This is a genomic window from Lachnotalea glycerini (assembly GCF_003201285.1).
Classification (GTDB): Bacteria; Bacillota; Clostridia; order Lachnospirales; family Lachnospiraceae; genus Lachnotalea; species Lachnotalea glycerini.
The window spans coordinates 1-57671 of record NZ_QICS01000012.1; the positions used below are offsets into that span (position 1 = coordinate 1).

Sequence of the window (57671 nt, forward strand, 5' to 3'; positions counted from 1 at the left end):
TGCATTTTTAGATTTGGATACCATAAGTCTCATGTGTAACACCTCCTATATCCATATTATAACACAATACCCATAAAATACCCACTATTATTTTTAAAATTTGACAAAAAAATAAAGCAATAACAGGGCTTTTAGCGATTTTTTCTTTATGTAACTGTCAAACTCCCGTATTTTTAGCTTCGGACGCATCAAACTTTGTAAATGGACATGTGCTTTATGTAGACGGTGGTATTCTAGCTTATATTGGAAAACAGCCAAAATAATTTTATTATAATATGGACACTATATTATCCTTGACATGTGCATTATACTTTGCTATGATAGGAACACAAAAGGGAGTAGCTAGTATCCTAAAGTGATATGTACGATGTCGTCAATACGATTGCGAAATGAAGTAATCCGTATCGTAACTAAGTAGCAAGACTTTTGTTGTAACGTAAACGCGTGCAACATAAGTATTGCTACTTTTTGTTGCAGACACAACGAATTAAGGAGGTCATTCATGAGTGATATATACTTAAAGGAAAAACAAGAAGTATTAAGAGCACTAGGCAAGGGTGAGATAGGTTTAACAACACAAGAGGCTAAACATATACAGAAGGAAAAAGGTTACAATGAACTAATTGAGAAAAAGAAAAAGTCCGTCTTATGTATATTTCTCGAACAATTTAAAGATTTTTTAGTACTGATATTAATTGCAGCTTCTGTTATTTCAGCAATATTAGGAGACATAGAAAGTGCAATTGTAATTGGCGTTGTAATTACTATAAATGCGATACTCGGAACAATACAACACCAAAAGGCTGAAAAGTCTTTGAATAGCTTAAAGCAGTTATCAGCACCAAACGCCAAAATACTACGAGATGGAGAAACTAAAATTATTCCGTCAAGAGAAGTAACGGTGGGGGATATCGTTTATTTGGAGGCTGGAGATTTTATCTGTGCAGATGGTAGAATTATAGATAATGCAAGTCTAAAGGTTAATGAAAGCGCTTTGACGGGTGAAAGTCTTGCAGTGGATAAGCAAGACATTGAAATTACTAAGGAATCACCACTGGGAGATAGAATTAACATGGTCTATTCCGGAAGCTTTGTGACTTATGGAAGAGCAAAATTTATTGTAACTGAAATTGGGATGGATACCGAAGTGGGAAAGATAGCAACACTTTTAAAGAACACAGCAGAGCGTAAGACACCACTACAAGTGAATCTTGATCAATTTGGTAAAAAACTGTCTATCGTAATTCTTTTAATTTGTGTTTTTTTATTTGCCATAAGTGTTTGGAAAGGTGAAGCAGTTATCAAGGCATTCATGTTTGCGGTAGCCTTGGCGGTGGCAGCAATTCCAGAAGCATTAAGCTCTATTGTTACCATTGTGCTTGCCTTTGGTACGCAAAAGATGGCCAAGGAGCATGCGATTATCCGACAGTTACAGGCAGTAGAAGGTCTTGGGAGTGTTTCAGTGGTTTGTTCTGACAAAACAGGTACGTTAACCCAAAATAAAATGACGGTTATTAATTTATTTGTAAGTGAAATAAATGAGAATGTAAAAAATTTGACCTTTGATTTACCATTAGAAAGAAAGCTTCTGGCTTATAGCCTGCTATGTAATGATGCCAGTCACATTGATGGAGTTAAGATCGGAGACCCTACTGAGGTTGCTTTGGTAGATTTAGCTGAAAGAGGAAATAATCAAGGTAAAATGGAATTGGGAACTGTAACTCAAATTAGAGAAAAGTATCCAAGAATTTATGAGATTCCTTTTGATTCGGACCGAAAATTGATGTCAACGGTACATCAGATAGAGAATAAAATAATCGTAATTACAAAAGGTGCAGTGGATGTAATACTTGAAAAAGCAAGTCAAATCGAATTTGATGATGGCGTTAGAGAGATCACCAAAAAGGATAAAGAAAATATATTGAAAACAAACCTGTCCTATTCTACAGATGGGTTGCGCGTTCTTGGTTTTGCTTATCAGGAGATAGTAAAAGAAGAGATATATAATATCACAGAGGATAACATGACTTTCTTAGGAATGATTTCTATGATGGATCCACCAAGAGAGGAATCAAAGGCAGCAGTGGAAGAATGTAAGATGGCAGGTATTCGTCCCATTATGATTACTGGCGACCACAAAATAACAGCAGCGGCCATTGCAAAGCAAATCGGTATTTTGGGTGACAAAGACAAAGCAGTAGAAGGTGCAGAAATTGATGGTCTTTCAGATCAGGATTTAATTGATTATGTAGAAAATGTATCAGTGTATGCAAGAGTTTCGCCGGAACATAAGATAAGAATTGTAAAAGCATGGCAGGATAAAGGTAATATTGTGGCTATGACTGGAGATGGTGTAAATGATGCTCCTGCACTCAAGCAGGCAGATATTGGTGTTGCAATGGGAATTACAGGAACAGAGGTAGCCAAGGATGCTGCCAGTATGGTGCTGACAGATGATAATTTTGCTACTATAGTTAAAGCTGTTGAAAATGGGAGAAACGTGTACCAAAATATTAAGAAGTCGATTCAATTTTTATTGTCAGGTAATACAGCTGGTATTATAGCAGTTATTTATGCCTCTATAGCTGGGCTTGCCGTGCCATTTGCACCCGTTCACTTATTATTTATTAATTTATTAACCGATAGTTTGCCTGCAATTGCGCTTGGACTTGATCCGCATTCTTTAGGGGTTATGAAAGAAAAGCCAAGAGATAAGGATGAATCAATATTAACCAAGGATTTTTTGATGGGAATATTGGTAGAAGGATTCGTAATTGCAATCATGACAATGAGTGCTTATTATGTAGGATTAGAAAACTCAGGAGAAGCAGCAGCTAGTACAATGGCCTTTGCTACTTTGTGCTTATCCAGATTGGTACACGGTTTCAACAGTAAGTCACAAAAAGCTATTATATTTACAAAAGAGATTGTAAATAATAAGTATTTATTTGGTGCTTTTTTTGTAGGATTTATATTGTTAAATACGGTACTTCTTGTACCTGAGCTAAGTGGTATTTTTGAAGTGACAGCTTTAAGTTCAGAGCTATTGTTTACCATATACGTACTTGCATTGGCAAATTTGTTTGTAATTCAGGTTTTAAAGTGGGTACAAAATAAAATAAAAGCTATGTAGTAAAAGTAAGGATAATAGTTATAATATAAGATCATTCAATTAGTTTTTTAAATTGAGTGGTCTTTTTAATTATATTGAAAAATATTTATTATTTTGTTTAAAAGTCTGTTTTGATTTATGTGAGTTTTATTTGTTGAGTAAAATATAAAAAAATTATAGTTGGAATGTTTAATGGAAATAATTACCTTGTTAAGCGAAATAGAAACAAGTATAATGAAAGTGAAACGAAAATTTTCGAAAGTTTTTGAGATAGAAAATAAAAATGGCGGTAAAAAAAGAAAATGAAAGGAGAGACACAGTTTAACTTGATGTAATATTGTAACAAATGCATAAAAATAAAAAAAAATTTTTCTGTATTATACAAAAATGTAAAGTAGCGAAAGTTTTCGATTGACATATGAAAGAAAACGATATACAATGAAAGCACAAACGAAAGGCGTAAAAATATGTTAACAGTGGAAAGAAAAAATATAATTTTACAAATGGTAGATGATAAATCTACGGTATCAGTTCCTGAACTTGCCAAAGTGTTGGAAGTTTCGGAGGTTACTGTACGTAAAATGCTAAATGATCTGGATCATCAGGGACTTTTAAGAAGAACCAGAGGAGGAGCAGTTAGCTTGCAAATGGCAGTAAGAGAACTAGACGAAAAGGAAAAGGAAAAAACCAACATTAAAGAAAAGAGAGCCATTGTCAAAAAAGCTTATGCCATGATTGATGATTCTGACACGATATTTCTTGATGCAGGCTCCACTACGCTTGAACTTGTAAAATTGATCCGTAATGGTAATAAAAGAGATATTACCGTAGTTACGAATGCATTGAATATAGCTTATGAATTAGTATCAAGCTATGATATAGAGGTTGTTGTGATTGGTGGCCTATTGAGACATAAAATAATGTCTTGCGTTGGAGGAATAACAGAAAGCGCATTGTCCAGTATGTATTTTGATAAGGTGTTTCTGGGAGCCAATAGCTTAAGTCTGGAATTAGGGGTAACAACTCCTAATTTATACGAAGCCCAAGTAAAACAAAGTATGTTAAAGTCTGCAAAAAAGGCGATATTAATATGTGATTCGTCTAAGTTTGGAATCACAACAATGGCAAAGATTTGTTCTTTGGATTCTTTTGATGCGGTGATAACAGATTCACATTTAAGTAAAGAAGAACAACGAAAAATTAAAGATGCGGGTATTAACTTAGTAATAGCAGATGAGTAAAGAAAGAGGTAAAGCAGATTGAATAAGTTAATTAATCATCCAGATGACATGGTAAAAGAAATGCTTGAAGGATATCTATCTATTTATCCAAATCAATTTGAGAGAGTTCCAAATACGATAGGACTTATGAAGAAAAATAAATCAGAGCAAGTGTCCATTGTAGTAGGTGGAGGAGCTGGTAATGAGCCATGGATTATGGGATATGTAGGGGAAGGATTAGCTACAGGTGCAGCACTTGGTAATGTTTATACAGCACCTCCGTCAAGGGCGATTTTAAATGTAACACATGCAGTCACCAATAGTAAAGGTGTGTTATACATATGTACAAATCATATGGGTGATGTATTGAACTTTGAATTGGTTAGAGAATTAGCAGAGCTTGATGGAATAGAATCAAGGTGTGTATTTGTCACAGATGATATAAGCACAGCTAGTTTAGAACAAAAGGCTGAAAGACGTGGTGTAGCAGGAATTGCTTTGGTGGTTAAGGTAGCAGGAGCAGCATGTGATTTTGGATTATCGCTTGAGGAAGTAGTTAGGATTGCCAATAAAGCAAAAGAAAATACCAATACGTTTAGTGTTACAACATCAGCAGGTTATATGCCAGGATCAGGAAGAGCTATGTTTGAAATGCCGGAAGGAGAAATTGAATATGGTATGGGTTTTAATGGTGAACCTGGAATACTTCACACAAAATTAGGTTCAGCAGATGAAATTGCAGAAACTCTAATGAAATATTTATTAAATGATATGAAGCTAACTAAGACGGATGAGATTGCTGTCATGATTAATGGATTTGGATTTACGAGCCTGCTAGAGTTATGTATTATAGGCAGAAAAGTAAAACAGATTATTAATACGAATAAAATTCAGACGCATGATATTTTTATTGATCAGCTATTTTGCCCTCAAGGAACAGGCGGTTTATCAATTACGATTATGAAGCTTGATTCTGAGCTTAAAAAATATTATGATGCACCGGCTTATTCACCTTTTTTTAATAAGATAGCGATAGGAGAATGAAATGAAAAATTCAATGAATGCTGAACAATTGAAAAATATGTTTTTATCTGTTGCGCAAAAAATTGTTGATAGTGAGGATTTTCTTACAGAAATTGATATTAAGATAGGTGATGGAGACCATGGTATAGGAATGTCTGTAGGCTTTAGGAATGTTTTGAAAGAGCTTCCCAAATGTCAGTTTACTGGAGCAGAGGATGTATTTAAAATGGTTGGTACGATACTACTGGATACGATGGGTGGAGCATCTGGTGTTTTGTTTGGAACTATGTTCATTAGCGGAATTATCAAACGGCCTGTTAGTGAAGAAATGAAGCTTTCGGATTTTGCGGAGGTATTTCGTAAATCTTTGAATGCACTACAACAAAGAGGAAAAGCACACATTGGAGATAAGACTATGATTGATGCCTTTGAGCCGGCCGTAATTGGCTTAGAAGAAAGTGTATGTAATGGTTTATCGTTAGTAGATGGGCTAAATGTGGCGGCTATAAAGGCAAAAGAAGGAATGGAATATACGAAACAGGTTGTTGCAAAATTTGGAAGAGCTAAATCTTACGGTGAAAAAGCCATAGGGCTGCAGGATGCAGGAGCAACTTCAGTATGGATTATTTTCCAGGAAATAGCAGATTGGTCGACTGGCAACCTTTCATAAGGATAGAGACGAAAGAGGAAGAGACATAAAGAATAGGAGGTGCAAAGTATGGTAACAACCTTAACACTTAATCCGTGTATTGATAAAACCATTACTTTTGATAATTTTAGTTATGGTGGTACAAATAAAGTATTATCAGTGAGATCTGATGTTTCAGGCAAAGGGGTGAATGTTAGTATTGCACTGCACCAATTAGGTGAAGAAACCATTTGTATTGGATTTAATTATTCAGATGGAGGCGAGACGGTTGCAAAATCCTTAAATCGCCAAGGAATTTTGTACGATTTTGTTGAGGTAGAGGGAGAGCTTAGGACAAATATTAAAGCATTCGATCAGATTAGCAGGGTGATGACAGAATTTAATGAAAGTGGACGTCTTGTGAATGAAGAAGCAATTGTAAAACTTTATGAAAAAGTAGAAAGTTATTTGGATAAAACGTCAATACTTGTATTAAATGGTAGTGTACCCGCTGGCGTACCAAATGATATATACAAAAATATAATTGAAATGGCCAACAAAAGAGGAATTAAAACAATTTTAGATGCAGCGGATGAACTCTTAGTGGAAGGAATTAAGGCAAAACCCTATGTGATTAAGCCAAATAAGGATGAATTTGAGTCCGCATTTCATAAGAAGATTAATACAAAAGAAGATGTAATACATATAGCAAGAGATATTATTAATCAGGGTGTTTCTTATGTGTGTGTTTCAATGGGAAAGGCTGGCGCGATTTTGGTTACTAAGGATCAAGCGTATTTAGCACCACCGCTTAAGCTTGATATAAAAGGGGTACAAGGCGCGGGAGATTCATTGGTAGCTGGAATATGTTTGGCTATAGACAAGGGTCTAAGTGATGCAGAAATGCTTAAATATGGGGTTACAGTAGCAAGTGGTTCATTACTTCATGAAGGTACACGCCTTTGTGAAAAGAAAGATTTTGATGATATCTATCAGCAGATTGTAATTGAAAAACTATAAGAAAGATAGGGTGTAAAAAAATGCCATTAGTTAGTACGAAAGAAATGTTATTAAAGGCTTCGAAAGGCAATTACGCGGTTGCAGCATTTAATGTGGAAAATATGGAAATGGTACAAGCAGTTATTGAAGCGGCAGAGGAGCTGAATGCTCCGGTTATTTTACAGACAACACCATCAACGGTCAAATATGGTGGGATTACTATGTACAGGTCGATGGTAAATGCGATAGCACAAGTAGCCAGAGTGCCGGTAGCAATGCATCTGGATCATGGAGACAGTCCCCAATTATGCAAAGAGGCGATCGAAGGGAAATATACTTCTGTAATGATAGATGGCTCAAAGCTTTCCTTTGAAGAGAATATACAGGTAAGTAAATTGGTTGTGGAAATGGCAAAAGACTTATCAATTTCTATCGAGGCAGAATTGGGAACAGTAGGTGGAAAAGAAGATGGTCATATAGTTACTGAGAAAGAAGCATTATATACAAATCCTGCTCAAGCAAGAGAATTTGTTGAAAAGACTAATGTGAATTCTCTTGCGATTGCAATTGGTACAGCTCATGGTTTTTATAAGGGAGAGCCAAAGATTGATTTTGAAAGATTAAGCGAAATTAAAGAGATAGTAGAAATTCCACTCGTTTTGCATGGAGCATCCGGTTTACCTGATACAACAGTAATAAAGGCAATCGAACTTGGGATTTGTAAGGTTAATTTTGCAACTGAATTAAGAGCTGCCTACACCAAAGGAGTAAGGAAAATTTTAGATAGTGATGTAGATGTATTTGACCCTAAAAAATATGGTACAGCCGGACGAACTGAAGTAAAAGAATTAGTGAAACATAAAATTACTATTTGTAAATCAGTTGGGAAGGCTTAATCATAAAATAAAAAATAATGTATTCCGGGAGGAAAAGAAATGAAGAAAAAATTATTAAGTACAATTTTATGTGCGGCAATGGCAGTAACAATGTTAGCTGGTTGTAGCAGCAAGGCAAATGATGCAGCAAAGGAAGAAACAACACAAGAAGAAACAACACAGGAAACTACGAAAGATGTTTCTGTAAACGATGATGCAGCAACTAAAGAAACAGTATCAACAGATGAAAAAATTACAGTGGGTGTCAGCTTATTAAACAATGCACATGTATTCTATAATAACATTGAAGCAGCATTAGTTGAAAAAGCAAAGGAATTAAATGTTGAATTAATCATTCAAGATGCAGCTGGAGATGCAAATAAACAGCTTGGACAGGTTCAAGATTTTATTACGCAGGATGTGGATGCAATTATTCTTTGCCCAACTAACTCAGCCGGAAGTAAATCAATGGTTGAATTAGCAGATGCAGCAGGTATTCCAGTATTTACAATGGATGTTGCCTCAGATGGTGAAGTAGTTACACACGTTTCTACAGATAATTATAAAGGCGGTCAGCTAGCAGCAGAGTATATGGCAAATAAGGTTTTAAAGGATAAAGCAGGTGACGTAGCGGTTATTACCTATTCAGAAATTGAGGGTTGTGTGGATCGTGAAAAGGGCTTTACCGACTGGATGTCAGAAAATGCACCAGATGTCAATGTTGTTGATATACAAAATTATTCAGGTGATCAGGGTAAGGCTGCAGAGGTTATGCAAAATATGCTATTAAAAAATGAAAACTTAGCAGCAGTATTTTGTGTTGGTGATCCAGCAGCAGTAGGTGCTATGTCTTCCATAGATGCAGTTGGTAAAGATGTTAAGGTAATTGGATTTGATGGTAATCCAGAAGGTATTGAAGCTATTTTAAGCGGCGGAAACTGGGTGGCTGATATTGCACAGGATCCAGCATCAATTGGTTCACAAACATTAGAAGCAGTAAGAACTTACCTGTCAGGCGGAGATGTTGAAAAGCTGATTCCTATTTCTCCAACTGTTATTGATGCAACAAATGCAAAATAATTTATAGGATATGAGCGAGAATGAAGTGTGAAAGCTTCATTCTCATAAAAAGGAAGGAGTTAAAGTGATGAGTGAGAAGCCATTTGTTGAATTAAATAATATCAATAAATCTTTTCCCGGTGTAAAAGCTTTGACGGATGTTACGATAAATTTTTATCGTGGTAAGGTACATGTTCTTCTAGGAGAAAATGGTGCAGGGAAATCTACCATTATTAAGGTAATATCGGGAGTATATCAGGCGGATGAAGGCATCTTGAAAGTAGATGGTCAAGAAGAAGTGTTTATGAATACCAGACAGTCTTTGGCTAAGGGGATCAGTGTAATTCATCAAGAGCTTAGTGTGATTCCAGATCTTACAGTAGCAGAGAATATTTTTTTGGGAAGAGAACCTAAAATAGGCAAGAGTGGACTAATCGACAAGCCTAAAATGAATCTTGATGCAAAAAAACTGCTTGAATCTATTGGTGTGAAAATTAATCCAAAGGAATATATTCGTAAATTAAATAATGGTGATAAACAAATGGTAGAGATAGCTCGTGCCATATCACAAAATAGTTCCATGGTAATTATGGATGAACCTACCTCTTCCTTGTCTGAACATGAAGTGCAAGCTTTATTTCGGGTAATAAATAAGTTGAAAAGTGAAAACGTAGCTATTATATATATTTCTCATAAATTAAAAGAAATTGCAGAAATTGGAGATCATATTACTATTTTAAGAGATGGCAATGTAGTAAAGACTGTATCATTAAGTGAAATAACTGAAAGTGAAATGATTGCACTAATGGTTGGCCGTAAAATGACACAATTTTATTATAAAGCCGAAAATGCGATACAAAATGAAGTTGTATTAGAGGTTAAAAATTATACAAAAGCTGGACAATTTGAGGATGTATCCTTTCAATTAAAAAAAGGAGAGATACTAGGCATTGCAGGGCTTGTAGGAGCAGGAAGAACAGAAGTAATGAGAGCTGTTTTTGGAGCGGATAAGGTTGATAGCGGAGAATGTATTGTATTTGGACAACCAGTTAAATTTAAGTCACCTAAAGAAGCGATTAAAATGGGGATTGGTTTAATACCAGAGGATCGGCGGAATCAGGGATTGTTGCTTGAAAAGAGCGTAAAAGAAAATACATCTTTATCAAGCATTTATGCAAATTCTAAAAAAGGTTTTATAGACTTCAGGTGGGAAATAGACTCAACCCTCGATTACATAGAGAAAATGAGAACAAAAACACCTTCAGAACGTGCTATCGTGAAGAACCTTTCTGGTGGAAATCAGCAAAAGGTTGTTATAGCTAAGTGGTTACTGGCAAAAGCAAAGATTCTAATTATGGATGAACCAACACGAGGAATTGATGTAAATGCAAAAGCAGAAATCTATGCTTTAATGAAAAAGTTTGTGGAGGATGGAGGCAGCATTATAGTAGTATCTTCAGAGCTTCCGGAAGTAATTGGTGTATCAAACCGTATCATGATTATGCGCGAAGGTAAGGTATCAGGAATTTTAGATGCAGCAGAAGCAACTGAGAAGGATATTATGAAATATGCAAGTATTCATGCAGGTAATTAATAGGAGTGTGACAAAATGAAAGAAAAAACAGCAACAAACAAATTTAGTGCATTTGCAAGAGAAAATACAATGCTTTTATTCCTGATTGTTCTATTCTTACTTGCGTTAGTTTTTGTGCCCCGATTTGCAAATGCGGGCAATTTAAAGAATGTTTTGATACAAATTTCGATTAATGCATTAATTGCAACAGGTATGACATTTGTTATCTTATCTGATGGAATAGACCTTTCGGTAGGCTCTGTTGCTGCACTTTCGGGTATTGCAGCAGCAGCTTTAATTAAATTATTTCCGGATGCCAATATATTACTGAGTATGATTGTGATTTTAGCAAGTGCGGTTTTGGTTGGAGGACTATGTGGTTTCTTTAATGGTTTCTTTATTGCAAAATTAAATGTACCACCCTTTATAGCTACATTAGCAATGATGAATGTGGCGAGAGGATTAGCCTATGTGTTTACGGATGCAAAACCTATTTTTGGTCTGCCAGAGTCGTTTGGATGGGTTGGATTGCGTTCAGTAGGAGTAATTCCTGTGACCATAATACTCATGGTTTTAATTATTGCTATTGCTTATGTTATATTGTCTAAAACATGCTTTGGAAGATATATTTATGCAGTAGGGAGTAATAAGGAAGTTGCAAAGTTAAGTGGTATTAATGTTACGAAGATAAAATTTATGGTGTATATGATTTGCGGTATTTTAGCAGGATTAGCAGGAGTCGTATTAGCATCTAAGCTTCAAAATGGACAAGCCACAGCAGCAACTGGCTATGAACTAAATGCAATTGCAGCAGTTGCTATGGGTGGAACAAGTATGTCAGGTGGACGAGGCGGAATGATCCAGACGATTTTTGGACTGTTTGTAATTGGTATTATAAATAATGCGCTAAGTTTATTGGGAGTCTCATCTTATTGGCAGACCATAGCAATGGGAGTAATTATACTTATGGCTGTAGTGATAGATCAAAATAAAAAGGATTGACAAAACCTCAATCATCATCCTTAGATAGAAAAATAATAACAAAAAAAGACTTCTTGAATGTTTAGGCATTAAGAAGTCTTTTTTGTTTTTCAGTTTATTGATATTCAAAAATATCGAGCCATTTGGTTAAAAACTCTTTTTCACTTGGATTTTCCTTTCCTAATTGAGTGGCCGCAACAATTGGAAGCCAGTTTTGTACGTATTGTAAAGCAATATCACTTTTTTTACAGAACAGTTTCATGTATTTCTTAGCCAAATCTTCATTTTGTAAAGCAAAGAGAAGATAGGTTCTTGCAGCATCTGCACTTGAATTTCCCTGTGTAGCATGAGACCAGTCAATGATGTAAGAGCCTTTATTACTGACAATTATATTACTAGGATTAAAGTCACCATGACAAACCTTGGAATGTTTTGGCATACCGTCTAATCTGGTCAGTAATTCATATCGGGTAGAAGCATCAATATCTTTTAAATCTTTAATTTTTCTGATGAATTTATCCTTTTGCCTATTTAGTAAAGGAGCCCTTTTTGAATGTATCTCTACTTGAAGAGAAACAAATTGTTCCAGATATTTATCAATATCCTTCGGATTTTCTTTCATTAGCTCAGCTAAAGTCTTACCCTCTATATGTTCCATTGTAATTGCCCATTTACCATCAATTTTAGAAACCTCTATGATATTTGGAATGTTCAATCCTGTTTCTTCTACTCTGGATTGATTGAGTGCTTCATTTAAAACGTCAGATTTTGGATAATTTTCGTCAAATAATTTAATAATGGTATCACCTGATTGATAAATCATTTTGTGGCTTCTGCTTGTAATTACATTTTCTAGCTTCATAATTGAGTCCTCCTTTATATGAAAGATAATATAACTCCATTTATTATTATTATACTATAATTTTAAAAAAATGTACATTATTAACAAAAAAAATAAAAAATATCTTCTAAATATGAAAAAAGTAACAAATTTAAAGCTAAAATAATAAAGAGACCTTTTTAAAAAATTCAGGTCTCTTTATAATCAGTAAGTGTTTCTTTTAATTTATTTTCCGTAGTATGCTTTTAAATAGATTTCTTTCATTTCGCTCATTAATGGATATCTTGGGTTAGCGCCAGTACACTGGTCATTAAATGCCTGCTCTACCATTTCATCAAGTGTTGCTAAGAAATCTTTTTCATCAATTCCATATTCTTTAATTGTTTTCTTTATGCCTATTTTATTATTTAATTCATCTAAAGCCTGAATGAACTTCTCTAAAGTTTCATCATCGTTTTTGCCTACAATACCTGCAAAACGTGCACATTCACAGTATCTTTCCTTTGCATGAGGATATTGATATTGAGGGAACGTACCCATTTTGGTCGGCACATCGACTGCGTTATAACGAATTACTTCGGTAAGCAATACAGCATTCGCTACTCCATGTGGCAGGTGATGGTATGCACCTAACTTATGAGCCATAGAATGATTTAAACCAAGGAATGCATTTGCAAATGCCATACCTGCCATACAAGCCGCATCAGCCATTTTCTCTCTTGCAATTGGATCATTTGCTCCATTTTCATAAGCAGATGGTAAATAAGTAAATACATTCTTAATTGCCTTTAAAGCAAGACCATCCGTGTAGTCGGAAGCCATGATTGAAACATAAGCTTCAATGGCATGAGTCATTACGTCAATACCAGATGCACTGGTTAAGCCTTTAGGCTGATTCATCATATTATCAGTGTCAATAATTGCCATATTTGGCATTAATGCATAATCAGTAAGTGGATATTTAACGCCTGTTGTTTCATCTGTGATTACTGCGAAAGGTGTAACTTCTGAACCGGTTCCTGATGAAGTAGGAATCGCTACGAAATATGCCTTTTCGCCCATTTTAGGGAAAGTATAAACTCTCTTACGAATATCCATAAAGTCCATAGCCATTCTCATGAAGTCAGCTTCAGGATGCTCATATAGCACCCACATAATTTTAGCAGCATCCATTGCAGAACCGCCGCCAAGGGCAATAATTACATCAGGCTCAAAGGAAATCATAGCCGCAGCGCCCTCTTTAGCACAAGCTAATGTTGGGTCTGGTGCAACCTCATAAAAGCAGGTATGTGTAATTCCCATAGAATCCAATTTATCAGTAATTCCCTTTGTATAACCATTTTTGTAAAGGAAAGTATCTGTTACAATAAATGCTTTCTTCTTGCCTAAGATAGTACCAAGTTCATCAAGTGCAACAGGCATACAACCCTTTTTAAAGTAAACTTTTTCAGGTGCTCTAAACCAAAGCATATTTTCTCTCCTTTCTGCAACTGTCTTTATATTCAGTAAATGTTTTACGCCGACATTTTCAGAAACGGAGTTTCCGCCCCATGAACCACAGCCAAGTGTTAATGACGGTGTTAATTTAAAGTTGTAAAGATCACCGATTCCACCTTGTGCAGAAGGAGTGTTAATTAAGATACGGCAAGTTTTCATAGCTTCTGCATGCTTTGCCATTTTTTCTTTTTGTGAAGTATGAATATATAAAGAAGCAGTATGACCGTAACCACCGTCTGCTACTAATCGTTCCGCTTTTTGAATTGCTTCGTCAAAGGTTTTTGCTTTGTACATAGCCAAAACTGGAGAAAGTTTTTCGTGTGCAAATTCTTCAGAAATTTCAACTGATTCCACTTCACCAATTAAAATTTTGGTTGCTTGAGGAACGTCAACTCCTGCAAGTTTAGCAATCGTGTAAGCACTTTGACCTACAATTTTGGCATTTAAAGCTCCATTTATAATAATGGTTTTTCTAACTTTTTCAATTTCAGCAGGCTTTAAGAAATAGCAGCCTCTAAAAGCAAATTCTTTCTTTACTTCATCATAGATACTGGATAATACTGTTACAGACTGTTCAGATGCGCAAATCATACCATTATCAAAGGTCTTTGAATGGATAACAGAGTTTACGGCAAGCTTAATGTCTGCTGTTTCATCTATGATAACTGGTGTATTACCAGGACCAACACCAAGCGCTGGTTTTCCGGATGAGTATGCAGCATTAACCATTCCAGGACCTCCGGTGGCTAGAATAATATCAGAATTTTTCATTACTTCATTTGTAAGCTCAAGTGACGGTACGTCAATCCAACCGATAATTCCTTCTGGAGCACCAGCCTTAACTGCAGCTTCTAAAACAATTTTAGCAGCCTCAATCGTACAATTCTTTGCTCGAGGATGTGGTGAAATGATAATAGCATTTCTTGTTTTTAAGGATATTAATGCCTTAAATATTGCAGTAGAAGTTGGATTTGTAGTTGGTATAACAGCTGCAACCAAACCGATTGGTTCTGCTACCTTTTTAGTGCCGTAAGCCAAATCCTCTTCAATTACACCGCAGGTCTTTGTGTTTTTATATGCATTGTAAATATATTCAGCCGCGTAATGATTCTTAATTACTTTATCTTCAACAATGCCCATACCTGTTTCCTCAACAGCCATTTTGGCTAAAGGGATACGTTGCATGTTAGCGGCTACAGAAGCTGCAAAAAAGATTTTATCTACTTGCTCCTGAGTATAAGTAGCAAAGATTTTTTGTGCTTCTCTCATTTGTGCCATTTTTGCAATCAGAGCATCAACGTTATCTACTAATTTGGAAACTGTTTCGCTAACTGTTTGGTCTTTTTTTGCCATAGTAATACCTCCATAATTGTTTATAATAAGCTATATTGCGTCATAAAATACATTGTTATTGACATTATTTTAACAAACCAATTATACAATATTGTTAAAATAATGTCAATAATTAAAATTTCGAAAATACCTTTATTAAAATTTCGAAAATACCTTTATCAAACTATTATTTCGTATTATTTTTAAATTACACATTGAATAACATTTTATTTGTTATCCTATAAACAAGAAGTCTATTTGGTGGTATGAAATGAAAAAGAAAGAATTAATGCAAAGAAATGATAGAATGAAAAGTTTTAAAACAAGAATTTATTCCGGCTCATGCAAATTCCACCAAGAAGAATAGACATGTCTTGAAGCTTTGAGGGTACAATATTACAGGATTTATGAATGTTACTTGTTACGGAGGCCTGTATTTGTTCTATTAAGGAAGGAAAATTCATTGTAAAAGAGCTGTTCACCACAATTAGTTCAGGATTTAAGGTATTAATAATATTTCTTATTCCAATAGACATATATTTAACAAACAAACTGGCGATGTGCATTGAATCCCCATCCAAGTTTGTATAATATTTAACAAAATCATCGGCTGATATTTGAGATACTTTCTTTAATTTGGCAAACTCTGACAAAAGAGCACGCTCGGAAGCGTATTGTTCAAAGCAGCCATTATTTCCACAGGGGCATGGTCTGCCATCCAATTCAATAATGGAATGCCCAAATTCACCTGCATATCCGTTCAGACCGTGATATAGCTTTCCATCAATCATAATTCCAAGACCGATACCCGAATGCACACTGACTCCAACCATATTATTAATAGGATAATGAAATGTAAATTCCCCTAACACAGAAAGGTTGGCTTCATTTTCCATTAACACAGGAATCTGAAAATGTTTCTCAAGCTCAGTTACAAAATCTATGTCTGTATAGGGCGAATAGGGGGTGAAAATAACCTGATTATTATTTGTAATACCATGTATTCCCAATGTAATTCCGACAATGCCATAGTGGGAGAGTGGAATATGCTTTTTTTGTGTTTCAATGCATTGAATCAGTTCTGGAATAATGCGATCACGCTGATTTGCAGTGGGATATTGAAACAAGCAGCAATTGCCTCCACCAAGATGTGCGGATAAAACACTGATATGGGTGGCGGAAACATCAATTGAAATGGAATAAGCACATTCATAATTGAATTTAAGCATTACCGGCTTTCTGCCTGAGGTGACGTTAGCGGTTCCAATTTCTTCTATCAGATTTTTATCAAGCAAATTTTGTACAATTGCCGATATAGTTGCTTTGGTAAGACCAAGTTCTTTGGCAATGGCAGCGCGTGAAATGGGACCTTTATCAATAATCATTTTAGTTACGAGAGTTGTATTCATATCGCGTATTAATTCTTGGCTTCCTACCATCATATTATCAAATCTCCTTTAGGATTTATGTTATGTTTTTAATTATGAAAAGAATATCTCTTGACCAATGATAAGCTTTCGGATTATAATTATATCATAATTAGTTTAGTGAGTAAACTAATTCAAAAAGAAAACCAAAAAACTTTTAAATAAAAAAGGAGAAGAAAGAATGAAGAATTTGCCGGAATTAAAATTAGGAATTGTAGCAGTTAGTCGTGATTGTTTTCCAATGTCTTTATCAGAGGGAAGGCGCAAAGCAGTTGTAGCAGAGTATAGTAAAAAAGGAACTATTTATGAATGTCCAGTTGTAATTGAAAGTGAAGTGGATATGCAAAAGGCGTTAAAAGATATTGAAAATGCAAAATGTAATGCTTTAGTGGTTTATCTTGGCAATTTTGGACCAGAAACACCGGAAACACTGATAGCAAAATATTTTGACGGCCCTGTCATGGTAGTTGCAGCAGCAGAGGAAACAGGAGATAATTTGATTCAAGGCCGTGGTGACGCTTATTGTGGTATGCTAAATGCAAGCTACAACCTAAAACTTAGAAATGTAAAAGCATACATACCTGAATATCCAGTTGGAGATGCAGGGGATATTGCCAACATGATTGAAGAATTTGTACCTGTTGCAAAAGCAATTATTGGTTTAAATAATTTGAAGATTATAAGCTTTGGTCCTCGTCCACAGGATTTTTTGGCTTGCAATGCACCGATTAAACAGTTGTATAATCTTGGTGTTGAAATAGAAGAAAATTCGGAATTGGATTTATTTGAGGCCTTTAATAAGCATGCAGGTGATGAACGGATTCCTACGGTAGTTCAGAGCATGGAAGCAGAGCTTTCAACAGGCAATATGAAGCCGGAGATCCTTCCAAAGCTTGCTCAGTATGAGATTACTTTATTAGATTGGATAGAAGAACACAAGGGATCGAGAGAATATGTTGCAATTGCTGGTAAATGCTGGCCGGCTTTTCAGACACAGTTTGGCTTTGTTCCTTGTTATGTAAACAGCCGTTTGACAGCTATGGGGATTCCTGTATCATGTGAGGTTGATATTTATGGTGCGTTAAGTGAGTTTATCGGGACGGTTGTATCGAATGATACGGTCACTTTGTTAGATATTAACAATACTGTACCAGCCGATATGTATGAGTCAGAGATTAAGGGAAAATATGATTATACCTTAAAGGATACATTTATGGGATTTCATTGTGGAAATACCGCAGCAGGCAAATTGTCTTTCTGTTCCATGAAATATCAGCTTATTATGGCCAGAAGCCTTCCAGAGGAAGTTACACAGGGAACTTTAGAAGGCGATATTATACCGGGTGATATTACTTTCTTCAGACTTCAGAGCACGGCAGATGCAAAGCTTCGAGGCTATATTGCACATGGGGAAGTTCTGCCGGTTGCAACTCGTTCTTTTGGTGGAATCGGAGTGTTTGCAATACCGGAAATGGGAAGATTCTATCGCCATGTATTAATAGAAGGTAATTATCCTCATCATGGTGCTGTTGCATTTGGACATTTTGGCAAGGCATTGTATGAAGTATTTAAATATATAGGTGTAGAGGTTGAAGAAATTGGCTTTAATCAACCCAAATCAATGCTTTATAAAACAGAAAATCCATTTGAATAGGAGAGAAATATGCTATATATTGGGGTTGATTTAGGAACATCTGCGGTTAAACTGATTCTAATGAATGCAGATGGTACAATTGTAAATACAGTATCAAAGGAGTATCCTCTTTATTTTCCAAATCCTGGTTGGTCAGAGCAAAGACCGGAGGACTGGTGGGAGCAGGTCGTGCAGGGGATGAAAGAGTTGATCAGTAATAATGACCATAATCAGATAGCAGGCATCAGTTTTGGAGGTCAGATGCATGGACTTGTTATTTTAGACAGTGAAGATCAAGTAATCCGTCCTGCGATTCTTTGGAATGATGGAAGAACTGGAAAGCAAACCAATTTCTTAAATGAAGTAATCGGTAAGGATAAATTGTCTTCTTATACTGCCAACATAGCTTTTGCTGGTTTTACGGCACCAAAGCTTTTATGGGTTATGGAAAATGAACCGGATCATTTTAGTAAGATCAGTAAAATTATGCTGCCTAAGGACTATATTGCTTATAAGCTGTCAGGTGTACATAGTACAGACTATTCGGATGCCTCAGGAATGCTGTTAATGGATGTAAAGAATAAATGTTGGTCCAAAGAAATGCTTGCGATTTGTTCTATTACACAAGAACAGATGCCAAAGCTGTTTGAAAGCTATGAAGTGGTAGGAAACTTAAAGCCGGATGTAGCTGCTATGCTTGGATTAAATGCAAGCTGTAAGGTTGTTGCAGGGGCAGGGGACAACGCGGCGGCGGCAGTGGGAACAGGAACCGTAGGGGACGGAAGATGCAATATATCACTTGGAACCTCAGGAACGATATTTATTTCAAGCAAGGAGTTTGGAGTAGATGAAAACAATGCACTTCATGCTTTTGCTCATGCAGATGGGCACTATCATTTAATGGGATGTATGCTCAGCGCTGCCTCATGTAATAAATGGTGGATGGATGGCATTATAGGAACTAAGGATTACCCAAAGGAGCAGGCAGATATCCAAGAGTTGGGTGAAAATAACGTATATTTTCTTCCATATTTAATGGGTGAGCGCTCTCCGCACAACAATCCGGATGCAAGAGGAACCTTTATCGGAATGACGATGGATACTACAAGAGCAGATATGACACAGGCGGTATTAGAAGGAGTAGCATTTGCAATCCGAGATTCACTTGAGGTTGCGAAGTCGTTAGGCATTCAGCTTCAACGAACTAAAATATGTGGCGGCGGCGCGAAAAGTCTATTATGGAAACAAATCATAGCGAATGTCTTAAACCTTAAGGTGGATGTCATTGAAAGTGAAGAAGGTCCTGCACTTGGAAGTGCGATGTTAGCAGCAGTTGCCTGCAAGGAATATGCATCTGTAGAGGAAGCGGCAAAAAGCATAGTAAAGGTGATAGACACGATTGAGCCTTCACCAGAGCTTGTTGAGAAGTATGAAGAAAAATATAGTAAATTTAAAAAAATATATCCATCTGTAAAAGAACTGTTTGATAGTTTAAAGTAATATAGGGAGTGGCTGCTCTAATGACTATTTTAGTGTTAGAGCAGCCACTCTTTTCATCTGAATGGATTGGCTTAATATATATTATTTTAACATATTGCAAAAAATAAATAGGTATGCTAGTATGAATTTAAGCTTTATTGAAAACGTTACCGATAACGTTTTCAATAAAGCAAATGCATCAGTAAATCTAAAAGGGGAAGCTTATGCATTTTATTTAATAATAGGAATTAATTCTTAGAAAGAGGGTAAAAATGATGAGAAAGTTAAAAAAAGTGGCAGCATTTGCCATGGCTACAACAATGTTTGCATCTTCACTTATTGGTTGTGGGAGCAGTTCAACAGATACTTCGGCAACAACAAATTCTATCACTACAGAAGCAAACGATACAACAAAAAAAGATGCAGCAACAAAGGGAGCCGAAGAAATCTATTTCTTAAATTTTAAGCCAGAAAGTGCAGATGTTTATAATGAAATTGTAACAAGATATGAAGCAGAATCAGGAGTTAAGGTTAAAGTTGTTACAGCAGCAAGTGGAACCTATGAAACTACATTAAAATCTGAAATTGCTAAAACAGATGCACCTACTATTTTTCAGATTAATGGACCAGTGGGATATCAGACATGGAAAGACTATTGTGCTGATTTAAGCAAAACAGATTTATATAATAATTTAACAGATAAAGGCTTAGCTGTATCAGAAGGAGAAGGAGTATACGGTATCCCTTATGCGGTAGAAGGCTATGGAATTATTTACAATGATGAAATTATGCAGAAATATTTTGCATTAGAGGATAAAGCTGTAAGTATCTTATCAACAGAAGAAATAAAAAATTTTGCAACATTAAAGTCAGTTGTTGAAGATATGACGAAGCATGTGAAAGATTTAGGAATTGATGGTGTCTTTGCAAATACTTCATTAGCGGAAGGTAATCAATGGAGATGGCAGACACATTTAGCCAACTTACCACTTTACTATGAATTTTCTGAAAACAAGGATTATGACACTACAACAGCAGCAGGTTTGGCAGCAGATGAAATTCAATTCAAATATGAGGAAAATTATAAAAATATTTTTGATTTATATATTAATAACTCAACTGTTGCACCTACTTTATTAGGTGCAAAAACAGTAGATGATTCCATGGCAGAATTTGCTTTAGGTAAATGCGCTATGGTTCAAAATGGTAACTGGGCATGGGGACAGATTAGTGGTCTTGAAGGTAATGTTGTAAAAGAAGATAGTATCAAATATTTGCCAATTTACACAGGTGTTGCCGGAGAAGAAAATCAAGGCTTATGTATTGGTACAGAGAATTACTTTGCAATTAATAATGAGGTTTCACCTGAAAAACAGCAAGCTTCTATTGATTTTCTAAATTGGTTATTTTCTAGTGATACAGGAAAAGCTTTTGTTTCTAATGATTTAAAATTTATTGCACCGTTTACTACATTTTCAGATGCTCAAAGACCGACAGATCCTTTAGCAAAACAGATATTTGCTTGGATGGAAAATGGTTCCATAACAGTAAATTGGACATTCGCAGCATTCCCAAGTGAAGAATTTAAGAACTACTTTGGAAGCGCATTGTTAGAATATGCGCAAGGAAATGCTACATGGGATGATGTAGTATCAGTTGTGAAAGAATCATGGGCATCAGAAAGAGCAGCTGCTAAATAATATTTTGATTATGGTGAGCCAAGGCTTTTGACTGGCTCACTATTTTAATATAATAATGAACTAGTATATGTGTTATTGCAAAGATTCTTAAATAGAGCAAGATTAGGAGAGATTTTATGGAAAAAACACTTAAAAAATATTTTCCAATATTTGTATTACCTACACTAATTGCTTTTACAATCGCATTTATAATACCTTTTATTTTGGGTGTATATTTATCCTTTTGTGATTTTAATACTGTTACAAATGCAAAGTTTATAGGCTTTGGAAATTATAGTAAAGCTTTTAGCATTAATAGGGAATTTATAAATGCATTATGGTTTACTATTAAATTTACAATTATATCGGTTACTACTATTAATATTTTTGCATTTTTATTAGCATTATCACTAACAAGAGAAATAAAAGGAACAAATATTTTTAGAACTATATTTTTTATGCCAAACTTAATCGGCGGTATTGTATTAGGATACATATGGCAGTTAATTATAAACGGAATCTTATATAAATTTGAAGTTACTTTAACATTTAATGCGAAGTATGGCTTTTGGGGTTTAGTTGCATTAATGAATTGGCAGTTAATTGGTTATATGATGATTATCTATATCGCAGGGATACAAAATGTTCCTGAAGATTTAATAGAGGCAGCAAAAATTGACGGAGCTACACCGGTTCAGATATTGAAAAAGATAATTATACCGATGGTTATGCCATCCATAACGATTTGCTTATTTCTAACATTATCGAATTCCTTTAAATTATTTGATCAAAACTTAGCATTAACAGCAGGTGCACCTTCTAAGAAAACTACTATGCTTGCACTTGATATTTATAACACTTTCTATGGAAGAAGTGGATTTGAAGGGGTTGGTCAGGCAAAAGCAGTGATATTTTTTATTTTAGTAGCAGCAATAGCAATTACACAGCTTGTTATTACCAGAAAGAAGGAGGTAGAAAGCGAATGAATAAAAAAATAGATTCAAGAAATAATTTAGTAATAATGATAATCATGATTGTATTATCAGTTGCTTTTCTAATACCTATTTTAATTGTATTTATGAACTCATTCAAAGGTAAATTATATATAAGTGATACGCCATTTAAGCTACCGTCTAAAACCACTTTTGTCGGATTGAATAATTACATAGAAGGTATTGTGAAAATAGGTTTTTTTAAGTCTTTTGGCTGGTCATTGTTTATTACAATATTCTCGGTAGCAGCCATTGTATTTTTTACGTCTATGACTGGATGGTGGCTGACAAGAGTAAAAACAAAATTTACGACTGCATTATATTATATGTTTGCATTTTCTATGATCGTGCCATTTCAAATGGTAATGTTTCCGATGGTAAAGGTTTCTAATATGTTGCATCTTGATAATCCATTTGGTATTATTGTAATATATTTAGGATTTGGAGCAGGTTTATCTGTATTTATGTTCTGTGGATTTGTTAAGTCTCTGCCAATTGAGGTGGAAGAATCAGCAATGATAGATGGATGTACACCAATCCTTACATTTTTCAAGGTAGTACTTCCAATACTGAAACCAACCGCTATAACAGTTGCGATTCTTAATACAATGTGGATATGGAATGATTATTTACTTCCTTATTTATTAATAGGTAATAATTATAAAACAATTCCTATTGCAATTCAGTATTTAAAAGGCGGATATGGAGCAATTGATATGGGAGCTATGATGGCTATGCTGGTTCTTGCCATTATTCCTATTATAGTATTCTATATGTTATGTCAGAAGCACATTGTGAAAGGTGTTATTTCAGGAGCTGTTAAGGGATGAGAAATGGAGGATTTTATGAGAGCAAGTGGAATATTATTACCCGTTTCAAGTCTGCCATCTAAATATGGTATTGGTACTTTTTCAAAGCAAGCTTATCAGTTTGTAGATATTTTAGAAGCGGCAGGACAAAAATACTGGCAAATTTTGCCTTTAGGACCAACCGGATATGGTGATTCTCCTTATCAATCTTTTTCAACGTTTGCCGGGAATCCATATTATATCGATTTAGAGGATTTAATTCAGAAAGGTTATATTACGAAACAAGAATGTGATGCTTGTGATTTTGGAGATAATGATAGATATATTGATTATGAAAAAATATATTTAGCAAGATTTGATATTTTGAAAAAAGCTTATCAAGCGAGTGATATAGCAAAAAATGTGGATTTTAATCATTTCATTAAAAATAACGATTTTTGGTTAAATGATTATTCTCTCTATATGGCAATAAAGAATCATTTTAAAGGTATTAGCTGGATTCAATGGGATGAAGATATCAGACATAGAAAATCAGAGGCCGTGAAAGTGTATTCAGAGGAATTACATGAGGAAGTAGAATTTTATCAATTTCTTCAATACATTTTTAATAATCAATGGAAACAATTAAAGAAATACGCAAATAAAAAGGATGTTAAAATAATTGGAGATATTCCTATTTATGTTGCATTAGACAGCGCAGACTGTTGGGCGAATACTAAGTTATTTCAGTTTGATAAAAAAAATATGCCAAGTGGCGTTGCAGGATGCCCACCGGATGCATTTTCAAAAACAGGTCAGTTATGGGGGAATCCACTATATGATTGGAAATATCATGAAAATACAAATTTTGAATGGTGGATTCAAAGAATAGAATATTGTTTTAAACTTTATGATGTGGTAAGAGTGGATCACTTTAGAGGATTTGATGAATATTATACAATTCCATATGGTGAAACAACTGCAATAAATGGAATTTGGAAAAAGGGACCAGGTTATAAATTATTTGAAGCCTTGAATCAAAAATTAGGAGATGTGGATATTATTGCAGAAGATTTAGGCTTCTTAACTGATCGTGTTCGCCAGTTATTAAAGCAAACTGGATATCCAGGAATGAAAGTATTACAGTTTGCTTTTGATTCAAGAGAAGATAACGATTATTTACCACATAATTATGATAAAAATTGTATTGTTTATACCGGAACACATGATAATAATACTATATTAGGCTGGTATGAAGTGATTTCAAAAGAAGATAAGAAGTTTTCAATTAATTATATGAATAATGCATTGTCGAAATCAAATGAGGTACAATGGGACTTCATTCGATTAGCAATGCAAAGTGTGGCTAAAACTTGTATTGTTCCTATTCAAGACTATTTAAGCTTAGGCAGCGAAGCTAGAATTAACACGCCATCTACTTTAGGAGGCAACTGGAAGTGGAGATTAAAGGAAGATGAGATTACAGATAGTATCATTAAAAGAATATACGAAATGACAAAAATATATGGTAGACTATAAAAAAACGGTGTAGCATTTTGAGTTTAATAGCTATAATTTACATCAAAGTGAAAAGTTGAGAAGGAAAATTTATGGAAACGATTACAATTAAGGATATAGCCAAAATGTGTGGTGTAGGTGTAAGCACAGTTTCACGAGCTATTAATGATCATCCTGACATCAACCAAGAAACTAAAAATATCGTTATGCAGGTAATAAAAGAGAATAATTATATACCAAATAATAGTGCTAGAAACTTGAAACGTTCCGATTCTAGAACAATTGCAGTACTTATTAAAGGTATTAGTAATCCTTTTTTTAGCAGCATGATTAAAATATTTGAGAATGAAATACAAAGAAAAAAATATTCTTTTGTATTACACAGAGTAGAAGAACAGGAAGATGAAATTGATGTTGCAGTAGAATTAGTCAAAGAAAAAAGACTAAGAGGTATTGTCTTTTTGGGAGGACATTTTACACATACGGCTGAAAAGCTTGAACAAGTAAAAGTTCCTTTTGTATTAAGTACGATAGGTGTTAAGGAAAATAATTTAATAAATAAAGGCTTTGCCTGTGTGGCGGTTGATGATTTTAAAGAAAGTTATAAAATGGTTGATTATTTGTGTAAGAATGGTCATAAAAAAATAGCCATTATATCTTCTTCGATATCGGATGAAAGTATTGGTAAACGTCGTTTGGAAGGTTACAAGAAAGCTCTAGAGGATAATCATATTTTCTATAATATGAATCTTGTTCGTACTATGAGAGAAGATATCGAAACATATACCATGAAGAATGGTTATGAGGTAACAAAGGATTTATTGGAATCTAATGAAGAATTTACGGCGATTTATGCAATATCAGATAGTTTAGCAATTGGTGCTTGCAGAGCTATAATGGAAGCAGGTAAGAATGTGCCAAATGATTATTCAGTAGCTGGATTTGATGGACTGGAGATAGGATTGTTTTACAATCCATCTCTTACAACAATACGTCAGCCAGTTGAAGAAATGGCATTTGAGACTATTAAAATGTTATTTGATTTGATAAATAAAAAGACAACTCCAGATAGTAAAATATTTCCAGCTAAATTAGTGATTGCAGAATCAACGAGAAAAATTTAGAATTTGATGTATTGCTTGCGCCCCTTAAAAAGGGTGCATCTTTTTTAATTGAGAGAGCTTTTGTTAAAAAATAGGAAAATGCGTTTCAGTGCTGCATAAAAAGTATTGCAGTTGACAATAAAAAAGGTTACAATTAATTTTATTGTAACTAGATTTTGGCGAAATTTTGCTAAAGAAAATATTTGAGGTATCATATGGGAATTATAAAATCAGAAAATTTAATCTTTGAATATATAAGGCGTGATGAAGAGGGCAATGTAGAGGCTATTAATCGTGCTGTGAACGGGGTAAATCTAGATATTAAACAAGGTGACTTTGTAGCAATATTGGGTCACAATGGTTCTGGAAAATCGACACTTGCCAAGCATTTAAATGCAATCCTTAGACCGACAGAAGGTGATTTGTGGATTGATGGGCATGATGCTAAAGATTTGAATAAGCTGTGGGACATCAGAAAGACCGCAGGTATGGTTTTTCAAAATCCGGATAATCAGATTATTGCAACTGTAGTGGAAGAGGATGTAGGCTTTGGACCTGAGAATCTTGGAATACCCACAGCTGAGATTTGGGAACGTGTAGATAAGGCATTAAAGTCTGTCAATATGTTAAAATATCGAAAGCATTCTCCAAATAAATTATCCGGAGGACAAAAGCAGCGTGTTGCAATTGCCGGAATTGTAGCTATGCAGCCCAAATGTATTGTGTTGGATGAGCCTACGGCAATGCTTGACCCAAATGGCAGAAAAGAAGTAATAGATACCATAACCAGACTCAATAGGGAAGAGAAAGTTACAGTGATTTTAATTACTCACTATATGGAAGAGGTAATTGGAGCAGATCAAATATATGTGATGGATCAAGGCAGTGTTGTCATGCAAGGTACCCCAAAGGAGATTTTTTCAAGAGTTTGGGAATTGAAAAAGTATCGATTAGATGTACCGCAGGTGACCTTACTTGCAGAGGAACTTAGAAATTCTGGTTTACAGCTGCCAGAGGGAATTTTAACAATAGACGAGTTGGTGGATGAAATATGTCAATTATATTAGATAAGGTGAATTATATATATGGAAGTGGTACCGCATATGAGATTATGGCGTTAAAGGATATTAATCTTGTCATTGAGGATGGCCAGTTTATAGGAATTATAGGACATACCGGTTCAGGTAAATCAACACTGATACAGCATTTAAATGGTTTGATTAAGGCTACCTCTGGTGGAATATATTATAATGGTGAGGATATTAGCGATTCAGATTTTGATAAGAAGAAACTTAGAAGTAAAGTAGGTCTGGTTTTTCAATATCCCGAGCATCAGCTCTTTGAGGTTAATGTATTTGAGGATGTTTGCTTTGGCCCAAGAAATCTGGGATTAACAGAGAAAGAAGCACAGCTTCGAGCTTTTGAAGCATTAAGAATGGTAGGGTTTGATGAGGAGTTATTTTATCAGTCACCATTTGAACTTTCAGGAGGTCAAAAAAGACGAGTTGCAATTGCAGGTGTGCTTGCGATGAAACCTGAAGTTTTAATTTTGGACGAACCAACGGCAGGGCTTGACCCAAGGGGAAGAGATGAAATCCTTGATCAGATTAAGAAGCTTCATGAGACAACGAATATGTCGGTTATATTGGTTTCTCATAGCATGGAGGATGTTGCAAAGTATGTAAGCCGCCTCATTGTAATGAATCAGGGGCAGATTATGTTTGATGATACACCAAAAGAGGTATTTAGGCATTATAAGAAGCTAGAGGAAATTGGACTTGCCGCTCCACAAGTTACTTACATTATGAATCAACTAAATGAAAAAGGAATACCGGTTAATACAAATGCGACAACAATTGAAGAAGCTAAGGAGGAAATACTTAGGGTATTTCATAATCGAAAGGATGAACCAAGCTTCTAAAAAGATTGAAATGAATAATAGGTGAAAAAATGATTAGAGATATCACAATCGGACAATATTATCCACAGGATTCGGTGATTCACAGGCTAGATCCAAGAACAAAGCTTGTAGGAACGTTAGTATATATTATATCCTTGTTTTTATTTCATAATTTTATGGGATATATTATCGTTACACTATTTTTGGCAGGCATGATACACGCATCAAAAGTTCCGTTTCGGTTTATGGTAAAGGGATTAAGAGCTATTATAGTTCTCTTAATGATTACTGTTTTATTTAATATGTTTTTGACACCGGGGGAACCCCTGGTACAAGTTGGATTCATTCAGATTACAAAGGAAGGAGCCAGAATTGCGGTATTTATGTCAATCAGATTGGTTTATCTGATTATTGGTTCCTCCATGATGACCTTAACTACAACACCAAATCAGTTGACAGACGGCTTAGAGAGCCTTTTGGCACCGCTTAAACGTGTCAAGGTACCAGTACATGAAATTGCAATGATGATGTCAATTGCACTTCGCTTTATTCCTATTTTATTAGAAGAAACGGATAAGATTATGAAAGCTCAGATTGCAAGAGGTGCAGATTTCGAAAGTGGTAATTTGATTAAAAAGGCGAAAAGTCTTATTCCACTATTAGTTCCACTGTTTATTTCAGCATTTCGGCGGGCAAATGATTTAGCAATGGCAATGGAGGCAAGATGCTACAGTGGAGGAGAAGGCAGAACGAAAATGAAGCCTCTTCTATATCAGATGAATGACTACAGAGCATATGCAATTGTGGGCGTTTATCTGGCGGCTATTATAGCAATGGGAATATTGCTTTAACCTTTGCAAATAGATAATAATAAAATAAATATGTTATGAATACAGAGGGAAAAATGAAAAGAATTAAGATGATTGTTGCATACGAGGGAACGAATTATTCCGGCTTTCAGATTCAGCCAAATGCATTGACCATTGAAGAGGTATTAAATACAAAGCTAACGCAGCTTTTGGACGAGCCAATTCGGGTAATCGGTGCAAGCAGAACGGATTCAGGCGTGCATGCACTGGGAAACGTAGCTGTCTTTGACAGTAATACGAAGATACCGGGGGACAAAATTTCTTTTGCCCTGAACCATATACTGCCAGAGGATATTCGAATACAAGGTTCCTGTGAAGTGGAGCCTTATTTTCATCCCCGCTTTTGTAAAACAAGAAAGACCTATGAATATAAAATAGTAAACCGTACCTTTCCCATTCCAATGCTAAGAAATACAGCACATTTTGAGCATTACTCTTTAGAGACTAAATTAATGCAGCAGGCGGCAACATACTTAGTGGGAATACATGATTTTAAAAGTTTTGCGACTGCTAAGCTGCAAGTTACAGAAACTGTAAGGGAAATTTATTCCCTTACAGTAGAAGAGTCAAACGGTCTGATTGTAATTCGTGTTATAGGAAATGGCTTCTTATATAATATGGTAAGAATCATTGTGGGTACACTAATGGAAGTTGGAATGAAACGAACCCAACCGGATGCGATGCCGTCTATTCTAGAGGGCTGTGACCGAAGCTTGGCAGGACCGACTGCACCGGCTAAGGGACTGACCCTGGTTAAAATTGAATACGAGTAATAAGAAAAAGCAGTCAGGGTTTATCGGATATAGAGCTGTGGATTACAATGTTTTGTTTATGATATGCGTTTCTTCTTATTAATATAATAAATCTGCTGCTAGACGTTTAATGATTTCGTATTGTTCTTGTGTTTTCATTAATCAATGTTACCTTTCGTATATATGAGTCTCCTCATTCAATTATTATGAGAATAATTATACCATAAGAAATCCCATAGGACATAATCACGTGTGGTATATAAAGACATTATCAAAAATCAATCAGAAGTATTTCCAATAAGTTAGAAAAAAGCGTTGACATACGATTGCAGCTATAGTAAAATAACTAAATGTGACATAACGTAAAAACGTCTTACCAAGCCCCGGAAGACTTTTTTATAAATGAAATTATAATGAAAATGTTTTCGGACAGAACATTTTTTAGACAAATATTGTTTATTATTCAAGGAGGTTTACCGATGAAGAGTTTTATGGCAAGTCCAGAGACAATTGAAAGAAAATGGTATGTAGTTGATGCTGCAGGTTGTACACTAGGACGTTTATCATCTGAAATAGCAAAAGTTTTGAGAGGCAAGAATAAACCAATTTTTACACCTCATATTGATACAGGAGATTATGTAATTGTAATCAACGCAGAGAAGATTAAAGTTTCAGGTAAGAAATTAGATCAGAAGATTTATTATCATCATTCAGACTATGTAGGTGGAATGAAAGAAACTACTTTAAAAGAAATGTTAGCTAAGAAGCCTGAAAAGGTAATTGAGCTTGCTGTAAAGGGAATGCTTCCAAAAGGACCTTTAGGAAGATCAATGTACACAAAACTTCACGTTTATGCAGGTGCAGAGCATGGACATGAGGCTCAGAAGCCAGAAGCATTAACATTTTAATTGTGATTTGAAAGGAGGAAACGAAATTGGCTAAATTATATGGAACAGGTAGAAGAAAGAAAAGTATCGCAAGAGTGTATTTAGTACCAGGAACTGGTAAAATTACTATAAATAAAAGAAGCATTGATGAATATTTTGGACTTGAAACATTAAAGGTTATCGTACGTCAGCCATTAGTAGCTACAGAGACAGTAGATAAATATGACATACTTGTAAATGTTCACGGAGGTGGATATACAGGACAGGCAGGTGCTGTTCGACATGGTATTTCAAGAGCTTTATTACATGTGGATTCTGATTTCCGTCCCGTGCTTAAGAAAGCAGGATATCTAACAAGAGATCCAAGAATGAAAGAAAGAAAGAAATATGGTCTTAAGGCAGCTAGACGCGCACCACAGTTCTCAAAGAGATAATATGTGGGACTTTTGGAAACTTGGGAAATGGCTTATTTACTGGGTTTCAAGAGTTATGGGTTGCTCTGAAATGTGCTTGATTTCACTGGATAAGTAACACATAAGCGACAAACAAGTAACAAGAAAGCAACTTAAAAGACACAAATATTAGAAATTTTGTAGGATGTTTTTCAGATGGATTTATCTGTCTGAGAGACATCCTTTTTGTTTTACATAGATATTCATTTGATAATACTCCTTTGCATTGATAAGTGACTTATAAGTATCAATTACTATTAAATCATATTAATTGCTTTAATCAATTTGTTCACATCCATGTGGGTATATACTTTCTCTGTTAGCGTCATGGCTCCTGAGTGACCGACAATCTTTTTGATGGTGTCTGGTCAATGCGAGCATCTGCTAACATGGAGATACAGGTATGTCTGCAACAATGTGGAGTCTTTTCAATTCCTAAGTTAGTCATTAAGGGTTTGAAGTAACTGTCATAGTAATTGCGATAGGAGAATTTCTTGCCATCATCGGTGTGAAGTAAATATTTGGAATCGGTATAATCATTGTACCAATTCTTATAAAATGGTAACACTTTATCGGCAATAGGAACTATCGGATTCCATTTTCTGTTTTACTGTCAAAAACATCAAAATACTGTTCATTAAGATGGACATTATCTTTCTTTAAATCTAACAATTAGAGCAAAAGCAGCTTTATATCCATTGACATTAGATGGAGAAACGGTTGGATATTTTTCTTCCGACCATCTTTCATAAATATCAGCAAAAGTCAGCTTCATTACGGATAAATCAATTGGGTTATCGTTGTACTTTGCTAATATTTGCAATGCTTCTGTCTTTGTTGTTCCATATCCCAAAATCTGATATTCTTGTACCACCTTTCCTGTTTTCTCATTTAAATGCCATTCTGCAGTTACTCTTGCTGCATAGGGCTTTCGTCGCTTGCCGGAGAGTTTTACAACGCCTCCATAGCCATTTGGTAATCTCATACAATTCATTCCTTTCTGAAAAATATTTATTATGAAAGAGTAAGAAACTCTATTCATCAAGATATCTTTAGGCATGCAATCAAGATGAAAGACTCATCTGAATACAATTACTTTTGTCCAGACAAAAAGGTTTGGGAAGAAACTGGATACTTCAGATATGAGCCAAAGATAGCAGCAGGGTGATGAAGTATCACCCTGCAAATCTTCTTTTGTGGATCAAAGAATCGCTGAAAAAAGTTGAGCCAGTGTACTGCAAGACACGCAATAGCGACGTCGCCGTCCTATTGCAGCTTGTCAGGGGCTAAAATCCCCTGAAATCCCTCATATATTTCATATGGCTAGACTTTTTGTAGCCAATACCAGGAGTTGGCAGTACTTTTTATAGCCAAAGTGGTAAAGTGGCTGTATCAATTGTAGCCATATTTCGAGAAGCAAAATTAAAATGTATAAAGGTTTTTTTATGACCTGCCTTTTTACGAATTGTTATTGCTAAATATGTCATTAGTGATATATGTAGGAATTATGTTTTGTTCTACGCTAAGTAAAAAATGAATAAGAACGAAAATAACGTCAACAATATATAAAAATACTAACAATGTTAAAAATAATGATTGTTAAAAGTGAAAAAATCACATATAATAGATTATATAGAATTAGGAGGTGCTTATAATGCTTATTAGATTTAATGTTAAAAATTTTCTATCATTTTCAACTAGAGATAATGGAAAATCCGAGGAATTTTCAATGTTAGCAGGAAAAGTACGGAGTAAAAAAGAACATATTTACGATGATGATAATATAAAATTATTGAAATTTGCAGCAGTATATGGAGCAAATGCAGCAGGAAAATCAAACTTGGTTAAAGCAATGGACTTTATGAAAAAGACAGTCATTAACGGTCTACCAGAAGGACATACAGATAAATATTGTAAAGTAGATCCAGAGAACAAGTTTAAAGATAGTTATTTCGAGTTTGAAATTAAGTTAGGGAATAGCTATTATTCTTACGGATTTGAAGTAGTATTGAATGAAAGTAAGTTTCTTTCTGAGTGGTTATTAGAACTAACGCCAGATAATAAAGAAAAATTATTATTTAGTCGTGACATAAAGAATGGAACTTTCGAGCTGGGCGGTTCTCTAAATACAAAAGGGTTAGTAAATAAAATGAGAGTTTATGCAGAGGATATCAATGATGATAGTTCTGTATTGCTCCTGTCTATTATGAATCAAAATAAAAGAAATCTTTATCAAGAATATAAAAGGGCAACCATATTAAAAGAAATCTATTCTTGGATAAAAGACGGGTTAGATATTAATTATCCAGATAGGCCTATATCTGATTATTCTTACATGGCAAATACAGAAAATGTAGAAGAGATATGTAGAATTATTTCTGCCTTTGGTACTGGAATAACTAATTTTGAAATGGTAGATGTACCAATTGAAAAAATAGCAAGTCAATTGCCAAAACAAATACGAAATGACCTATTGTCTAACTTAGAAAAAAGAACTATAGAACTCAAAAATAATGATAAACTAAAAGGAATTGGTATCATTATGAGAAGCGATAAAGATTTCTTTATTATGAATGTCGATAGGAGTGAGGAAGTAACTTGTAAAACAATACAATTTTCTCATGGAGAAAAAAATGTTTTATTTAATCTTGCAGAGGAATCTGATGGAACAGTAAGAGTATTGGATTTATTAGAAATTTTGCTGTCGGGAGAAAATAAAACATATGTTGTGGATGAATTAGATCGATGTTTACATCCAAGTTTAACGTATAAATTTATTGAAACTTTTTTACAAAAAGCAGCAAAGAGTAATATTCAACTTATAGTTACTACTCACGAATCAAGATTAATGGATTTTGATTTGCTAAGACGTGACGAAATATGGTTTGTTAACAAAAAGAAATCGGGAGAGTCAGATATATATTCATTAGAAGAGTACAATGAGAGATTTGATAAAAAGATTGATAAAGCGTATTTAGAAGGTCGTTATGGTGGAGTGCCAGTTTTCAGCACAGTATTTCCAATAAAGGAGGACTAGTGCATGAGAGAAAGCAGGACATTTGCAGAACGAACAAAAATATCAGAATCGGATAGAACTGTAAAAAAATATTTTTTGATATACGAAGGTTCGGATACGGAGCAGATATATTTCAATGCAGTAAATAATGCAAGGATAAAAATAGGAATTAATCCAATAATTGAACTAATTCCTATAGTACGAAGTCATAGTGAAGAAGGATGGAGTAATCCTAAAAAAATACTGGATCGAATAATTAAAGACATTGAAGAAAGCAAAACAGGATTGATTTCATATGAGACAATGCTGAATAGAATTATGGATTATTTTAATGAGGAAAAAGTCTTTGGTACTGATAAGCCATCTAAAACAATATGGGATTTATTGATATTTATCTGTAGAAATAAATTATGTAAGTTATTGAATGAAACCGTTGAAGATTTAGAAACAGAATGTATGAAGATCATATCTTTACTTAATGATGAACTTAAGACAAAAGAAATTTTGCGAAGATATTGAGGAATTGGAAAGTAGCCTTGGGAGTAATGTGGGTAAACTCATTGTTGAAATGAGAATGAATCAATAAGAAATCTGATTTGTTTTCAATGGATAATAATGAAGGGAGAGATTAGATGGCGCTGATAAAGAATGAAATACCAATACTGGAATATGATACGGATAGCCAAGCGGTTATCATGCCAAGGCATCATTTGGATTATAAATTTTGTGAAAAAGCAGTTATGCTTTTCATGGAATCAGAAATAGAAGACTTTGTAAAAACTCACGAGCGATGGATGCTGTTGTGGAGGTGTAATATTGAGGTCAGAACAGGAAATGTATCAATTGATTTTAGAAACTGCAGAGAAAGACAAACGGATTTTGGCAGTATATATGAATGGATCCAGAACAAATGAAAATGTTTCTAAAGATATCTTTCAAGACTATGATATCGTTTTTGTGGTCAGTGAAACAGCTGAGTTTATCAAAGATAAAGAGTGGATTCAGCAATTTGGTGAGATTTTATATATGCAATATCCAGAAGAGTCCCCAGATTATCCAAGTGATAAAGAGAATTTTTATGGATGGCTGATACAGTTTGCAGATGGGAATCGACTTGACTTGCATGTTGAGACCGTAAAGCATGTGAGAGAACATATAGGAGATGATAAACTTTGTAAAATTCTTCTCGATAAAAATGCAATTCTTCCTGATGTGTATGAATCTACGGATAAAGATTATTGGGTAAAAAAACCGACCAAAGAGCAATATTTATGCGTTTGTAATGAGTTTTGGTGGTGCTTGAATAATGTTGCAAAGGGATTGTGGAGAGAAGAGATGCCCTATGTGCAGGATATGGTGAATTATCATGTGCGAAAGCAATTGGAAAAAATGTTATCTTGGAAAGTTGGAACACTTACGAACTTTTCGGTTAGCATTGGAAAATCGGGAAAGTATATGCACCGATGGATTGATAAACAAGAGTGGGAAATCTATTTATCTACCTATTTTACAGGTAGAGTACCAGAAGCATGGGATGCAGTAATGACTATGTGTGGTTTGTTTGAACAGGTGGCGCTTTATGTAGGTGATAAATTAGAATACCAATATAATGAACTTGAGGGTAAAAATGCACGAAGTTTCTTAGAACACGTGAGACAGCTTCCGAAAGATGCAAAGGAAGTTTATTAGATTGTAATAGAAGTATACTTGGGGGACATATGACACTGGGTAATACACCCACAAGTAACACAACCACTCAAAACCTCAGTATCTAAGCCACTTCCAGCCCCACATTCTCTTTTCAAAGAGATAAAAAGATACACAATTCAAACAATTCAGAAACCCAGCAAATGCCTATATTTGTTGGGTTTCTTTTAATTTCATTTTTCTATGAAATCTATTTTGATAATATACAGTAATTAATATCTTATTATATATTATATTGATTTAAACTGATTGTACCTAACGTACTGTGACGTAATAAAAAATTGTGGGTGTGAAACGTATGCCAACAATGAACAATACAAACCCATCATTTCTGGGCTTTTACACTTACAAACAAAATGTATAAACATAAACAAAAATAATAACAATATGACTACAAATATATAAATATAGTATAAAAAGTATGAAAATAACAAAAAATGTATAACTATAATGTTGACATATGCAGACATATGCTATAATATGTAAAATAAATTTGAATAAAAAAATTTTATGAATGAGTTATTGTAACAAGATAATGGATGTATATAGTAATTTCTTTCTGGGTAATTGCAGCGCTTACGCTTACCATAGAGGAATATACATTTTCACACTAATGTTTAAAGGGGAGGTAACAAGGTGAATTTAAAAAAAGTAATATGTACAATAGCAGCAACTTTGTTGGTAACATCAATGATACCAAATCAAATTAGTTTTGCTAACGAAAGCGTTAATAGCGATCTAACTTTTAGTACTAGTGACAACCAGAAATCCAGCGTTGAATTGCTAGATGAAGGGGATTATAAGGTAATGGCTCAGCACAGCGGAAAAGTTTTAACTGTGCCTTACACTACGTCTGATGAGGGGGCTCAATTGCAGCAGTGTAGTAATGACGGGTCAGATGCGCAGAGATGGATTTTTACGTTGGGTTCTTCAAATTCGGGAGATAATTCTATTTATTCGATACCAGCATCTTCGATACCAAATCCAACTGATAATGGGGTTAGTGTAAAGGTTATGAATGGAACCAATGGTGCTTTTTCAGACGATCAAATTTATTGGGGAGTCATTGGTATCAATCCGGCTAATAACACTTGGAGTTATTTGGATATATCAGGAAATTTAATACCGATTTCAACAGCTTTGAATGATGCTTCGGGTCATTTGACTAAGAATGGCGTTAACTATGCAAATATTTATCATACAGTAAGTGAAGCTTCATGGGTTAATCTTCCTAAAATAACCTCAGGAAGAATGTTTCTTAGTGTTGGTTCTCCATGTTATATCAAAACATATGATAGTGGCTTTGCAGGACCTGATATAAATAATGCGACAGATCCGAACAGAGATATCTATTTTGATTTTGTTGAATTTACAGTAGATGCCAGTGGATACCATGGTAATACCACAAGAGTTGACCAGTTTGGTTTTCCTATTCAGCATAGGCTTGTAAACAAAGCCGGTAATTATGACCAAGTAGTTGGAGAGTTGGAAACGGAAACTCGCGAAGGGTTGTTTTTGAAATATCAAAACGAGGTACCGTATGAATTTAAGTCACTTGGTGTCTTACAGGCTCCTTATAGAATTGTGTGCCCAATAAGTGGACCATTTAATACTGGAGGTACCTATGAAAATTACTTTGCCAGTTATACAAGTATACCTACAAGAGATATTCTTTTAGGAATTAATGGTGCAAGCAATGCTCAAACTTGTGCAGCATTAAATAGACATATTTATAATGACACGGCAAACTGGAATACAGTTAGTATGTACTATCAGGCAACTCCGGCAAATTATTATGCTAAATTCTGGCATGATCATAGTATAAACGAATTGGCTTATGGCTTCTGTTATGATGATGTAAATGGACAAGCTTCTTATCTTGAAGTTGCTGATCCCAAAGGGTTAATTATCAGAGTAGGCTGGTAATGATAATCTTTCAAGATTTTATTTAATTATTGAAGGGGTAACAATGTTAAAAAGAAGGATAATATCCGATGCAGTTAATGGGGATGAGTTTTTTCTTGAGTAATTGGTCAGAGAATTACTGGAACGCTGCAACAGTTGACAGTATGATTTGTTGTGATTTAGACAAAGGTTCTGTATTATAGGAGATACACCTGATATATGGAAGACTTTTACGTTATCCAATATACATTAAATATTTGTGATTTCTTCCATAATGAAAGGTTTATTATTAAAAAAGGAACAACATAGTACAGAATAATTCTAAGTTTTATGGTAACCTAGTTACCAGTTGTTTGAATATTGTTATAGGAGGATTCTATTATATGAGAAAATTTATTATTTTTGCATAGCATAGCTATTGCAATTATTAATATGAAATTTGTTATAGCTATTGCGAACCTAAAGGATTAAAAATTTAGGAGGCAAATATGGGCTATAGAAAAGCAGAAGAGATTCTGCCTATGGAAATCATAGAGTTAATACAAAGATATGTGGATGGGGAAAATATTTATATTCCCAGGAAAGAAAATCAAAGAAAAGAATGGGGTAATAAAACTTTGATACGGCAAGAATTGGAAAAAAGAAATGTTCAGATATTTACTGACTTTCAAAATGGCTATAAAGTTCATGCTTTATCAATAAAGTATTTTTTATCGGAGAAAAGCATTCAACGTATTTTGCGAAAAATGAAATAAATACTGTTATATATGAGCTGATTGCAAATCAAATTGTAATTGGCTCATTTTTTTTTATAAAAATGTTTAAGGTAGAAATTAAATGCAATACCTTCTAAACTTAAATAAGCAATTAATATTAGGAGGAATATTTTATGACTACACCAGTTTGTTTTGCATAGCAAAGGCTATTGCAAATAAAAATCAAATGATTATGTAATAGCACTTTGCAAATCCATTCATTAATTTTTAAGGAGATGTAAAATGAGCTATTTAAGAAAAATAGAATATACAATAACACCAAAGGAATCCTTTAAAATTTTAAGAAATTGTTCGGGATGTGGATGCAAAACAATATTTCATAACACAAATAGCTTTCGTGTAAATGCAAATGGAAGTAAAATAGATGTATGGTTGATTTATCAATGTATAAAATGTAAACATACTAATAATTTGACAGTATATGAAAGATGCAGACCAGAGTCCATATTACAAGAAGAATATGAGGGATATTTAAGTAATTGCAATAAATTAGCGTTTGAGTATGGAACAGATAGTCAGTTTTTTGCCAAAAATAGAGTAGAAGTCGATTGGTCAAATATTAAGTATATTATTAATAGAAAAAATGATATGCTATTGGAAACAGATCAAATTTTTCATGAAGGTGATTTATTAGTAGTTAACAACAGTTATGCATTGAAAATACGAACTGATAAAGTAGTATCTGAGATATTAAATCTTACTAGATCTGAGCTCAAAAGATTGGAAAAGTCGGGTATAATTGTTGTGACAAAAGAAAAACAAGAACATAAAATAATGGTTGAAATAAAGGGAGAGTTATATAGTGATAGAACAATATGAGGTAAGAAAAAGTTACAGACAGAATGAGATTTTAAGAAAAAGCTTTAATGAGTTGGCAAGTGGTATCTTTGGTATCAATTTTGAAGATTGGTATAAAAATGGATATTGGACAGATAAATACAATCCATATTCTATTGTTACAGAGAATAAAGTTGTGGCTAACGTTTCTGTAAACAAAATGGAATTTATATCCAATGGAAAAAGAGTAAAATATTTGCAGCTTGGTACAGTTATGACAGATAAAAAATATCGCAATATGGGATTTATAAAAACAATCATGCAGGAGATTGAAAAGGATTATTATGACATTGTTGATGGTATTTATCTTTTTGCCAATGACAGTGTATTGCAGTTTTATCCTAAATTTGGATATAAAAAAAGTACAGAATATCAGTACTCCAAAGTAATATCTAATAAATTTAATGAAGTTGGTATGGCGAGGGACAAGCAGGCTCGACAAATCCAAATGAACAATAAAGAAGAATGGTCATTATTCGAGAAAGCAATAGAAAACTCTGTAAACAACTGTGCATTTGAAATGAAAAATAACAAGGAATTAATTATGTTTTATGTTACACAATTTATGAAGAACAATGTTTACTATGTTGAAAATGAAAGTGCCTATGTCATTGCAGAAAACAATGAAGACGAACTATTTTTACATAATATTTTTTCAGGAAAAATAGTAAACGTGGATTCAATTGTTGAAGCATTCGGTTATGATATTAGTAAAGTGGTACTTGGTTTTACTCCATTAATCAATCAAGGATATCAAGTTGAGAAGTTATGCAAAAACAATACAACATTATTTTTGAAAGGCAAAGGTTTTGACTTATTTGAAGAAAAGGAATATATATTTCCAACTTTATCTCATGCATAGAACAGTTTTTAGTATTATAATTGGTATCTTGACATTGTCAAAGCTGTTAGGTAAACTTCAAAGAGGTGTCATAAAGATTTATTTTTAGAAGAAAGAGGAAAACATATGATATGCAGAACATTTGAAAACAATACATTAAAGCAATATAAATACGTTGTTATTTTATCAAAATATAATGGTAAAATATTATTAAGCAGACATAAGGAAAGAACAACTTGGGAAACACAGGGCGGACATATAGAAGCTGGTGAGACTCCGATTGAAGCAGCGAAGCGAGAATTATATGAAGAGTCAGGCTCAGTTGAATTTGATATAGAGCCATTATGTGATTATTGGGCAGGAAATCCGGATACCAATCAAGGAGCAAATGGAATGGTATTTATAGCAGATATACATAAAATTGGAGAGATTCCGGAAAGTGAAATGTCAGAGGTAAAGACTTTTGATATCTTGCCAGAAAATCTTACATATCCAGCAATTGCATCAGCTCTTTTTGCAAAGATTGGAGTTGCCTAGCAAGTAAAAAACTTGCAGTTAACTTTACGAAGATAGTCATTTAGTTTAAACTAATAGAAGAAAGGAAAGGTTATGAACAATCTCTTTTTACAAAACATATGTATTGACTGGAATAAGATTAGCAATGAAAGTTATTTAAGGCTTATTCCTGCGCTTAGTTCTTTGACCCAACTCTCATTTAACGAAAATATTACATTTTTTGTTGGAGAGAATGGTTCCGGAAAATCAACATTGCTAGAGGGTATTGCTGTTGCATATGGCTTCAATGCAGAAGGTGGTACGCTAAACTATAATTTTTCTACGTATGAATCTCACTCTGAGCTTCATAATGCGATTAATCTTTCAAAAGGCTTTCGAAAAGCGAAATCAAACTATTTTTTGCGTGCTGAAAGTTTTTATAATGTAGCAAGCAAAGCGGAAGATTATCGAGATGGTGATCCAAAGGAGATTTACTATGCTAGATATGGTGGAAAATCACTACATGAGCAATCTCATGGTGAAAGTTTTCTCGCTCTTATCGAGGGGAACTTTGTTAACAATGGTTTTTATATATTAGATGAACCAGAAGCCGCTTTATCACCACAACGACAGCTTTCATTGCTAATTGATATTGTGAATTTATCAAAAGCGGGTTCACAGTTCATTATTGCTAGTCATTCCCCTATTCTATTAGGAATTCCGAATTCTAATATTGTATCATTTGATGATGAAAAGATACATTCATGCACATATGAAGAAACGGATAGCTATCAGATTACCGAAATGTTCGTAAACAATAGAGAGCGTCTTTTGAACAGCCTATTATCCGACTCATGATAAGTAGTTAGACCGCAGACACTTTATATTGAAAATTTTTCTGTAAAACTTAAAAGCGGATAAAATTGTACAAAAGTTTTAATAAAAATATAAAAAAATACGTATAATTAACCAAATATGTTGAAAGATACAGACAATAATGGTATTATGTAATTATTTATATTGTATCTAACAAATTATAAGGGGGTTAATTATGTATAAGAGAGAACAGAGAATACTACGCAGATCATTTGCTGTTTTTCTAGTGGCATTCTTATTGATGCCAGTGTTTAGCAGTGCATTTACAGGCTTAGCTTACGTCGAAGCAGCAGAACCGGAAATAACAATTACATCACACAGTTATGATTTTAGTAACAATACGGAAAAAAGTACTCCCGTATTGGGGGAAATCCTTGATCAGACGGCATTAGAAACATCTGGAATTATTTGGTATGAAACAGAGGGAAATAGTGTATCCTTTGATGCCAAGCTGTTAAAGTTTCGGTCGGGTACTACCTTATATATACCAATTCAAGAGGACACAACCAAGATTACATATACACAAACTTGCAGTGGGGATTCCTCATCCAGGTTTACTTACGTAGGCGTTAAAAATGGGGCATATTATGTATCAATGACACAGAGCCCAAATTCAGTTACCATTGATGATATTACAGATATAGTAAAAGAGTTTAATGGAAATCAGTATATTGCAATCTATTCTGCTGCTGATGTGAAAATCACTAATATAACTTTGACAGAATACAATCCCATTAATTTAGTAACAGTAAGTGGAAAAGTCTACAATGCAGCAGAAAACGGTATTTCTAAACTTTCTTTTAAAAATTTGGATGATGAGAATTCTGATATTGTTTCAGCGGCGATTGACAACAAAGGAAATTATTCAGCAACCTTGAAACGAATAGCAGGAAATACAAATTATGCGGCATCTGTATCGGAAGCAGGGTATAAGATTGACAATACAAATGGTGACAATCAATTTAGTCTGATAGGAAATGGAGCAAACAAAGAACAGAATTTCAGCATCATAACAGCAGATATGGCTATAGTAAGCGGAACTTTATCGGGAGTTTTAGACAGTGCGCTTAAGGATACCTTAAAGCTAAAGCTTGTTCCAAGTGATAGCACCTTAAATACAGTTTATCTTAATCTTACGAAAGCATCAGATGGAAGCTATACTTACTCAAATGCAGTAATCAGCCCAGATGTTTCCTACACACCGATTCTGGAAAATGCAAATGATTATGAAATAACTTCCGATATAACGATGGCAGCTGGTATTTATACTAATATTGCGTTAAAAGCAACACCAAAGGCTCTTCATCAGGTAGTAGGTTCATTTGTGACGTCGGATGGTAGTTGTGCGAATGTTAGTAAAATAACATTTACCAATATGCAGGAACCGGACTATTCCTATACATTTGATATATCCAATAGTACATATTCAGCGGCACTTCGTACAGGTGAATATGTAACATCAGCAGAAGTGAACGGTTACACGGCATTTGACCATGTTAGCATAAAAGATACTGATGTTATAAATAATGTTTATCTGGAGACTTCAAATGACACATCTTCAGTTGCATATCAGGAGATACTCAAAGTAGGAAAAGGAAAAGATTTTGATACAATAACAGAAGCTCTAAATTATATTAACAAAATGACAAGAACAGATAATCAAAGAGTAACCATTAATCTTACAGATGATTTGTACAGAGAACAGATTATGGTGAATACCCCTAATATTACAATTATGAGTAACAATGAAAAGGCTCCTACAGTTACATGGTATTATGGAATAGGTTATTCATATTATAGTGTAGCCCCTGCATCAGAGACAAATAAAGGCTATTACAGTAAGAAATATGCTGTGGATCAATATACAAAGACGGTTGTAGATACACATTGGGGAACTGTGGTTGAAATCACTAAGAATGCCATGGGATTTCAATCAGAAAATGTAACATACGAAAGTTCTTTTAACCGTTATATGACAGAAGAAGAATTGTCTGATGGGGTAGGCTCAGGTGTGGAATCGGCAAGAATAGACCGTCAAGCTGCAACAGATGCCGATGTTATGTCAAAAGCAGGTAAGGAAAGATCTTGTACGATGTTTATTGCGGCTGATCAATGCGAGTTTCATAACTGCTCGTTTTTAAGCAGCCAGGATACCATATATACTGGTAATTCAGAGGAGTCAATCTACTTTAAAAATTGTGTGATTGAGGGCACTACCGATTTTATTTGTGGAAGCGGTAATCCTGTATTTGATAACTGCACGTTGAGTATATACGGATACAGTGACCAGGCTGGAGACGGAGGTTATATTACAGCTCCGAAGGCAGGAGGCAGCAAAGGATACCTGTTTTATAATTGCAAAATTGCAAGAACTGCATATAACCAAATTTTAACTACAACTAAAAATATATATTTGGGTAGACCTTGGGGAGCAGGAACGAAAGTTTTGTTTTACAATACAGAGGTTGAAACAGCTGACTTGATTGATTCTGCTGGATATACAGCAATGTCAAGTGTTACACCTGCTGAAGCGTATTATTCTGAGTACAATACACACCTGCCAGATGGCACTGCGCTTGATACATCAGGCAGAGCAGCAGGTTCCATCATACTGACGCAAGAACAGGCTGAAAATGTTTGCTTAAATGATTATTTTGGTAATTGGCAGCCGTCATATTATCATACAAATGAATCAAAATAGCCACAATATTATCAAATATATTATTTTGCTATTTTAACAAAACAATAGCAAAAATTTGATAATTCAAGTAAAAACTATCAAAATATTTAAAAATTAAAAGATTATTATAGTAAAATATAACTATTTTTATAGACAATATCACCAATATATGCTACAATTAGTTAAATACTTTGTGAGGGAGGGTAGAGCCATATCATTTCTGTATCATATTAAACTAAAATAATAGGGGGATTTGTTTATGAAAGAAAACACAAAAAGGATTTCTAGCTTTTTACTTATTTTTGCTATGCTTATGTCATTTATTTGGAGTGCACCAATGACAGTGGCAGCAGCGTCACTTCCAACCATACCGGCTAATGGATTTGATAGTTACAAAGCAAATGTGAAGCATGGTACCATTCAGTACATCAATTACTATTCAAATGCAACAAAAAGTACACGTAGAGCAAAAATTTATCTGCCTGCCGGCTATACTAAAAATACGAAATATAGTGTAATGTATTTATTACATGGCATTGGCGGAAATGAGGATAACTGGACCACTGGTGGCGGAAGTGTACATTATATTGCAGATAATCTGATTGCAGAAGGTAAAATCAGCCCTTCTATTATAGTAATGCCAAATTGCACTGCCGCAGCATCAGGAGTAGACCAGTACGAAAATGTTACCAATGACATACTTTATAATTTGATTCCATATATAGAAAAGAATTATTCAGTATATACAGACCGCGATCACCGTGCTATATCGGGACTTTCAATGGGAGGTGGACAATCCTTTAATATCGGATTACCAAATCTTGATAAATTTGCTTATATCGGTACATATTCAGCAGCTCCAAATACTCATTCAAATGAGGCATTATTCCCGGATGGAGGAACAAAAGCAAAACAAATGTTAAAGTTATTCTTCATATCTTACGGCACAAATGACAGCTTGATTAGTTTTGGTACCAGAGTACATAATTATGCTGATTCAAAGGGAATTTCCAATATTTATTGGCTGCTAAATGGAAGAGGACATGATTGGAGTGTGTGGAAACCAAGTGTATGGAATTTCTTACAGTTGTTAGAACAAAGAGGATTTAACGCTAAATAATTAATAACTTATATTCAATTAATATTACAGGGGGGTTAAGCTTTATGATAGGAAATACGAAAAAGCTTACTAGCTTTTTACTCATTTTTGCGATGCTTATGTCGTTTACTTGGTGTGTACCATTAACCGTGGCAGCAGCTACACTGCCAACCTTGCCTGCTGATGGGTACGACAGCTACAAGGCAAATGTTGCACATGGAACCATACAATACATTAACTATTATTCTAATGCTACAAACAGTACTCGAAGGGCAAAAATTTATCTGCCACCAGGTTATACAACGGACAAGAAATACAGCGTGATGTATCTTTTACATGGAATTGGTGGAAATGAGGATAACTGGACAACTGCAGGCGGAAGTGTACATTATATTGCAGATAATCTGATTGCAGAAGGCAAAATCAGTCCTTCTATCATAGTAATGCCAAATTGTACTGCGGCAGCATCAGGAGTTGATCAGTATGAAAATGTAACAGATGACATACTTTATAACTTGATTCCATATGTAGAACAAAACTTTTCAGTCAATACGGATCGTGAGCACCGTGCTATATCAGGACTTTCAATGGGAGGTGGACAATCCTTTAATATTGGATTACCAAATCTTGATAAGTTTGCTTATATCGGCACATACTCAGCAGCTCCAAACACTCATTCAAATGAGTCATTATTTCCAGACGGCGGAACACAAGCAAAACAAATGTTAAAGCTTTTCTTTATATCTTACGGTACGAATGACGGTTTGATAAGCTTTGGTACTAGAGTGCATGACTATGCGGATTCAAAGGGAATTGATAACATTTATTGGCTGCTAAATGGAAGAGGACATGATTGGAGTGTGTGGAAACCAAGCGTATGGAACTTCTTACAGTTGTTAGAGGAAAGAGGATTCAATACTACAAGTTCAACATCCACTCCTACGCCAGCTCCAACAACCGATGAGGTATCTTTTGACTATCAAGTAGTAAGTGATTGGGGAAGCAGTTTTCAAGGGGAGCTTGTAGTGACAAATAATTCAAGTCAGACTTTTAGTGGCTGGACTTTGACATATGACTATAACAGTACGATTACGCAGCTTTGGGGTGCAGAATTATCTAGCCAAAATGGTACAAAAGTTGTTGTAAAGAATCCATCCTGGGATGAAGAATTAGCACCGGGTGAATCAGTCACAATTAATTTTACAGCAACACTTGGAAGTGATAAGAATGCTCCGACTAATTATTCATTTAATTAACGAATCGCAAGGTCAGAAGTATTTTAAAAGTATAGATAGTTGAATGAAAAACCTGTCATAATTTTTGGCAGGTTTTTTTCATTGTGTGTGTGTGTCCAGCGAAGCTGGACCATGCCTGCCGGTGTAAGTCCGGTCACGGTAATCGCCAGTGAGCCGTGTAGCTAAATCCGGTGCGTTACAGTAATGTAGGGTGCTAAGCGGATGGATAAAGTCGCACCATAGACGATTTAATTGAAGTTATCTGCATGACATAATGCTGTAGAAAGAAGAATGTCGGAAAGCCGTATGAGGGAAAACCTCACGTACGGTTTGATGAGGGGCGGGTGAAATTTCACCCGCCTACTCTATCATGCAAAATTAATTGATAACATCCTTTTGCATGATAAAAAGTAAAAGCAATTATTGACTTACCTAAATACTTGTAATAAAATGTACTTAGTAATGCTAGGTAAGGAGTGGTGAATTGAATCCAAAATACGAACAGCAAATGAAAAAAGGCGTGTTTGAAATGCTTGTTTTAGTGCTATTAAAAAATGAAGAGAAATATGGCTATCAGCTTATTTGTGAGCTGGCAGATAAAAGTAACGGCATGTTTACTTTGAAAGAGGGGACGCTGTATCCCATTCTTTACCGGATGGAGGATGATGGTTTGGTTATCAGCAGATGGAGTGAACCAAAAGGGAAAAAAGTATCCAGAAAATATTACCAAATTACAAATTCAGGGATTCAGGCTTTAGCCGAAATGCTTGAACTATGGAAAGAGTTTCAAAATAAAGTAACATCGATAATGGAGGTAGAGTAATGAACAAGGACAGATATATAAAAGCAGTTACGAAGAAGTTAAAATGCTCTTATAAGAAAAAACTGGAAATTAAGCGAGAGTTAATAGCGGATATACAGTCGGCTTTGGATCATGGGGAAGAATGGCAGCAAATAATGGAGCGAATGGGACAGCCAGCTGGTATGGCCTCTGAATTTAATGAAAACTTATCAAAGGAGGAATTAAAAGCTTACAAATGGGTAAAGAGAGTGAAAGTCATAGCAGTAAGTGTTATCATAATTGCATTGATAGGAGCAGGAATTAACTGGATTCAACCGAAAACAGTTGCGATAAAGGATGATAGCTCATTTACCGAGATTCAGGTAATTGATGAATCAAAAGAAATCATTGAGCTGCTAAATCAAAACAATTATGAAGAGATTCAAAACAGATGTGCAAATGATCAGATCAAGGAAGCCTTAACTGAAGAAGTTATTGTAAATGCAAAAGAACAAATAGGAGCAGATTGGGGAAGTTTTCAAGATTTTACCAGTATTTACACAGCAGAAATTAAACAAAAGAATCAAAAATATGCTGTCACTGAAATCACAGCATTATACGAGAATCGAAGCGTAACTTTTACAATTTCCTTAGATGAAGACATGTTGCTTGTAGGGCTTTATATGAAATAGAGGTAAGCAATATGAATATTAACAAAACGAGGTACGATATTTTTGTAAATATAGTTGGCGCAGGAATCTTGATTGCCATGGTTCTTTATTTATGGCTAAACTGGCAAGAGATACCCGAGAGCATTCCGGCACATTACAATGCAGCAGGAGTAATTGATCGGTGGGGGAATAAAAAAGAGATTTTCATTGAAGTTATCATAGCTTGGATTCTCTACATTGGAATAACGGTGCTTGAGAGATTTCCCCAAATCTGGAATACAGGAGTAACAGTAACAGAACAAAATAAAGTCCGGGTATATCGTATACTAAAAAATCTAATTGAAACTCAAAAGCTATTGATTGCAGCAATATTTAGCTATAGCGCGCTCAATTCAGCTTTATCAAGAAGCATGTCTGTGTGGTTTTTACCAATAGTTTTAGTGCTTATGTTTGGTTCGATTGCTTTTTTTACAGTTCAACTAATAAAAGTAAAATGATTCATGATTTTATATGTTTGAGTATAATAATAATTAATTAATTAAAAGGTGCATTCTAATTGAGAGTAGATTCAAATAGAATGCACCTTTTAAGACCTATCAATATATTATTTATTAAACATCCAATTTAGTACTTTTTTAATATATTCATCCCAAAAATCCCAGTTATGTCCGCCAGAACCCTCTTCATATATTAAATTTGCACCCACTTGCTCTAAACGACTTTTCACGGTTTGATTCATAGAATACAAGAAATCTTCTGTTCCGCAAGCTTGATAAAGTTCAGGGACTTGACCTTTAGCCATACATTGTTTATGAAGCTCAAATAAATCAAAATTGCTTCCGGATAGATTTTGAGGCTCTGCAAAAATATCCTCCAAAGGAAATGGAGCATCCATTGTGCCCTTTAAGTATTCACTGTACAAGTCCACAATATCAAGTGCACCTGACATACTGGCCGATTTTGAATAAAGGTCTGGGTTAGATAAGGCAAGATACCATGCTCCGTATCCTCCCATAGAAAAGCCTGCGATATAGGTGTCTTCTCTTTTCTTAGAAACAGGAAACACGTTTGTGATAAACGCAGGAAGCTCCTTAGTAAAAAAGGTATAGTAGGAGTTTCCGTGATACATGTCCTGATAAAAGCTATTATCTGCTGAGGCCATAACCGCTACACAGCGATGCTTTTGCACATAGCGCTCTATATTACTAAAGCGTAAAAATGAACTATAGTTTCCAAAAGCACCGTGAAGCAGATAGACAACAGGGAGTCCCTTTTCATAGCAGTAGGATTTTTGAACATTGGAATCTGTAATTTGCTCGTTTCCCTCTGGGGTTGGGACAATGACGTTAACCTCAACGGTATGTTTTAAGGAAGAACTATAGTAATGACATTGCATACAAGCCATAAGAATCATCTCCTGATTTTATATTATTTCAGTCTTATTGGACTGGGATAGTCCTATTATATAGGATGTATGATAAAGAAACTAGACAAAAATTGCACAGCTTATGCATATTTTGTACATATTTTGCTTTTGTTATTAAAACAAATCAAGATATATAACAAAAAAATTAAAGCTTTTTAATTTTAAGCAATCAAATTGAGTTTTAAAAGAGCAAGATATGTAAAATTAGCTCTCATTGATTGCAATTTCTGTATAGAATATAACTTACATTTTCATTATAATAAAGAAACAAAATGATTTGTAAAAGGAGATAATACCTAATGAAGCTATGTATGAATGCAAAAGAGATAGGGAAATGCGAGAACTATGTTTCGATTATGACGAATAGTATTGAAATCCGAGTTCTGTTTTTGACGGACAAAATATTACGAATCCGAGCAGGCTTTGATGGAGAGTTCGCAGAAGAATCCTATAGTCTGCTGACAACTGCGTGGGGGGATCGCATGGATGCTTTCCTTGGTGACAGGCGTAAAAGAATTGAAGCTGCGGCTGCAACGTTAACTGACAGTGAAACAACAGCAGTGATACAGGGGAAACTTTTAAAAGTAGTGGTAGAAAAAGACCCATTTCGAATTTGTGTATATGACAAAGACAACACCCTTCTTCATGCAGATATCGTAGATTTGGGTTATCAAGAGGACAGCAATCACAGGCGTATTCATACAAGCGAAATCAGTGTAGATGATTGTTTCTATGGTTTTGGTGAAAAGACAGGTGAGTGGAATAAAGCACAAAAATTCATGTCTATGAGCCCAAAGGATGCAATGGGATATAATCCTAAGGAGACAGATTCTTTGTATAAGCATATTCCATTTTACATTAAATTAAATCGTCAGTCCCAAAAGGCAGTCGGATATTTCTATCATAATACCTATGAATGTGATTTTGATATGGGAAGAGAAAAGAGTAATTATTGGAAGCCGCACAGCAGATACAGAACAGATGGCGGAGATATTGATCTTTTCTTAATTGCAGGTCCATCGATTCGTGAGGTAGTAATGGGATATACGGATTTGACCGGTAAATCAGCCATGCTTCCCATTTATGCACTCGGATACCTTGGTTCGTCTATGTATTATCCGGAGCTGGAGGCTGACTGTGATGATGCTATTTTAGAATTTATTGATACGACAAAGGAAGAAGACATGCCAGTAGACGGTTTTCAGCTTTCCTCTGGGTATACCTCACAAGAGACACCACAAGGGATAAAGCGCTGCGTATTTACGTGGAATCGAAAACGCTTTAAAAATCCTAAGAATTTCTTTGAACAGATGAGAAAGCGTGGTATCACAGTTTCGCCTAATGTAAAACCCGGAATTCTTTTGGCACATCCAAATCTGGAAGAAATGAAAAAGCAGAAAATTTTTGTATTAGACAGTGAGAAAGAGGAACCAGGTATTGGAACCTGGTGGGGAGGAAAAGGGGTATTTGCAGACTTTACAAAACCAATTACACGTAAGGTATGGAAAGATTTACTGAAAGAAAATGTTCTTTTGATGGGGACTAGCTCTGTTTGGAATGATAATTGTGAGTATGACAGTATGATTGATAAGGATTGCCGTTGTGACTTTGAGGGGACGGGTGGTACAATTGGGCAGCTAAAATCAGTCATGTCTAACATTATGTGCCATGTGACCAAGGAGGCAATTGAGGAAACCTTTGAAAACGAAAGACCTTATATTGTATGTCGCTCCGGACATAGCGGAATACAAAGATATGCACAGACTTGGGCAGGTGATAATCTTACTTGTTGGGAGGCATTAAAGTATAATATTGCAACAATTCTTGGGATGGGCTTATCGGGTGTTGCCAATCATGGCTGTGATGTTTGCGGTTTTTATGGAAATTCGCCAGAAGCAGAATTAATGGTGAGATGGATTCAAAATGGTATTTTTCAGCCACGTTTTTCTGTACATTCCGTTAATACGGACAATACGGTAACAGAGCCTTGGATGTATGGTGACTGCACACAGTATATCCGTGAGGCGGTGAAGTTTCGTTATCGACTGATTCCTTACCTCTATTCACTGATGGAAAGGGCACATGAGACAGGACTCCCGATGATTGAACCTATGTGCAGTGCTTTCCAGCAGGATACAAAATGCTATGAGGAAGGCGTTGATTTTATGCTGGGAGATTCCCTTTTGGTAGCAAATGTGGTAGAGAAAGGTGCAAAGACCAGAATGGTATATCTTCCAGAAAATGAAGTCTTTTATGACTTTTATAATAGAACTAGGTATGAAGGCGGTCAAACAATTGAGATTCCCGTTGAACTTTCAAGTGTCCCATTGTTTGTCAAAGAGGGAGCAATTGTTCCAATGGCACAAAATCAATTGCACAATTTAACAACAGAGAAAGTAACAGGGATTCATCTTTTGATAGCAGCAGGCAGGGATAATCGATTTACGCTTTATGAAGATGATGGAATCACAAATGAATACAAGACGGGCAACTTTTTAAAGACGTGTATTACTATGACAACAGGCGAGAAAACAGTTCTGAACTTCCAAAAGGAGGGTGATTATCAATCAGTAGTTGACAATATGTATCTGGATGTCATTCATCCAAAGAAAGCGCCATATAGGGTGTTCTTAGATGGGAAAGAGCTGACTCATTTTCTGTACCGCAAGAAATTTGAAAGTGCAATGAGTGGTTGGTATTATAGCCAGACGTTAAAATCAGTTCAGATTAAATATGAGAATCTTAGAAAAGATTATGAACTTATTATTTCTTTTGAACAATTTGATATGATAGGAATGTAAATAAGATGGACGAAAGGATTTGTCAGCCTAACGGGTGGCAGATTCTTTCTTTCCTTTAGGCTATACTTTTTTGGAATAAAGTAATATGATGGAATTATTCTAATTAAGTGGAGGAAGCATATGGGAATTTTATTAAATCGATTATTAATTATTTTAAATGATAGTGATCCAAAATCAACGGATTATCATATTGCTTTTACTTTATTGTCTAATTTTTATTCAATTGCTTCATTATCAATTGGAGAGGTGGCTCAAATATGTTCTGTTTCAAAGTCAACGATATCCAAATTTATAAGAAAGTTAAATTTTGAAGATTATGCAGAATTTAAAGCAGCAGCGCCATTTAAGGAAAATAAGTATGGATTTAAGCTTAATTATAATCAAAATATCGCCAAATACATGGAACAGAATGGGTTGGATTCTTATATTGATGTTATTTTAAAAGATATTTCTTACTGTAAAAATAGCATTGATATGAATCAAGTTAAAGAATTAGCAAAGGATTTAGTGCATTATAAAAAAGTGGCAAGTTTTGGTCTTTTGTTTTCGGAGCTTGGAGCAATGGATTTACAGACGAAATTAGCTTATAATGGAAAATTTATTATTACAAATCTAAGTGATTCAAAGCAAGATGATTTTATTAATCATGCAGATGAAGATACTTTAATTATTATTTATTCAAACTCAGGTACTTACATTCAGCGCTATATGTTATCCGAATTTCAAATTAAAAAGGATTATTCAAAAATTAAAGCAAAAATTGTACTAATTACTGGAAATGAAAGGATGAAAAACCATCCAGATGTAGACTTATGTATTAGCTTTAAACATGAATCTCTGGTGCAAACACATTCAATTCTTTATCCATTGATTAATGATATGATTGTAATGGAATATAGAAAACAAATCAGAAAAATTTAATGCAGTTTCAATTGAGTTTCTAAAATTCGAACTTTTCATTGAATAATTAAATCTATGTTATGATTCTTATACAAACAAGTCTTGGCCAAGGCAGATAAATTTTGATGTTAATGGAGGGAAACGAATCATGGCTAAAAAAAACTATGAAAAGTTAGCGAAAGAAATTGTTGCCTTAGTTGGAGGAGTAGAAAACATTACAAATCTGACGCATTGTGTTACCAGACTGAGGTTTCAGTTAAAGGATAATTCAAAAGCAGATCAAAAATCATTAAAAGAGTTAGAAGGTGTTTTAACGGTAGTAATTGGAAATGGACAATTTCAGGTAGTAGTGGGAAATACAGTAGAAGATATTTTTAATACAATTTTAAAGCTTTATCCGATTCAAACAGAAAAAAGGGAAAGTGTTACAGTGGAAAAAAGCGGTAATTTATTTACCAGAGCATTAAATACCATGGCAGCAATTGTAAATCCAATTGTTATAGCTTTGGCTGGTGCTGGCATGATAAAGGCTTTGTTGGTTATATTGACCACTACCTTGGGAGTGCTGGATAATACAGGAAGTACGTATATGATTTTATCAGCAGCTGGGAATAGTGTTTTCTATTTTCTGCCATTATTTTTAGCTTTTTCCTCTGCAAAAGCATTCGATTGTAATCCCTATATTTCACTTGCAATTGTTGGGGCGCTATTAGAACCAAATTTCACAGGCTTGATAACAAATGCGGGTGATATATCATCCTTTATGGGGATTCCAGTGGTATTGATGAAATATTCTGGAACGCTAGTTCCAGCTATTATAGCAGTTTTGGTATATTCTAAGTTAGAAAAACTACTAAAGAAATTCATTCCAAAGAGTATTGAATTATTTGCTTTATCTTTTGCGGCTTTGATTATTATGGTTCCACTTTCTGTCATTGTGATTGGTCCCGTTGGTGTTTATCTAGCAAATGCAATGGGCAGCTTTGTTAATTTCATGAGTGCACAAAATGGTCTATTAACAGGACTTATTATAGGAGGTGGATGGACTCTGCTTGTAATGATTGGAATTCATTGGGGAGTTGCTCCTATTATGATTAATAATATTTCGACCTATGGATATGATTTCATACGTCCTATGGTTGCAGCAGCAACGTTTGCGAGCGCAGGAGCTGCATTTGGTGTATTCATGAAAGCAAAAAGAAAGGAAACAAAAGCATTTGCATTATCTACGGTAGTACCAGCATTGCTAGGTGGGGTAACAGAGCCAATTGTATATGGTATTTCATTAAAATATAAAAAACCATTTATCGCGCAGATCATAGGAGGGGCGCTGGCAGGAGCGTTTATGGGAGCGATGCATACAAAAGCCTTTGTATATGTTTTTCCTGCACTTACAACATTACCAGCTTTTTTTGGTGATACGTTTGTTTATTACATTATTGGTATTGCTTTAGCATTTACGATTACAGCTATTCTTACTTGGATATTAGGGATAGACGAGTTAGCTGATAAGGAAATATAAATTTAATAACATCATGGAGGAAATAAAATGCCAAATACTAGTTTTCCAAAAGGATTTTTATGGGGAGGGGCAACAGCGGCTAATCAGTGTGAAGGTGCTTGGAATGAGAATGGAAAGGGTATATCGGTCGCAGATTGCAGCATGTACAAAAGTGAAATAGATCCCAGTGATTACAAAGCGCAGCATTTCATAACCAGTCAGGATATTGAAGAAGCCATGCTGAGTCAGGACACAAGCAAATATGCAAAGCGACATGGAATTGATTTTTATCACAGGTACAAAGAAGATCTAGATTTGTTTCAGGAAATGGGTTTTAAAATACTACGAGTATCCATTCAATGGACGAGAATTTATCCCAATGGAATTGAAAAAGAGCCAAATGAAAGTGGATTACAATATTATGAAGATCTATTTCAGGAAATGCATAAAAGAGACATAGAACCTTTAGTTACATTACACCATTACGAAATGCCACTGTATTTATCCAATCACTATAATGGTTGGTATCAAAGAGAAGTAATTGAGTTCTTTTTAAAATTTTGTAAAACTGTTTATAAAAGATATAAGGGATTGGTAAAATATTGGTTAACCTTTAATGAAATTGATAGCGTTTTTCGTCATCCATTTACGACTATAGGATTAGTGGAAGACCGCTATCCAAAAGAAAAGTGGGAGGAAATTATTTATCAGGCTGTCCATAACCAGTTTGTAGCAAGCGCATTAGCAACAAAATATCTGCATGAAATAATACCTGAAGCGCAGATGGGCTGCATGATTACCCGAACATTGACATATCCGGAGAACTGCCATCCACAAAATGCCTTGATTGCGCTAAAAGAGAATAGAAAAAATTTTTATTATTCGGATGTACAGGTAAGGGGTGAGTATCCAAGCCATATCAAAAGGGAATGGGAAAGAAAAAATATTAAGATTATTTTTGGAAAAGAAGACGAAAATATTCTCAAAGAATACCCGGTGGATTTTGTTTCCTTTAGTTATTATATGAGCCGTGTTTCTAGTATGGATGAAGCAAATAAGGAACAAGTGAGCGGAAATCTCACAAGCGGAGTTAAAAACCCTTATCTTGAGACGACACAATGGAATTGGCAGGTTGATCCAACGGGTTTATGTATCTCATTAATTGAGTTATATGATAGATATGGAAAGCCATTGTTTATTGTAGAAAATGGTTTAGGAAGCAGGGATATGATGGAATCAGATGGAAGTATTTTGGATGATTATCGTATTCAGTATTATCAGGAGCATATTAAGGCTATCGAAGCCGCCATTGAAGAAGGTGTTGAAGTGATGGGATATACCCCGTGGGGCTGTATTGATATGATAAGTATGTCAACCTGCCAAATGTCTAAACGATATGGATTTATTTACGTCGACTTGGATGACAATGGAAATGGTTCTTATGAAAGGAAGAAGAAAAAGTCATTCAATTGGTATAAACAAGTGATAGCTTCAAATGGAAAGGATTTGGAGAATCATGAAGGATAAATTGTAACTGCGTGTTAATTTTTGATCATATTAAACTTGCCTGCTATGTTTTAAATTGATATAATGGTGCTAAATTAGCAACAAAAGATAGAACAAAGTAGGAGATTGAGATGATAGATCAGGCAAGTATGATAATGACAAATGGTAAATGCATAGCAGCAGAACGAATTTTGGGAGTCAACGACAATATGATAAAGTCGCATTATCATGACTACTTTGAACTGTATTATCTGGAGTCGGGTCAACGCTATCATATGGTACAAGATAGAAGTTGCTGCATGAGTACCGGTGAGTTCATCATTTTCCCCCCCTATAAGATGCATCACTCTTATGGAGACAATGATGTTGCATTTAAACGTCTTGTGGTTTATTTCAAAACAGAGGCTATTATGATACATGAAATAACGGAAAAATTAAAAGTATCTGCCAGAGTGTACCGTCTGGCAGATAGAAGTGAAATATATTCCCTGTTGAAAGAAATATTGAAGGAACAGGAAAAAAATGATATTTATAGCGATGAAGCAATGCAAATGCTCTTAAATCATCTGCTTATTAAAATTGTTCGTTTGGAAGGAGCAGAGGTGGAGGTTGATAAGCAAAACCGTATCACTCAGATTATTCATTACCTGCATAAGAATTATACAGAAAATATAACGCTTGATATGCTCGCTTCGCAATTTTATTTAAGTACGTACTATTTGTGCAGAGAATTCAAGCATTACACCAATAGTACTATCATTCAATATATTAATCATATCAGAATCAGTCAGGCACAGCTTTATCTTATGGAAACAGATAAAAGCATTACACAAATAAGCAGCGAAGTAGGATTTTCCAATGTTACCCATTTTGACCGAGTTTTTAAAACTATTACCGGAATTTCCCCATCGGCTATGAAAAAGCAGATTGCAGGAAAGAGGAAAAGATTTTAAATAAGAGCGTTACAAAAAATGTCAATATGATGAGGTGATAAAATGCATGAGGTAATGGCAAAGGCGATTCTGTCTTCAAATAATGGAATGAATATTTATAGAGGGTGTCTGCACGGCTGTATTTATTGTGATGCCAGAAGCGATTGCTATCAGATGCATCATGCCTTTGAGGACATTGAAGTAAAAAGTAATGCAGCAAAGCTATTAGAAGAAAGCTTAAAAAGAAAACGAAGAAAATGTATGATTGGTACAGGGGCTATGACAGATCCTTATATTCCCTTGGAGCTTGAGCTTAAGAATACAAGGAAGTGCTTAGAGCTGATTGATCAATATGGTTTTGGAGTAGCAATCCATACGAAATCAGCATGTATATTAAGAGATTTAGACGTTCTTAAAAGCATTAATCAGAAGTCTAAATGTGTGGTACAAATGACATTAACTACCTTTGATGAAGCGTTGTGCAAAATCCTGGAGCCAAATGTATCGACGACAAAGGAGCGCTTTGAGGTACTTAAAATACTAAGAGACAATGGTATCAAAACGGTGGTATGGCTGTCACCTTTGCTGCCTTTTATCAATGATACAAAAGAAAATGTAGAAAGAGTACTTAATTATTGTATTGAAGCAAAAACATATGGAATTATTTGTTTTGGAATGGGCTTGACCTTAAGAAATGGGAACAGGGAATATTTTTATCAAAAGCTAGAGAAACATTTTCCAGGCTTGAAAGAGCGCTATATTAAAACTTATGGAAATTCCTATGAAATAAATAGTCCAAATAATAAGGAACTAATGGAGCTATTTCATCAAACCTGTAAAAAACACCAGATTGTATCCGATGTTAATGCACTCTTTTCTTATCTGCATCAATATGAGGATAAGCAATATGAACAGCTTATGTTAAAATTATAATCGTCTAATGCTGATTTCCAGATTGCAAAAGAGGATAAATGGATGCAAAGGTAGAAGAACAGGGATATACAAATAAATCCTATTCATTTCAATAGGATTTATTGCTTATATCAGAATTATATTACCTTATATTC

The 57671-nt window shown here is 34.7% G+C and carries 50 protein-coding genes and 1 pseudogene (1 of these 51 running past the window's edge); 45 read left to right on the top strand and 6 right to left on the bottom strand.

What is annotated here, in order from left to right; all coding sequences use genetic code 11:
- Positions 1 to 167 precede the first annotated feature (167 nt).
- The 10 genes and pseudogenes from C8E03_RS17275 to C8E03_RS17315 all read left to right on the top strand — a co-directional run.
- A pseudogene (locus C8E03_RS17275) lies at positions 168 to 263 on the top strand (gluconate 5-dehydrogenase); the annotation flags it as partial.
- 239 nt (positions 264 to 502) lie between these two features.
- Complete coding sequence (locus C8E03_RS17280) at positions 503 to 3133, top strand: cation-translocating P-type ATPase (protein ID WP_110291699.1); 2631 nt, start codon at positions 503 to 505, stop codon at positions 3131 to 3133.
- A gap of 446 nt (positions 3134 to 3579) precedes the next feature.
- The gene (locus C8E03_RS17285; RefSeq protein WP_094380506.1) at positions 3580 to 4353 is read left to right on the top strand and encodes a DeoR/GlpR family DNA-binding transcription regulator; all 774 of its coding nucleotides are present in this window, start codon (positions 3580 to 3582) and stop codon (positions 4351 to 4353) included.
- A gap of 18 nt (positions 4354 to 4371) precedes the next feature.
- Positions 4372 to 5376, top strand: a complete 1005-nt coding sequence (locus C8E03_RS22275) for a dihydroxyacetone kinase subunit DhaK (RefSeq protein ID WP_181899186.1) — start codon at positions 4372 to 4374, stop codon at positions 5374 to 5376.
- Between the two features lies 1 nt (position 5377).
- Positions 5378 to 6025: a dihydroxyacetone kinase subunit DhaL gene (gene dhaL / locus C8E03_RS22280; protein WP_242993625.1), complete on the top strand. Its 648-nt coding sequence runs from the start codon at positions 5378 to 5380 to the stop codon at positions 6023 to 6025.
- Between the two features lie 48 nt (positions 6026 to 6073).
- Positions 6074 to 7003, top strand: coding sequence for a 1-phosphofructokinase (pfkB, locus tag C8E03_RS17295; RefSeq protein WP_094380504.1), 930 nt, complete (start codon positions 6074 to 6076; stop codon positions 7001 to 7003).
- A 20-nt stretch (positions 7004 to 7023) separates the two neighbouring features.
- Positions 7024 to 7878, top strand: coding sequence for a class II fructose-1,6-bisphosphate aldolase (gene fba / locus C8E03_RS17300; RefSeq protein ID WP_094380502.1), 855 nt, complete (start codon positions 7024 to 7026; stop codon positions 7876 to 7878).
- 39 nt (positions 7879 to 7917) lie between these two features.
- A complete protein-coding gene (locus C8E03_RS17305) occupies positions 7918 to 8937 on the top strand; it encodes a substrate-binding domain-containing protein (protein WP_094380500.1) in 1020 nt (339 codons plus the stop codon).
- A 67-nt stretch (positions 8938 to 9004) separates the two neighbouring features.
- Positions 9005 to 10510, top strand: a complete 1506-nt coding sequence (locus tag C8E03_RS17310; protein WP_094380498.1) for a sugar ABC transporter ATP-binding protein — start codon at positions 9005 to 9007, stop codon at positions 10508 to 10510.
- Between the two features lie 15 nt (positions 10511 to 10525).
- Positions 10526 to 11491 carry an ABC transporter permease gene (locus C8E03_RS17315; protein ID WP_110291700.1) on the top strand — a complete coding sequence of 322 codons (966 nt, stop codon included), beginning with the start codon at positions 10526 to 10528 and terminating at the stop codon, positions 11489 to 11491.
- Positions 11492 to 11585: 94 nt separating this feature from the next.
- Here the strand turns inward: C8E03_RS17315 and C8E03_RS17320 are convergent, their stop codons facing one another.
- The 3 genes from C8E03_RS17320 to C8E03_RS17330 all read right to left on the bottom strand — a co-directional run bounded on the left by C8E03_RS17320 (position 11586) and on the right by C8E03_RS17330 (position 16582).
- Positions 11586 to 12332 carry a phosphotransferase gene (locus tag C8E03_RS17320; protein ID WP_094380494.1) on the bottom strand — a complete coding sequence of 249 codons (747 nt, stop codon included), beginning with the start codon at positions 12330 to 12332 and terminating at the stop codon, positions 11586 to 11588.
- A gap of 204 nt (positions 12333 to 12536) precedes the next feature.
- A complete protein-coding gene (gene adhE, locus C8E03_RS17325; RefSeq protein WP_094380492.1) occupies positions 12537 to 15161 on the bottom strand; it encodes a bifunctional acetaldehyde-CoA/alcohol dehydrogenase in 2625 nt (874 codons plus the stop codon).
- Positions 15162 to 15457: 296 nt separating this feature from the next.
- Positions 15458 to 16582 (bottom strand): ROK family transcriptional regulator, encoded by a 1125-nt coding sequence (locus C8E03_RS17330; protein ID WP_110291701.1) that lies wholly within the window; start codon positions 16580 to 16582, stop codon positions 15458 to 15460.
- 166 nt (positions 16583 to 16748) lie between these two features.
- On the opposite strand from C8E03_RS17330, the gene C8E03_RS17335 reads away from it, so the two are divergent.
- The 13 genes from C8E03_RS17335 to rpsI all read left to right on the top strand — a co-directional run bounded on the left by C8E03_RS17335 (position 16749) and on the right by rpsI (position 30601).
- Positions 16749 to 18221 carry an L-fucose/L-arabinose isomerase family protein gene (locus C8E03_RS17335; protein ID WP_110291702.1) on the top strand — a complete coding sequence of 491 codons (1473 nt, stop codon included), beginning with the start codon at positions 16749 to 16751 and terminating at the stop codon, positions 18219 to 18221.
- A gap of 9 nt (positions 18222 to 18230) precedes the next feature.
- The gene (xylB, locus tag C8E03_RS17340; protein ID WP_110291703.1) at positions 18231 to 19700 is read left to right on the top strand and encodes a xylulokinase; all 1470 of its coding nucleotides are present in this window, start codon (positions 18231 to 18233) and stop codon (positions 19698 to 19700) included.
- 251 nt (positions 19701 to 19951) lie between these two features.
- On the top strand, positions 19952 to 21379 hold the full coding sequence (locus C8E03_RS17345; RefSeq protein ID WP_242993627.1) for an ABC transporter substrate-binding protein: 1428 nt from the start codon (positions 19952 to 19954) through the stop codon (positions 21377 to 21379).
- 116 nt (positions 21380 to 21495) lie between these two features.
- Positions 21496 to 22344 carry a carbohydrate ABC transporter permease gene (locus tag C8E03_RS17350; protein WP_094380484.1) on the top strand — a complete coding sequence of 283 codons (849 nt, stop codon included), beginning with the start codon at positions 21496 to 21498 and terminating at the stop codon, positions 22342 to 22344.
- Complete coding sequence (locus tag C8E03_RS17355; protein WP_094380482.1) at positions 22341 to 23180, top strand: carbohydrate ABC transporter permease; 840 nt, start codon at positions 22341 to 22343, stop codon at positions 23178 to 23180. The genes C8E03_RS17350 and C8E03_RS17355 overlap by 4 nt, the downstream gene beginning before the upstream one ends.
- A gap of 15 nt (positions 23181 to 23195) precedes the next feature.
- Positions 23196 to 24677 carry a 4-alpha-glucanotransferase gene (gene malQ, locus C8E03_RS17360; RefSeq protein WP_110291704.1) on the top strand — a complete coding sequence of 494 codons (1482 nt, stop codon included), beginning with the start codon at positions 23196 to 23198 and terminating at the stop codon, positions 24675 to 24677.
- Between the two features lie 71 nt (positions 24678 to 24748).
- Positions 24749 to 25780: a LacI family DNA-binding transcriptional regulator gene (locus C8E03_RS17365; RefSeq protein WP_110291705.1), complete on the top strand. Its 1032-nt coding sequence runs from the start codon at positions 24749 to 24751 to the stop codon at positions 25778 to 25780.
- Positions 25781 to 25974: 194 nt separating this feature from the next.
- Positions 25975 to 26826, top strand: coding sequence for an energy-coupling factor transporter ATPase (locus C8E03_RS17370; protein WP_110291706.1), 852 nt, complete (start codon positions 25975 to 25977; stop codon positions 26824 to 26826).
- Positions 26811 to 27680, top strand: a complete 870-nt coding sequence (locus tag C8E03_RS17375) for an energy-coupling factor transporter ATPase (protein ID WP_110291707.1) — start codon at positions 26811 to 26813, stop codon at positions 27678 to 27680. Before C8E03_RS17370 ends, C8E03_RS17375 begins: the two co-directional genes overlap by 16 nt.
- Before the next feature lie 29 nt (positions 27681 to 27709).
- Positions 27710 to 28510, top strand: coding sequence for an energy-coupling factor transporter transmembrane component T family protein (locus tag C8E03_RS17380; protein WP_110291708.1), 801 nt, complete (start codon positions 27710 to 27712; stop codon positions 28508 to 28510).
- 53 nt (positions 28511 to 28563) lie between these two features.
- A complete protein-coding gene (gene truA, locus C8E03_RS17385; RefSeq protein WP_094380470.1) occupies positions 28564 to 29301 on the top strand; it encodes a tRNA pseudouridine(38-40) synthase TruA in 738 nt (245 codons plus the stop codon).
- A 458-nt stretch (positions 29302 to 29759) separates the two neighbouring features.
- Positions 29760 to 30188, top strand: a complete 429-nt coding sequence (gene rplM / locus C8E03_RS17390) for a 50S ribosomal protein L13 (RefSeq protein WP_110291709.1) — start codon at positions 29760 to 29762, stop codon at positions 30186 to 30188.
- Positions 30189 to 30214: 26 nt separating this feature from the next.
- The gene (gene rpsI, locus C8E03_RS17395; RefSeq protein WP_094380466.1) at positions 30215 to 30601 is read left to right on the top strand and encodes a 30S ribosomal protein S9; all 387 of its coding nucleotides are present in this window, start codon (positions 30215 to 30217) and stop codon (positions 30599 to 30601) included.
- A 667-nt stretch (positions 30602 to 31268) separates the two neighbouring features.
- Here rpsI and C8E03_RS17400 read toward each other — a convergent pair.
- Positions 31269 to 31604 carry a hypothetical protein gene (locus C8E03_RS17400; RefSeq protein ID WP_094380464.1) on the bottom strand — a complete coding sequence of 112 codons (336 nt, stop codon included), beginning with the start codon at positions 31602 to 31604 and terminating at the stop codon, positions 31269 to 31271.
- Positions 31605 to 32273: 669 nt separating this feature from the next.
- On the opposite strand from C8E03_RS17400, the gene C8E03_RS17405 reads away from it, so the two are divergent.
- The 16 genes from C8E03_RS17405 (at position 32274) to C8E03_RS17475 (ending at position 48035) form a co-directional block, all read left to right on the top strand.
- Positions 32274 to 33656 carry an AAA family ATPase gene (locus tag C8E03_RS17405; protein WP_094380462.1) on the top strand — a complete coding sequence of 461 codons (1383 nt, stop codon included), beginning with the start codon at positions 32274 to 32276 and terminating at the stop codon, positions 33654 to 33656.
- 3 nt (positions 33657 to 33659) lie between these two features.
- The gene (locus C8E03_RS17410; protein WP_094380460.1) at positions 33660 to 34154 is read left to right on the top strand and encodes an RloB domain-containing protein; all 495 of its coding nucleotides are present in this window, start codon (positions 33660 to 33662) and stop codon (positions 34152 to 34154) included.
- Positions 34155 to 34267: 113 nt separating this feature from the next.
- On the top strand, positions 34268 to 34549 hold the full coding sequence (locus C8E03_RS21795) for a hypothetical protein (RefSeq protein WP_146212341.1): 282 nt from the start codon (positions 34268 to 34270) through the stop codon (positions 34547 to 34549).
- Positions 34452 to 35324 carry an aminoglycoside 6-adenylyltransferase gene (locus C8E03_RS17415; RefSeq protein WP_094380458.1) on the top strand — a complete coding sequence of 291 codons (873 nt, stop codon included), beginning with the start codon at positions 34452 to 34454 and terminating at the stop codon, positions 35322 to 35324. Before C8E03_RS21795 ends, C8E03_RS17415 begins: the two co-directional genes overlap by 98 nt.
- A 654-nt stretch (positions 35325 to 35978) precedes the next feature.
- The gene (locus tag C8E03_RS17420; protein WP_207657816.1) at positions 35979 to 37268 is read left to right on the top strand and encodes a beta-1,3-glucanase family protein; all 1290 of its coding nucleotides are present in this window, start codon (positions 35979 to 35981) and stop codon (positions 37266 to 37268) included.
- A 467-nt stretch (positions 37269 to 37735) separates the two neighbouring features.
- Complete coding sequence (locus C8E03_RS17425) at positions 37736 to 38002, top strand: CD3324 family protein (protein ID WP_094380455.1); 267 nt, start codon at positions 37736 to 37738, stop codon at positions 38000 to 38002.
- A 243-nt stretch (positions 38003 to 38245) separates the two neighbouring features.
- On the top strand, positions 38246 to 38842 hold the full coding sequence (locus tag C8E03_RS17430) for a DUF1062 domain-containing protein (protein WP_110291710.1): 597 nt from the start codon (positions 38246 to 38248) through the stop codon (positions 38840 to 38842).
- Positions 38826 to 39722, top strand: a complete 897-nt coding sequence (locus C8E03_RS17435) for a GNAT family N-acetyltransferase (protein WP_170123044.1) — start codon at positions 38826 to 38828, stop codon at positions 39720 to 39722. The genes C8E03_RS17430 and C8E03_RS17435 overlap by 17 nt, the downstream gene beginning before the upstream one ends.
- Positions 39723 to 39827: 105 nt before the next feature.
- Positions 39828 to 40238 carry an NUDIX hydrolase gene (locus tag C8E03_RS17440; RefSeq protein ID WP_094380449.1) on the top strand — a complete coding sequence of 137 codons (411 nt, stop codon included), beginning with the start codon at positions 39828 to 39830 and terminating at the stop codon, positions 40236 to 40238.
- Positions 40239 to 40310: 72 nt separating this feature from the next.
- Entirely contained in the window at positions 40311 to 41054 is a 744-nt protein-coding gene (locus C8E03_RS17445) for an AAA family ATPase (RefSeq protein ID WP_094380447.1), read from the top strand.
- Positions 41055 to 41247: 193 nt separating this feature from the next.
- A complete protein-coding gene (locus C8E03_RS17450) occupies positions 41248 to 43773 on the top strand; it encodes a pectinesterase family protein (RefSeq protein ID WP_110291712.1) in 2526 nt (841 codons plus the stop codon).
- Positions 43774 to 44011: 238 nt separating this feature from the next.
- Complete coding sequence (locus tag C8E03_RS17455) at positions 44012 to 44872, top strand: alpha/beta hydrolase (protein WP_094380443.1); 861 nt, start codon at positions 44012 to 44014, stop codon at positions 44870 to 44872.
- Between the two features lie 44 nt (positions 44873 to 44916).
- The gene (locus tag C8E03_RS17460; protein ID WP_094380441.1) at positions 44917 to 46107 is read left to right on the top strand and encodes an alpha/beta hydrolase-fold protein; all 1191 of its coding nucleotides are present in this window, start codon (positions 44917 to 44919) and stop codon (positions 46105 to 46107) included.
- Between the two features lie 463 nt (positions 46108 to 46570).
- Complete coding sequence (locus C8E03_RS17465; protein ID WP_094380439.1) at positions 46571 to 46909, top strand: PadR family transcriptional regulator; 339 nt, start codon at positions 46571 to 46573, stop codon at positions 46907 to 46909.
- Positions 46909 to 47559: a DUF3887 domain-containing protein gene (locus C8E03_RS17470; RefSeq protein ID WP_094380437.1), complete on the top strand. Its 651-nt coding sequence runs from the start codon at positions 46909 to 46911 to the stop codon at positions 47557 to 47559. The genes C8E03_RS17465 and C8E03_RS17470 overlap by 1 nt, the downstream gene beginning before the upstream one ends.
- Positions 47560 to 47570: 11 nt before the next feature.
- Positions 47571 to 48035, top strand: a complete 465-nt coding sequence (locus tag C8E03_RS17475; RefSeq protein ID WP_094380436.1) for a DUF1648 domain-containing protein — start codon at positions 47571 to 47573, stop codon at positions 48033 to 48035.
- 107 nt (positions 48036 to 48142) lie between these two features.
- Here C8E03_RS17475 and C8E03_RS17480 read toward each other — a convergent pair whose 3' ends face one another.
- The gene (locus C8E03_RS17480) at positions 48143 to 48943 is read right to left on the bottom strand and encodes an alpha/beta hydrolase (protein ID WP_110291713.1); all 801 of its coding nucleotides are present in this window, start codon (positions 48941 to 48943) and stop codon (positions 48143 to 48145) included.
- 320 nt (positions 48944 to 49263) lie between these two features.
- On the opposite strand from C8E03_RS17480, the gene C8E03_RS17485 reads away from it, so the two are divergent.
- The 6 genes from C8E03_RS17485 (at position 49264) to C8E03_RS17510 (ending at position 57537) form a co-directional block, all read left to right on the top strand.
- Entirely contained in the window at positions 49264 to 51765 is a 2502-nt protein-coding gene (locus C8E03_RS17485) for a glycoside hydrolase family 31 protein (protein ID WP_110291714.1), read from the top strand.
- Between the two features lie 120 nt (positions 51766 to 51885).
- Positions 51886 to 52686, top strand: a complete 801-nt coding sequence (locus C8E03_RS17490) for a MurR/RpiR family transcriptional regulator (protein ID WP_094380430.1) — start codon at positions 51886 to 51888, stop codon at positions 52684 to 52686.
- A gap of 127 nt (positions 52687 to 52813) precedes the next feature.
- Positions 52814 to 54187, top strand: coding sequence for a PTS transporter subunit EIIC (locus C8E03_RS17495; RefSeq protein WP_094380428.1), 1374 nt, complete (start codon positions 52814 to 52816; stop codon positions 54185 to 54187).
- 27 nt (positions 54188 to 54214) lie between these two features.
- Positions 54215 to 55693: a glycoside hydrolase family 1 protein gene (locus C8E03_RS17500; RefSeq protein WP_110291715.1), complete on the top strand. Its 1479-nt coding sequence runs from the start codon at positions 54215 to 54217 to the stop codon at positions 55691 to 55693.
- A 110-nt stretch (positions 55694 to 55803) separates the two neighbouring features.
- The gene (locus C8E03_RS17505) at positions 55804 to 56625 is read left to right on the top strand and encodes a helix-turn-helix transcriptional regulator (protein ID WP_110291716.1); all 822 of its coding nucleotides are present in this window, start codon (positions 55804 to 55806) and stop codon (positions 56623 to 56625) included.
- Between the two features lie 42 nt (positions 56626 to 56667).
- Complete coding sequence (locus tag C8E03_RS17510) at positions 56668 to 57537, top strand: SPL family radical SAM protein (RefSeq protein ID WP_094380422.1); 870 nt, start codon at positions 56668 to 56670, stop codon at positions 57535 to 57537.
- A gap of 126 nt (positions 57538 to 57663) precedes the next feature.
- On the opposite strand, the gene C8E03_RS17515 is transcribed toward C8E03_RS17510, so the two are convergent.
- Positions 57664 to 57671, bottom strand: the 3' end of a protein-coding gene (locus tag C8E03_RS17515; RefSeq protein ID WP_110291717.1) for a LysR family transcriptional regulator. 877 nt of this gene lie beyond the right edge of the window; only the last 8 of its 885 coding nucleotides appear in the window; its start codon lies off the right edge, out of view — the gene reads right to left on this strand; its stop codon occupies positions 57664 to 57666.

Coding starts and splice junctions, on each gene's coding strand:
- C8E03_RS17280 (WP_110291699.1), top strand. CDS start 503: ATGAGTGATATATACTTAAAGGAAAAACAAGAAGTATTAAGAGCACTA.
- C8E03_RS17285 (WP_094380506.1), top strand. CDS start 3,580: ATGTTAACAGTGGAAAGAAAAAATATAATTTTACAAATGGTAGATGAT.
- dhaL (WP_242993625.1), top strand. CDS start 5,378: ATGAAAAATTCAATGAATGCTGAACAATTGAAAAATATGTTTTTATCT.
- pfkB (WP_094380504.1), top strand. CDS start 6,074: ATGGTAACAACCTTAACACTTAATCCGTGTATTGATAAAACCATTACT.
- fba (WP_094380502.1), top strand. CDS start 7,024: ATGCCATTAGTTAGTACGAAAGAAATGTTATTAAAGGCTTCGAAAGGC.
- C8E03_RS17305 (WP_094380500.1), top strand. CDS start 7,918: ATGAAGAAAAAATTATTAAGTACAATTTTATGTGCGGCAATGGCAGTA.
- C8E03_RS17310 (WP_094380498.1), top strand. CDS start 9,005: ATGAGTGAGAAGCCATTTGTTGAATTAAATAATATCAATAAATCTTTT.
- C8E03_RS17315 (WP_110291700.1), top strand. CDS start 10,526: ATGAAAGAAAAAACAGCAACAAACAAATTTAGTGCATTTGCAAGAGAA.
- C8E03_RS17320 (WP_094380494.1), bottom strand. CDS start 12,332: ATGAAGCTAGAAAATGTAATTACAAGCAGAAGCCACAAAATGATTTAT.
- adhE (WP_094380492.1), bottom strand. CDS start 15,161: ATGGCAAAAAAAGACCAAACAGTTAGCGAAACAGTTTCCAAATTAGTA.
- C8E03_RS17330 (WP_110291701.1), bottom strand. CDS start 16,582: ATGATGGTAGGAAGCCAAGAATTAATACGCGATATGAATACAACTCTC.
- C8E03_RS17335 (WP_110291702.1), top strand. CDS start 16,749: ATGAAGAATTTGCCGGAATTAAAATTAGGAATTGTAGCAGTTAGTCGT.
- xylB (WP_110291703.1), top strand. CDS start 18,231: ATGCTATATATTGGGGTTGATTTAGGAACATCTGCGGTTAAACTGATT.
- C8E03_RS17345 (WP_242993627.1), top strand. CDS start 19,952: ATGATGAGAAAGTTAAAAAAAGTGGCAGCATTTGCCATGGCTACAACA.
- C8E03_RS17350 (WP_094380484.1), top strand. CDS start 21,496: ATGGAAAAAACACTTAAAAAATATTTTCCAATATTTGTATTACCTACA.
- C8E03_RS17355 (WP_094380482.1), top strand. CDS start 22,341: ATGAATAAAAAAATAGATTCAAGAAATAATTTAGTAATAATGATAATC.
- malQ (WP_110291704.1), top strand. CDS start 23,196: ATGAGAGCAAGTGGAATATTATTACCCGTTTCAAGTCTGCCATCTAAA.
- C8E03_RS17365 (WP_110291705.1), top strand. CDS start 24,749: ATGGAAACGATTACAATTAAGGATATAGCCAAAATGTGTGGTGTAGGT.
- C8E03_RS17370 (WP_110291706.1), top strand. CDS start 25,975: ATGGGAATTATAAAATCAGAAAATTTAATCTTTGAATATATAAGGCGT.
- C8E03_RS17375 (WP_110291707.1), top strand. CDS start 26,811: ATGTCAATTATATTAGATAAGGTGAATTATATATATGGAAGTGGTACC.
- C8E03_RS17380 (WP_110291708.1), top strand. CDS start 27,710: ATGATTAGAGATATCACAATCGGACAATATTATCCACAGGATTCGGTG.
- truA (WP_094380470.1), top strand. CDS start 28,564: ATGAAAAGAATTAAGATGATTGTTGCATACGAGGGAACGAATTATTCC.
- rplM (WP_110291709.1), top strand. CDS start 29,760: ATGAAGAGTTTTATGGCAAGTCCAGAGACAATTGAAAGAAAATGGTAT.
- C8E03_RS17400 (WP_094380464.1), bottom strand. CDS start 31,604: ATGAGATTACCAAATGGCTATGGAGGCGTTGTAAAACTCTCCGGCAAG.
- C8E03_RS17405 (WP_094380462.1), top strand. CDS start 32,274: ATGCTTATTAGATTTAATGTTAAAAATTTTCTATCATTTTCAACTAGA.
- C8E03_RS17410 (WP_094380460.1), top strand. CDS start 33,660: ATGAGAGAAAGCAGGACATTTGCAGAACGAACAAAAATATCAGAATCG.
- C8E03_RS21795 (WP_146212341.1), top strand. CDS start 34,268: ATGGCGCTGATAAAGAATGAAATACCAATACTGGAATATGATACGGAT.
- C8E03_RS17425 (WP_094380455.1), top strand. CDS start 37,736: ATGGGCTATAGAAAAGCAGAAGAGATTCTGCCTATGGAAATCATAGAG.
- C8E03_RS17430 (WP_110291710.1), top strand. CDS start 38,246: ATGAGCTATTTAAGAAAAATAGAATATACAATAACACCAAAGGAATCC.
- C8E03_RS17440 (WP_094380449.1), top strand. CDS start 39,828: ATGATATGCAGAACATTTGAAAACAATACATTAAAGCAATATAAATAC.
- C8E03_RS17445 (WP_094380447.1), top strand. CDS start 40,311: ATGAACAATCTCTTTTTACAAAACATATGTATTGACTGGAATAAGATT.
- C8E03_RS17450 (WP_110291712.1), top strand. CDS start 41,248: ATGTATAAGAGAGAACAGAGAATACTACGCAGATCATTTGCTGTTTTT.
- C8E03_RS17455 (WP_094380443.1), top strand. CDS start 44,012: ATGAAAGAAAACACAAAAAGGATTTCTAGCTTTTTACTTATTTTTGCT.
- C8E03_RS17460 (WP_094380441.1), top strand. CDS start 44,917: ATGATAGGAAATACGAAAAAGCTTACTAGCTTTTTACTCATTTTTGCG.
- C8E03_RS17470 (WP_094380437.1), top strand. CDS start 46,909: ATGAACAAGGACAGATATATAAAAGCAGTTACGAAGAAGTTAAAATGC.
- C8E03_RS17475 (WP_094380436.1), top strand. CDS start 47,571: ATGAATATTAACAAAACGAGGTACGATATTTTTGTAAATATAGTTGGC.
- C8E03_RS17480 (WP_110291713.1), bottom strand. CDS start 48,943: ATGGCTTGTATGCAATGTCATTACTATAGTTCTTCCTTAAAACATACC.
- C8E03_RS17485 (WP_110291714.1), top strand. CDS start 49,264: ATGAAGCTATGTATGAATGCAAAAGAGATAGGGAAATGCGAGAACTAT.
- C8E03_RS17490 (WP_094380430.1), top strand. CDS start 51,886: ATGGGAATTTTATTAAATCGATTATTAATTATTTTAAATGATAGTGAT.
- C8E03_RS17495 (WP_094380428.1), top strand. CDS start 52,814: ATGGCTAAAAAAAACTATGAAAAGTTAGCGAAAGAAATTGTTGCCTTA.
- C8E03_RS17500 (WP_110291715.1), top strand. CDS start 54,215: ATGCCAAATACTAGTTTTCCAAAAGGATTTTTATGGGGAGGGGCAACA.
- C8E03_RS17505 (WP_110291716.1), top strand. CDS start 55,804: ATGATAGATCAGGCAAGTATGATAATGACAAATGGTAAATGCATAGCA.
- C8E03_RS17510 (WP_094380422.1), top strand. CDS start 56,668: ATGCATGAGGTAATGGCAAAGGCGATTCTGTCTTCAAATAATGGAATG.